Source organism: Jeotgalibacillus campisalis (assembly GCF_000829515.1).
Lineage (GTDB): Bacteria > Bacillota > Bacilli > Bacillales > Jeotgalibacillaceae > Jeotgalibacillus > Jeotgalibacillus campisalis.
Map to the genome: position 1 here is coordinate 57,672 of NZ_JXRR01000001.1, position 57,325 is coordinate 114,996.

The following is a 57,325-nucleotide window of genomic DNA, read 5'->3' on the forward strand; positions in this document are numbered from 1 at the left end:
GAAGTAGGAGATAAACTTAACCGCACCTCAGCGGCCTGTGGGTTCAGATGGAACGCTGTCGTTCGCCAGCAGTACGAGAAAGCACTTGATCTAGCAAAAAAACAGCGTAAACAGCGCTATCGCCTGCTTGGAAAAGAACAGAGCGGCAAAAAGAAAATTCTTTATCAGCCGCAAATGCCTTCGATTGAAGAGTTTGAATCCACTGATCTGCCATTCTCAGACTTTCCGCCAACTGAACCGGATGATCGCCCGGAATACAGGCCTTCATCAGACTATCAGCAGGAAATCGCTAGAGAGGAAACTTTCTCACCAATTAGAGAATTCCAGACAGCTCAGTCGATTAGACAAACACCCATCTCTTCTCTGTCATTAGAAGTTGTCATTGCTTATTTGCAGCAGCTTGGTCAAACGCGCGGTCAAGATGCACAGACTCGCCGCCAGGTAGATCGTCTGATGAATGAAAACCGCGTCCTGCGTGATCAGTGCCGCGAGCTTGAAATGCAGGTTCGTAAATTAGAAGATCAGGAAACCACTATGCAAGAAGACTACGAAACACTGATGAAGATTATGAACCGTGCTAGAAAGCTAATCTTATTTGACGAAGAAGAAATGCCATCTAATACATTTAAAATGGACCGAAATGGCAACCTTGAAAAAGTAGTAGAAAATTAATAAAAAGCTGTCCAGCTTGAACATTGAGCCGGACAGCTTTTACCGTTTAAGGGATTTTGAATTCCGATCCATCACTCTAGCCAGATAGCCATCATAAAGCAGCGCCTCTTTTTCATTCAACGTACCGCTCTCAATCGTGCCGCTGACCTTTTTAAGAGACTGCAAGAAGCGAAGCATTCCATCCTGAATCGAAAGCTCGGTTTGCAGCAGTTCAGAAAGTGATGCCATGACCTCTGGCTTAATAGTGGGATAGGTGTGCTTCGTCTTTTCTCCTTTTACTGCCTGTTCATAAAAGGCACCGATCAATTCAGCGCGTTCACTGCCGCTTCCTGACATGCATAAATAGATTTGCACCGCCACACCTCCACGAATCCGCCGCTGTGAAATCCCTGCAAACTTTCTTCCGTCAATGCTCAGGTCATAGCTTCCCGGACAATAAGATCCTGTCACTTCAAATGCCTCGATTTCAGCATTAAAATCTGAAAACATCATTCGAACAAGCTCCACCATGGCATCATAGCCTCTATTAATATCAATCCCTTTTTCATTTTCTGAAAAGATAAGGGAAATATTCAGCACATCTTTATCCAGTACAACTGCCAGACCGCCGGAATTACGGACAATACAGCGAAAACCAGCCTCTTCAAACACTGCTAACCCATCATCCAAATAGGGCGTCCTAGTATCCTGAATCCCTAACACAATGGTATCTTCATGAACCCAGGCTCTTGCTGTTGCAGGCGCATCACCCGCCCCGACTGATGTACAAAGCGTATCATCCATCGCAAACGACTGCAGCCCCTCAAACATCCACCCGAGACTTGATTGATCTATCACACGCCACATCGGCTGCTGCAGCAGCTCAAGCGATCTTATGTCCTTCATCCTTCATCGATCTCCTCTATTCAAAAACTCAAACTGAACAAATTATATCATATTTTAGCGCACAAAAGAGACTAGCCTCCTTTCGTACACTAAAGATAAAAGCCCCTTGCTCATTATAAGCAAGGGACTCCTTTTACTTAAAGTGCTTGTCCTGCGGTAATAAGGGCAAGCTTATAAACATCTTCTTCGTTGCAGCCGCGTGAAAGATCGTTCACAGGTGCATTTAATCCCTGAAGGATCGGACCTACTGCTTCAAAATTCCCAAGGCGCTGGGCAATTTTGTATCCAATATTCCCTGCTTCGAGGCTTGGGAAAACAAATACATTTGCGTCTCCCTGGATCTCAGAGTCAGGTGCTTTGCTTTTTGCTACAGAAGGAACAAACGCTGCGTCAAATTGGAACTCACCATCGATAATCAAGTCAGGCGCCTGCTCTTTGGCAATTTGGACTGCATCTGTCACTTTTTCTGTTTCTGGTGATTTAGCTGAGCCGGCAGTTGAAAAACTCAGCATCGCTACTCGCGGTTGAATATCGAACATTTGAGCTGTTTTCGAACTTTCCACAGCGATTTCAGCTAAATCCTGGCTGTCAGGAGAAATATTGATCGCACAATCTGCAAATACGTACTTTTCATCTCCACGAACCATAATAAATACGCCGGATGTTTTTTTGATGCCCGGTTTTGTCTTGATAATTTGCAGTGCAGGACGTACCGTATCTGCTGTGGAATGAGCTGCCCCGCTTACCAGGCCGTGCGCCTGACCATTATAAACCAGCATCGTTCCAAAATAATTTTCATCGAGTAAGATTTTTCGTGCATCTTCTTCCGTTGCTTTGCCTTTGCGGCGTTCAACGAAAGAGGCAACCAACTCGTCCATTTTTTCATAAGTCGATGGGTCTACTATTTCAGTGCCGTTCAGTTTAACGTTCATTTCCTGTGCTTTCTCTTCAACAGCTGCCTCGTTTCCTATTAAAACAGGTGTCAGAATGCCTTCTGCAGCCAGTCTGCTTGCTGCCCGTAAAATCCGCTCATCCTGTCCTTCCGGAAACACAATTCGCACATTATTCCCTTTTACTTTTTCCGTCAATGTAGTAAATAAATCGCTCATTTTGCGACCTCCTTAAAACGTTATACCGTTAGCATACCCCATCCGAAAAAGAATTCAAGAAGAAGCCATTATGTCAGCGCTTGCACCTTGAAATTCTGTATTTTCAAATTAGTCATCGTAATCTTTCAGCATGAAAGGATGAACATTCGTTTAATTCCGTGCTCAGTTTGGGTGCGTTTTGGTCAGATGTGATATGATAAAAACGGACAATAGAAGTAATTTTCAAGGAGTGACTTTGAATGAATGAAGCAGCAACAACATTAGACGGCTGGTACGGCCTTCATGACTTTCGCAAGATGGACTGGACATCCTGGAAACGTCTTTCGAGTGATGACCGGGCACTTGCCATTTCTGAATATCAGCAATTCCTGAAAAAACTCGATGCAGTTCAGACGGAGGAACAGGGCAGTCATTCTTTTTATTCGATCGTTGGTCAAAAAGCAGATTTTATGCTGTTTATTTTGCGGCCTACGATGGAGGAATTAAACGAACTTGAAAATGAATTTAATAAATTAACGATTGCAGAGTTTACGATTCCAACGTACTCATATGTTTCCGTAGTTGAATTGGGCAGCTATGGCTCAAAGGATTCTGATGAAGATCCATACGAAAATCCTTATGTGCGTTCCCGCCTGTATCCTCAGCTTCCTAAATCCAAGCATGTGTGCTTTTATCCAATGGATAAAAAGCGTGAAGGCGAAGATAACTGGTACATGCTTCCTATGGAAAAACGTAAACAGCTTATGTATGACCATGGAATGATTGGACGGGGCTATGCAGGCAAGATTAAACAAATTATTTCCGGTTCTGTCGGATTTGATGATTGGGAATGGGGCGTAACGCTCTATGCAGACGACGTACTTCAATTTAAAAAAATCGTTTATGAAATGCGCTTTGATGAAGTAAGTGCACGCTATGGCGAATTTGGTTCGTTTTATGTGGGCAACCTGCTTGAAGAAGAAGAGCTTCCTCGATTTTTACATGTTTAAATACTTTTTAACAAAACCGTTTCCAGTCAATGGAACGGTTTTTTTTTGAGATTGCTTCTTCACACAACACGGAAGTAGGATTTTTCAGCCTGGAGACCTTAAAGAACAGCACCATACTTTCTATTAGCTTTCACAAAACATGTTTTTAGCATACAAGCTCTCCCCGCCGCATATCTTTAAACCGATGGGGGAGGAGTGAAATCTTGATGGCAGTTATTGCCCATACTGAAAAGGAGGTTGACCTTCTCGCACGCTTAATGCGGGCAGAAGCTGAGGGAGACGGCGAACTCGGCATGTTAATGGTTGGAAACACAGGTGTGAATCGTGCAAGAGTGAACTGCATGGATTTTACTACTATCCGTACAATTGAACAAATGGTCTTTCAAAGCCCGGGAGGATTTGAGGCTACACAGAAGGGCTATTTTTATCAGCGCCCACGCGAAAGAGATAGACAGCTGGCCAGACGTGTACTTAGAGGAGAAAGATTTCACCCTGCTACAAACAGTCTATGGTTCTACCGGCCGGATGGGGACTGCCCAGCTCAATGGTATGATCAATGGAACACAGGCCGTTTCAAATCTCATTGCTTTTTTTCGCCAACTGCTGCTGATTGTCCAGATGTGTTTTAGCTCTTCTACATTTTTAAGGAGGCGGAATCTTCATGAATAATCCTTCACAAAATACTAATCAGCAAAATACCAGCCAGCAAAACCCAACTCAACAAAAACCGCAGCAGCAGATGCCCCAGTCATCTCAACATTACTCTCAGCCGTATTACCAGCCACAGTCCTACCCCAGTTATTCATACCCTTCTCAAAGTCATCAAACGTACCAAACCCCGACAGTTCCTATGGGGGGGCAGCAGTCCATGCTGCCAAACGAAGAGTCATATATTGAAAACATTCTGCGGTTGAATCGAGGAAAGCCGGCCACTGTATACATGACATTTGAAAACAATAGGGAATGGAATGCCAAGATTTTTAAAGGAATTGTGGAGGCAGCCGGCCGGGACCATATTATTTTAAGTGATTCTAAAACGGGCCTGCGCTATATTTTACCCATGATTTATCTTGATTATGTAACCTTTGAAGGCGAAATCCAGTACTCATATCCTCTTAATTCTATGAGCAATTATTCTCAACGGTGAGGCGCGCTTCCCCTTCCACTTTAAAAAAATCATATAATAAAACCGCTTCCCTAACTTGAGGAAGCGGTTTGTTTTTGTGATTAGCAGGTTTTTTACAAGACTTTTACAGCTGCAGCGATTAAGCAAATCCAGGCTGCTAAAAATGCTACTCCGCCAATTGGCGTGATCGCACCGAGAACGCTGATGCCGGTGAGACTTAGGACGTAAAGACTTCCCGAGAAAAAGATAATGCCGACAAGCATCAGCCAGCCTGCCCAGCTTAACAATCCAGTTGTCGGGAGTGTTCCCATCAGGATACCGATAATTAAAATCCCTGCCGCATGAAACATCTGATATTGAACGGCAGTCTCCCATGTAGCAAGATATTTTGCCTCAACTCTGCCTTCTAATGCATGTGCACCAAATGCTCCGAGTCCTACAGAAAGCAGCGCATTCAACGCTCCAATTATAATAAATAATTTCATTAGCTATTCTCCTCTTTTTAAAAATCAAATAAAGAATCCCCGTTCGATCCATCTTCCATTTTAACCGGTTTTTCCTGCGATATCGAAACAGGCTTGGCGGGAGCAGAATAAACAGGTGCCTGATTTGCCGGCATGGGATTTGTTCGCCTATTGATATTTCCTGAACCCTCCGTTAATGGAGCTTCTTGATCAAGGGCAAGATCACATAATGTCCGGATCGCATGCAAATGCTCTCTTCTTTTGGCAGAAGGTGCTTGCCTGGCTTGTCCAATTTGCTGCTCAATTTTTGCCAGGACCTGTTCGTCCGTAATACTCATGATGCTACACTCTCCTTCCGTCCGGTGCATGAAGCAGACGGTCCTTTTTTTCAAACGCCAGACAGGACTGTCCGGATGCACGAAATACTTGCAATGAAGGCAGATGATTCGTTTTAAATTGATGCGCTCTGCAGCCTTTTGGGAATTTCGGATCCCATGTAACATAATAGTGCTTGCAGGCGAGACAATTTATGCGTTTTGATTCCATTTCCATCTGCCTCCCTTCTCTTTAAAATATACTATATCACCGTTGTAATGACCAATCGACTTCCTTAATATCGTTTTCCCGCAAGAATGCATTTGCTTTTGAAAACGGGCTGCTGCCAAAAAAGCCTCTGCTCGCAGACAGCGGACTTGGATGCGGGGCAGTCAGCACACAATGAATCTGTTCATTTATTAAGCTTCTTTTAGATTCAGCGGGTTTTCCCCATAAAATAAAAACAGCAGGCTCCTCGCGATTGCCGATCAATGAAATGATTTCATTTGTTAATCGTTCCCAGCCTTTTTTTCGATGAGAGTGGGCCTCCCCCTGACGAACAGTCAGAACAGTATTCAATAATAGGACACCTTCTTTTGTCCACTTTTCCAGATCTCCATCGCGGGGAATCGGTATGCCCAGATCATGATGCAATTCTTTGTAAATATTTCTTAGGGATGGCGGGATTTTCACCCCAGGCTTCACCGAAAAGCTCAAGCCATTCGCCTGCCCCGCACCATGATAGGGATCCTGCCCTAAGATAACGACCTTTACATTAGAAAAAGGAGTGTTATGAAGAGCCTGATAAATCTCGTTCATTGGCGGGAAAACTGTTTCATTCTGGTATTCTTCTTTTAAAAACTCTCTCAGTTCTAAATAGTATGGCTTGGAAAACTCTTTTTCCAAAAGAGGATTCCAGTCATTTTCTAAAATGCTTTTAGACATCATCAAGCCTCCCTGTCTGCTGACAAACATTAGTCAAAAACGATGGTTGCTTCATACCCTGCATACTCAAAAAACTGTTTTAATACTTGCTCAGCATTTTTTTCAGCCTGGTTAAGAATTCCTTGTTCCTTTGCTTCTTCTTTAATCAGTATCTGCGCTTCTGAAACAATTTCAAAGCCTTCCTCCCAATTGACATTGCTTCTGAACATCCCTTCTACAGAAAACGCCTGAATATTTTGCATATCTACGGCCGGTTCCTGTAAAAAAGAAGCGCGAGGTATTGTGATCTGAATGGTCTTTGCTTCCTCATTCAGTTCAACATCTTTCTCATCAATCGATTCAAGATCCACTCCTGCAAGAACTGTTCCCGGAACAATCAGTAATATGCGGCGCTGTGTGCCCGGAAGGTTCACTCCAATATCCTGACCGAAAAGCTGATTATCGGTTTGTTCCACTACCGCTTTTATAAAGGCCTGGGACGTAGCCAGCGCACTCATATCTCTCACTTGTTCAACAAAAGCAGCAGATTCCTGTTCTTTCGTGTCATCTGAAAGCCAGACATTTGATGCAAGCAATCCTCCAGCTACAATTAAAAACAGCAGCAAGCCAAGTAAAATATATTTTAAACGCCAGAATAGATACAGCGTTTTACCCATCTTCATCATATATCTTCACCAAGAAATGAAACTGCCGCTAATGAAAGAAAATAGATCATCACTCTTTCTCCCTTCTTTTCTTCCTATTCTATTATTATACGAAAAAGAGCGTATATTGGAAACAGATTCCACCGGATCCTGTCGGAGTGAACAAATGATGTCCATATTTCCGACAAATCCCATGACGACTCTTTAAATCATGACGAAATATTTCCCAGGAAATCGAGAAATACATCGAAAGCGGAATGATTTAAATCCAATGCCTTCCATGCTATGATTGGACATACTAAATGAGAAGCGAATCAAGGAGGAGATCGAGATGAGTTTACCAAAAACATTGACTATCGCTGGTTCTGATACAAGCGGCGGCGCTGGAATACAAGCGGATTTAAAAACATTTCAAGAGCATGGCACATATGGCATGACGGCTCTAACGACCGTTGTTACGATGGACCCTGAAAATAATTGGCATCACAACGTTCACCCGTTGCCAATTGAGACCCTTAAGGCTCAACTGGATACTGCCCTGTCAACAGGCGTTGATGCCATTAAAACCGGTATGCTTGGTTCAGTGGAAATAATTGAGACAGCAGCTGCGGCGATCGACCGTTCTGGGGTCCGTAATGTTGTCATCGATCCGGTTATGGTCTGCAAAGGAGAAGATGAAGTTCTTCACCCTGAAACAGTTGGGGCAATGCAGGAATTTCTGCTTCCGCGAGCGGCCATCGTTACGCCAAATTTGTTTGAAGCAGGTCAGCTATCAGGTATGGGTGCTTTACGTACTGTTGAAGACATGAAAGCAGCAGCACAGAAGATGATTGATTCAGGCGCTCGTTCAGTCGTGATTAAAGGAGGCAAACAGCTGGTGCATGATCAGGCGCTGGATCTATTTTATGATGGCAGCACCTATTCTATTTTAGAAGCAGAAAAAGCGGATACCTCTTATAATCATGGAGCGGGCTGTACATTTGCTGCTGCCATTACAGCGAACCTGGCAAATGGCCTTGAACTCAAGGAAGCTGTGACGAATGCAAAGCAATTTGTTACTTCTGCGATCCATCATGGCTGGAAACTGAATGAATACGTGGGTCCTGTTATGCATGGAGCATTCAACCGTTTTGAAAAAAGTACGATTAGCGAGCAAACAATCAAGGCATAACAATATTTCCCCGATCCAGCCGCTTTATGTGTTTAACTTCCTCATGTTAAAGGAATATATGGAGTAAAATGTATTCTAATGAGGTGAAGGCATGATTAATTTTATTATCGCTATTGCTGTAGGGGTGGGTGTATTCCTTGGAATTTATTTAATCTCCGGTTCAGCAGGCATTTCAGCGCTGGTGGCTGTTATTGCAACGGTGATCGCTGTGATCGCTGTCGGATTTTACACCGGTCAGCGTAAAGAACAGATTAGTAAGAATGAGGAAGTTCCTTTGCAAAAAGACCGGACTCCTGAAAATGCGAATAAAAAAGACTATAACCCTGATGATCGAAATGAAAACCGTATAAAAGATCCTGGAAAATAGTTTTCCGCTGCTCCCGGCAAGGGGCAGCGGTTTTTGCTTTCCTTTCACTTTTTCAAGCTCATTTTTCGCATTCTTATCTCTTTTCAAGTACTATAAGTTAAGAACATTATCACTAGCCGACAAGGGGGTACTTTTATGCAGCCTGTCAAAATTGAAGAGGTGCAGCCATTAATTGACCATTATGCAGGTAAAGAGGTCTATATACATTTAGAAACCACAAATGGTTCCTATGCAACTCATGTAGATGAAGCTTTTTTTAATGCCGGAGCCTTTATCCGAAATGCAAAAGTAACGTACGAATTAGGCAAAATTATAGGAGATGCTCCTTCCCGTGTCGGGTTAAAAATCGAACTTGGATGGATCTATGCACAAGGGATCACTCACTATGAACTAGATTCAAACAAACGTTTGATTATGGCTGGTCACGACCATGAGGGCAAGCTTGCTGTCGCCCTTCAAATAAGCGAAACACCTTTTGAATAACTTCAGGAAGGAGACTCTATGATGATTGAAAAAGAAAAACACGTCCTTGTTGTATTCCCTCATCCCGATGACGAAGCATTCGGGGTATCCGGCACGATCGCCACCCATCTTCAAATGGGCACCGGAGTTACCTACGCATGCCTCACTCTAGGTGAAATGGGACGAAATCTGGGCAACCCTCCTTTTGCTACTCGTGAATCCCTCCCGCTTATCCGTAAACAGGAGCTGCAAGGTGCTGCGAATGCCATGGGACTGACAGACCTGCGCATGATGGGACTGCGGGATAAAACAGTTGAATTCGAGGATGACGAAAAAATGGTTCAGATGATGAATGATCTGATTGATGACACAGATCCTTCTCTTGTTATCACATTTTATCCGGATTATTGTGTTCACCCCGACCATGAAGCCACTGCACGGGCAGTTGTTCGGGCAGTGGGGCGTCTCCCTGAAAGCCGGCGACCGAAGCTTCATTGTCTGGCCTTTGCTAATAATACGCAGGCAGAGCTTGGCTCACCAGACATTATTCACGATGTGAGTGCTGTAAGGGATCTAAAGCTGAATACCATGCGCGCGCATATTTCTCAGACTGCATGGATGCTTAAGGATTTAGAAAAACGCCTAGCTCAAAATGAACCTGAAGCCGTTGAATGGGTGACAAAGGAGCGTTTTTACAACTATCGCTTCGATCAGGGATATAATTAAACAATGAGATAAAGGTAAAGCCTTAAAAAAACAGTAAAAAGGAGAATGCCTGCCACAAACAACTTTGTGGCGGCATTCTCCTTTTTCTGTGAAGTTAAACGAGGAAGGTTCAATGAAGTGCAGTTTGGCCGTCCATTATACCCTTCCTAAAACAGTTTCCTTACTTTTGATTGAAGTGCCTTACTTCCTCTATTGTAGGAAGAGCGGTCATCGCCCCTTTTGTAGAAGCGGCAAGTGCACCGGAATTAGATGCCAGCTCAACGATGGCAGTCGCTTCTTCAAGCGTCATAGATTCAATATTTCCCTGGTATTCATGCAAACCATACAATATTCCGGATACGAATGCATCTCCTGCACCAGTCGTATCCACAGCCGTTATTTTACGGGCCGGAACATGTACATGGCCATCCTTTGTAAACAAGTAGCTTCCTTCTGCTCCCATTGTGACTAGGATGAGTGGAATCGGATAGTTTTGAAGAACTTCCACACCTTTTTGAATATCAAATGTTCCCGTTAAAAACTCCAGCTCTTCCTCTGAAATTTTCAGTACATCTGTTTGATCGAGCATGGAAACGATCGTTCTGCGTGCCTGCTCAGGGTTTTCCCATAGACCTAAGCGAAGATTTGGATCGTAGGAGATCAGCTGCCCATGTTTTTGAGCCAATTCTACCGCTTTTTGGGTAGCGCTCTTCGAAGGTTCGCTGATCATCGAAATGGAACCGAAGTGAAAGATTTTCGCCTTTTCAAATACAGATTCGTTTAACTCTTCAGCTGTTAAGAAACGGTCTGCACTTGGATCAATGTAAAAATCAAAGCTTCTTTCCCCGCCTTCTCCAAGTGTGACAAAGACGACACCTGTACGTATGTCTTTGGTCAGCTTCATAGAATCCGTATTGACTCCGTAGTCATTTAAGGTGTCTTTCAAAAAGAGGCCTAATACATCTTCCCCCACCTTGCCGATAAAATGAGATTCAATACCAAGACGGGCAATCCCCACTGCCACATTTGCAGGTGCTCCCCCCGGACTTTTATGGTAGCTGCTATTGCTTTCATCTAATGGGATAAAATCAATCAGCGCTTCTCCTAAGCTAATAATTCCAGATTTCATAGTGTTCCTCCTACAGATAATAAGTATTTGAATGATCTCAGTTTATCATACTCTTATCTGACCGTCTTTTACTAAATTGAGACCGGTTCATTTCCGCTCCAGGCGGAGGCTTTCCGCGTGGCGGGAGGTGAGCCAGCTCGATGCTGACGCATCTTCCCTGTCTCACCCTTCCCGCTTCTTCACGCTGGAGTCCCCGCCTTGCGCTCCAATGAACCTATTCTTTCTTACAATGCCACCTTTTCAGAATATAAAAGCAGAGTTACCGATACTACAAAGTCAGTTTTAAGATATGTTGGAGACCGGTTCATTTCCGCTCCAGGCGGAGGCTTTCCGCGTGGCGGGAGGTGAGCCAGCTCGATGCTGACGCATCTTCCCTGTCTCACCCTTCCCGCTTCTTCACGCTGGAGTCCCCGCCTTACGCTCCAATGAACCTATTCTTTTTACGTTTTACTGTAGATGGATAATACTGTTCAAAATCACCCGATGCTTGTTTCTTTGATAACATAGAAATGGGGATGATTAAATCCTATCCAGGTCGAGACTGTAGTAAACCTATTCCTCTACCAAATCAACCCGTATCTTCTCCATCTCAACAGGCTGATTCCTGCTTAAACTGCCAAACGGTACCATTAATGAATAATCGCCAGCATCAAATTCATCTGCGTTTTCAATAGTAAAAACTGATTGATAATGATTGGTTTTCTCGTCGATCAAGGTTAATTTTTCATTGCGAATTTGATGACCAATGATGTTATTCATGTCAAGCTCACCGTCTTTAAGTCTGTATAGATGCTCTGACCGAATTGGCATGATAAACTCTGCGAAGTTATCGATCAGATCCTGGTGCAGACTTCCTTGTTCCAGGTTTTGAACATTAAAATCAAGCACCAGCTGATCTTCATTTTGTTCTACTTGATTTACTTTCAGTTCGAAGTCAAAACGACCGCTTTCGATGACGAATGGCCCTGAATGCTCTAAAGCGGAAACTGTTTCATGTTCCCACATCCGAATCTCTGGATGAACCACTAAGTACTTTGCATCTTCCGGGATTTTACTCGCAAACAATTCACGAACGTCTTTTTCAAATCCATTATCTTTCTCCAACACGGAAAGCACATTTGCGCTGGATTTTGATAATCGATTTCCCTCATTATCAAAAACAGTGATCTGGATGTTATCTCCTTCTCCATCAAGCGGAAATGTTGTTTGATAGTTTAACAATGTGGTTGCCTTTCCTTTTGTGACGGATTCCATTCTAAAAGAATAATTCCCGCCGTCAAACACACTCTCCGCATCAGAGTAGATCGTTTCACTTGGAATTTGTGAGACCGGCACATCAAATTTCCAGTCCCCTTTAACACCAGTAATTTGGGTAAAAGTAAGAGGCAGCGTGAGATTTTCAGCCAACACATCATCCGGATTAAAAAATTCCATTGCCGCCACGTATTCATCCTCTCCTGTTTTCTCCAAAGAGGTCATACTGGCTGCCCACTGATTCTGTTCAACACCATCAAACAGATGAAAATTGTATCCTATTTCCGGCCCTTCCTCATTATAATCATCACTAATCCTTCCACCTTCAGTCTTAAACGTGATCCCAATCACATTGCCATCGTAATACGCACTTGTTAAAGTTACGTCCACTCCGTTACTCGAAGCTGTCTGGTTCATTTCTGTGATCAAGTCACTTCCCAGTAGCTCATGCCCAATTTGAAGACTGAACTTTTGATAAATTGAACCAATTCCGGGTACAGACGCTAATACATTCGTGACAGGAGCAAAAATGAGACCGGAAGCTAGAAAACCCGTCGCTGCTGCGGCTGAGACAACTCCCCAAAATTTCTTTTTAGATTTTCGTTTTGGCATCTGTTCTTTTTTTCCTTTTTCAATTCCTTGACTAATTGAACGAAATACATCCTCTTTCGGCACTTCTATTTCACTTAACTCTTTATCTAGTTGCTCCTTTTTCATGCGTTTTCACTCCCTCTATGATTTGCTTAAGTTCTAATCTTGCCCGTCGAAGATACGTTTTCACCGTATTTTCAGGCTTATCAATCGTCTCTGCAATCGAACGGATCGAGTAATCATGGTAGTAAAATAAGATAATGACCGTCTGGTAATGATGCTTGAGCATCGAAATCGCAGTTGTCAGGTCCATTTCGCCTTCAATGTCTGATCTGCATGTTGCTTGAATTTTCTCCAACTCATGATCAAAAAGCACAATTTTATCTTTCTTCTTCAGCACCTCGTAAGTCGTCCGAATCAAGATTTTCGTCAGCCAGGTTGTAAAATACTCAGGCTGTTTTAATTTATCCACCGAAACAAATGCTTTATATACTGTCTCCTGAATAACATCCAATGCATCGTCTTTATTTCGGACATAGAGAAACGCCGTTTTGAACAACTTCTCATGTTCATTTCGGATTAGCGTTTCAAATGCTTTTTCATCGCCATTCATTGCGCGTTTCACAAGGTCTATCGTTTCCAATCGATAACCTCCTTTCAATGGTTAGAGTGATCATAAGCGAAATAAGTTTCAATTTATAAAATAAAAGCTATTGCCATTAAAAAAAGACCTCCTGGATTTGGAAGTCCCTTCAATCGTATCACGAAATTTGCTACCAAGAAGTTCAAATGCTGCTCAAAAAAAGAAAGCCCTCACGAATAAAAATGTTATTCGTGAGGGCTTTCTTATAAGCTTGCTGCGTTATGTGACGGTCTTATTCGGTTTATTTACCTTAAGATGACGGTACCATGATCAGCTGCTGAATTGATTTTGCTACGCCGTCTTCACGGTTGGTGGCTGTAAGATGGGCACATTGGTCTTTGATGTCCTGAGGAGCGTTGCCCATTGCAACAGAGTATCCTGCCATCTTCATCATGGAAAGATCGTTATAGTTGTCTCCAATTGCCATCACATTTTTCATCGAAATGCTTTTCATTTCACAATAGGTTTCTAGAGCAAGACCTTTTTGTGCATGTACACTGGTGATCTCTAGATTTTCTTTTCCGGACGAACTAATGGCAAGGCCTTCTGTTTTAAGGAGAATTTCTTTGGCTTGCTCGAGTGAATCAGGATTAGAAGAAAATGCTAGAAATTTGAAAACGGTATGGGTTGAATCTTGAAAGATATTTTCATACCCTTGTACCACTTCAATATGACCATCGTCATACCGGTTGTGTGCCTCTGCTTCAACATGCGGCATCGGTGTGTCGGGGTTGGTTGTCAAAAAAATATCAATGAGCAATTTAATGCCTTGTTCTTTATTATTTGTATACGTTCCTGTATCTGTGTACACCTCAAAATAGATATCAAGCTTCTCGAGCTGCTGAGCTGCATGACGGGCTTTATCTTTATCGATTCCTCTGACTAACAGCTGCTTCCCATTTTCATCCCGTAACTCAGCGCCGTTTACTGCGATGATCGGACATTTGATCCCTGCGTTTTTAAGAGGTTCCAACGCTTCCACGTACGAACGGCCGGTAGCAATAAGCACTTCCACACCGTGAGCCTGAGCTTCCTTAATCGCTTTTATATTGGCCGGACCAATCACATGATCGCCATTTAATAATGTTCCATCCATGTCTGATGCCAGTAATTTAATCATCTATGTCACCTTTCCTGTTTCAGGGTTTTATTAGTGTAACATGAAGGTATTTTTGAAAACCTTTACACTGTCTTATCTTTACACAAAAATTACGCACAATACAAAAAACACGGCAATTACTCGCCATGTCAGGGTCAGCTTACAAGCTGAAGGATTCCTCTAATTTTCATTTCACATTCTAACAGCCTGATAAAATCATTTGACAGCTCTTTTTGTTTTGCCATTTCAAAAGACTCAATCAGCTTCTCATCCGAAAGCTCTTGTAAAGATTTCAAAATGACCCACCTCATTATTAATATTTTCTTTTTATATTCCCCCATTTTCTAGAAATTACACCTTTTTAACTAAATATTTTTATTTATTTTGTTTGATTTTTCGGTCTTTTGATGGAAAGATCTTGGTTCAACGTTTATAGTGTTACTAACAAGGGTAAATGAATCGTTCATGGCTTTATCTAAATAACCATAGACAATTCTGGGCGGTGTGAATTAAAATAGAATCTGTCTTATTTTTATGCAAAGCCATTATTCTATTTATAAAAGGAGAGCACAATGAAAAATCCTACTTCACTTGATTATGCAAGATTTATCATTCCTTCTATTATAGGGATCCTATTGTTTATGACCCCATTTCCCACTACTGATCCTGATACAGGAGTCCAATCTGTCACCATTCCGATTGCTATTTTGTCTAACTGGCTTCAGGCTGAAATTGGGACGATTATTCCAGCCATTATGCTTATTATTATTCTGATTACTGCTTTTATGACTTTATTGGCTAAAATAGCTAAACCACATTATATCTTGAAAAATGATTTCTGGAATAATTTATTTTATGTTTCATGGTTTTGGACAGTTGTTCGTCTAATTGCCGGCATTTTTGCATTAATTACCTTTTTTGAAATCGGCGGAAGTTCAACAGAAGCGATCTGGTCCGATAATACAGGCGGATTGCTCTTAGGCGAGGATGGCTTATTATCCGTTTTATTTGCAGTCTTTTTATTTGCTGGTATGTTCCTGCCTCTTCTATTAAGTTTCGGTTTATTGGAATGGTTTGGTACCCTTATGGCGAAAATCATGCGTCCATTATTTAAGCTTCCTGGTCGTTCATCCATTGATGCGCTGGCTTCCTGGCTTGGAGATGGGACAATTGGTGTGCTGTTGACAAGCAAACAGTATGAAGAGGGCCACTACTCAAAAAGAGAAGCGGCCGTAATCGGTACAACTTTCTCGATTGTTTCGATTACATTCAGCATAGTCGTGATTGAAGAAATTGGGTTAGGTCAGTACTTTGTTCCGTTTTATTTAACAGTGGCGCTGGCCGGCTTTATTGCCGCCATTATTATGCCAAGAATCCCACCTCTTTCGAGAAAGAAAAAAACCTATATCTCTGAAGCAGATGAGGATGATGACTTAGAAGAAATTCCAACTGGAAAAACTCGTTTTCAGCATGGGACGCAAATGGCTCTTGCTGCAGCTAAGAAAAACAACAGTGTGAAGAAGTTTGTAGCAGATGGCGGAAAAAACATTTTAGACATGTGGATGGGTGTTGCTCCGGTTGTCATGGCTTTTGGAACGATCGCACTAATCCTGGCAGAGGAAACAAGCTTCTTTGTGATCCTGGGTGCACCGTTTGTTCCAATTCTTGAACTGCTCCAAATTCCTGACGCTGCGGATGCGGCTCAAACGATGGTCGTCGGCTTTGCCGATATGTTCCTGCCCGCCATTATTGGTCAGGATATTCCTTCAGAATTGACCCGTTTTGTGATCGCTGCAGTGTCTGTTACTCAATTGATTTATATGTCTGAAGTAGGCGGACTTTTACTAGGCTCAAAAATCCCGGTATCTTTCCTGGACCTTGCGATTATTTTCATATTGCGTACGCTTATTACCCTGCCAATTATTGCAGGAGTTGCACATTTACTCTTTTAACTCATAAGTACGTGAAAAGGCTGCCCATTTTGGCAGCCTTTTTTTCGTATTCAGTCAAAAATCCGGCTGCATAAACCGGTTTTTAGAAACAAAGAAAGCACTTACCTTCAAAGGGTTGGACATCAAAACCCCTGTTCGTTATGTGCTTTCTCTAGCTTGGCTTGATAATGGAGAAGAGGAGACAGCCTCAAAGCAACAGCCGCTCCGTAATCCAGCTCAGCAAAGACTCATTGTGTTTTCTGTATTCTTTTCTTCTTTATATACAGGCAAGTGAACGCTCACAGTCGTCCCTTCGTTTTCCGCACTTTCATATTCAATTCGGCCTTTATGCTCATGGATGATCTTTTGACAAATAGTCAGACCAAGTCCCATTCCTTTTGATTTTGTTGTGAAGAAAGGCTCTCCTATTTTTTCGAGTTTTTCTACAGGCATGCCTATTCCTTCATCTTTAATATAGATACTGATTTCATTTTCCTGTTGAAGCCGCTGAATGGTCAGCACACCGCCTTTTTCCATTGACTCAATGCCATTTTTCACGAGATTAATGAACACCTGGATCAGCTGATTTCGATCGCCAAGTACAAAATCGGGTTTATTGCTGGTTTTCTCGATTCGAAGAGCCACTTTCTTCTCTGCTGCTTGATGCTTCAGAACGTTTACTACATATTCAATTGCGGAATGAAGAGAAAATGCCTGTTCAAGCCTTGTCTGCGGTTTAGATAAAACGAGAAGCTCTTCAACTATCGAATGAATTCGATCCATCTCTGAAGACATGATGTCTACATTGTCAGAAGAGAGTTTATTTTCTTCTCTCATCAATTGAATAAATCCTTTTAAACTAGTGAGCGGATTTTTAATTTCGTGAGCAATTCCGGCTGCAAGTTCTCCTGCTACAGCAAGCTTTTCCTGCTTGACTAACCGCTCTTCAGCTTGTTTTTGCTGTGTGATGTCTCTACCAATCGTAATAAGCGCTTTCCTGGAACCATCTTCATAGAAAATCGGCACTTTGATGACGTCAAACGTCTTAAATTCACCAGATGGAATATTAAAGCTTTCATCTGCTCTTACCGTTACCGCTTTCTGCCACGTTTCTTCGTCTGAAACCATGCAAAATTCAAATGCCTCTTCAAAAAAAGGATTTACCTTTCCTAGTTCTCTATCGGTTTTACCCCTATATTTTTTTCCTTTTAATCCGTACAGGTCTAATCCAAAGTCATTGGTGCGGATCCATCTTCCTTGTCCATCCTTAAAGCATACAAAATCAGGCATAGATTGGATCAATGCTGTCATATTTAATTCTTCCTCTTCTAAATCAATGAAAAATCTTTTAATTTTCCGATATTTCTTAAATACAATGATAGCTCCAAGAAGCAGCAATAACGCAGCCATGATTTCAATGATTTGATGATTTGAATCATTTATAAAATCATTCAAGCCTGATAGTATGAGTGAGATTTGAAGGATAAATAAGAGAATAAACAAGATCATCAATGATTTGATTTGAGTTAATGAGTTAGATTGTAACAGTTTAAACCACCTGCCCGACATGCCATTTTGATTTTCGTACTTAGTAAAGAACAAACGATCCATACCATCATAACATGTCGAATTTTGGAGTAAAAGAACGAAATGAAATTAATTGGCTTAATTTAACTCTAATCCTAAAAAAAGTTTATTAATGAGCCATTTTATTCATTGTAATCCCTTTATTTTCTATCCTAAGATGGTTTTCTGGTTCAATAAAAAGTTTATGACATAAAAAAACCGCCTGATCACTCAAGCGGTTTGTCGTTAGCTCATTATCGTTGTTTTTAGCTTTTTCAACATATCTTCTGTCATAGAAGAAAGATCATGGGAAGTTTTGAAGCCCCATTCCGCACGTGCAGCGGAGGCATCAATTGAATTTGGCCAGCTGTCTGCAATCGCCTGGCGTACAGGATCAACGTTGTAGTCCATTTCAAAAAATGGGAGATGCTTCTTAATTTCAGCAGCAATTTGTTCAGGTTCGAAACTCATCGCTGTCACATTAAAAGCATTTCTGTGAATCAGCTTTGCAGGATCTGCTTCCATTAAATCAACAATTGCCTGAAGCGCATCGGGCATATACATCATATCCATGTAGGTTCCTTCTTTCAGGAAGGATGTGTATCGGCCGCCCTTTAATGCTTCATAGAAAATCTCGACTGCATAATCCGTGGTTCCGCCTCCTGGTGGTGTTACATAAGAAACCAATCCTGGGAAACGAACCCCGCGTGTATCTACTCCGAATCGGCTATAGTAATAATCACATAGCAGTTCTCCGGCTACTTTATTAATTCCATACATTGTGGTCGGACGCTGCAGTGTATCCTGAGGCGTGTCTGCTTTAGGTGTTTCCGGTCCGAATGCCCCGATCGAGCTTGGTGTAAAAAATTGAAGGTTATGTTCGCGTGCTACTTCAAGTCCGTTTACAAGTCCTCCCATGTTCAGGTTCCACGCTAGTTGAGGTGTTTGCTCTGCACGGGCTGACAACAAAGCTGCCATATGCATTAAGGTGTCAGCGTTGTATTTTTTCACTATGGCATTCATTTCTTCTGCATTGGTTACATCAAGCAGTTCAAATGGTCCTCCATTCACGACTTCATTATCGCTCGTGCGAATATCTGTAGCAATTACTGAATCTGCGCCATATTCTTTACGGAGTTTGGTAATCAGTTCAGAACCAATTTGTCCCAGTGCTCCTGTTACTACTATTTTTTTCATGGTATCGTCCTCCTCTTGCAAGTATCATGAGCATGTCTTCCTATAAAAAGGACAACTGTCCTTGCACGAAATACAAAAACTGTCCTTAAATGATATATCCACCTTTAATCTATCATATTCGCCGTAAAATGTTTATACCAGAAGGACAAATAAAATTATTTTTTTGTGGAAAATGTATTCTATTTTTAAATTCTTCTTATATGCATCTATTTATTTTTTGATGCCAAAAAAAATTCTCCTCATTTCAGGCATCGCATATCCCGATTACGTATAACTATTGAGCAGACAGTGAAAACAGAATCTAAAACAGAGAAATTTAAAAAAGCCTTGTGTGCAAATCAAAGCAGATGCTTTCATTTGCACACAAAGCGGGCAGTAGATTTTTTTATGCTTAAGTCAGTAGATAGACTTTTTGCAGTATCATCTTATTATTGAATGATCTTCAGTTCTTTTCCTACTTTTTCATAGACGGTCAATGCTTCATCAAGCATTTCTTTTGAATGCGCCGCAGTCGGCATATTGCGCACACGACCTGTACCTCTTGGAACGGTAGGGAATACGATGGATTTTGCATAGACACCCTCTTCGCTTAACCGCTTGCTGAATTGCTGTGTCAGTTTTTCATCACCAAGGATACAAGGTGTAATCGGTGTTGCGCTGTCTCCGATATTAAAGCCCAGTTTTTTCAGGCCGGCTTTTAAATAATCACCGTTTTCCCATAGCTTGTCATGGAGTTCTGTACTGTCGATGAGCATCTGAAGTGCTTCTGTGATGGCAGCTGTGTCACCAGGTGTCAGCGATGTAGAAAACAGGAACGGACGTGAGCGAACCTTCAGCCAGTCAATAAGATCCTGCGTGCCTGCCACATATCCGCCTACCACGCCAATTGCTTTAGATAGCGTGCCCATTTGGAAGTCAACTTCTTTAGCAAGACCAAAATGTTTTACTGTTCCGGCTCCTTTGCCCATTACACCTGAACCGTGGGCATCATCCACGTAGGTTATTAAATCAAATTCCTTCGCTATCTCAACGATTTCAGGAAGCTTCGCTACATCGCCATCCATTGAAAAGACACCGTCTGTAATGACCATTACTTTATTATATTGTCCGGATTCGGTTGCTTCTTTCGCTTTCGCACGAAGATCTTCCATGTCAGAATGGTTAAACCGAATCACTTTTGCACGTGATAAACGGCAGCCGTCAATGATGGAAGCATGGTTCAGCTCATCTGAAAGAATGGCATCATTCTTATCCATAACAGCTGAGATGGCAGCCATATTACAGTTAAAACCGGATTGAAATGCAATCGCTGCTTCTGTTCCTTTAAATTCAGCCAGCTTGTCCTCCAGTTTCACATGAAGATCAAGCGTGCCATTAATTGTGCGGACAGCTCCAGCCCCTACACCATAGTGATCGATTGCTTTTTTGGCAATTTCTTTCAGATGATCATTGGTCGCAAGTCCAAGATAATTATTAGAAGAAAGATTGATCATCTCTTTTCCGCCGATTTTTATTGTGGCTCCGTTTGGTCCTTCTACTGGATCAATTTCGTTGTATAACCCTTGTTCTTTTAATTCATTTAGATTGTCTTTAAGGAATTGATTTAATATTTTCGCCATTTTTATTCCTCCTTCATTATTCGGGAATCGGACATTTGTCCTTTTGACATATACAGTGTACCTGTTTTCACTCACTAAATTACTCTATTTACCCGTTAACAGTTTAACATGTTTGCTTGATACGGACAATTTTCTCCTCTGTAGATGGTTGCGATGAAAAGAAACGTCCCTTCCATTTTTACAAGTTCAGGCTTCCTTCGATTGATCATTTCCAACATTTAGTTTCCTATTTTAAAAACAAGTATGGTATGGTTAAGATATCAGAAGGAGGGATTTGGATGAACCATCTAACCACGATCACCCTGTTGGAAAAAGGCAACCATAAAACCAGCCTCACCCCCACAAGAGTGGCATTTCATTCTCCTTGTACGATCGTAGAAGCCCAGTCCGCGGACGGAGCAATTTATTACGCATATTTCTATAGGCAACAATTCCTTGCCGCCAAAAAGGTAACCCGCTCTAAGCGAGGCAGTTATCTTGAACAGGCGATGACAAAAGGAATTGTTTTTTTATGCCCGCATCCACTGGCATCAAAGCTTCTGCTTGAAAACCAAACGATTAAAAACCGCTCGTTAACCCAGCTGCTTTCCTGGAGCAAGCAGCGATTTACACTCATAGAAGTTTCAAACATCTTCAGCTGTCTTGATTCCCTCATACAGGAAGAGAAATTATTTAAAGTAATGCGTGATTCCTATTATACTTATCGCAGAGACGGTAAATGGGGCAAAGCCTACTCTGTTCTTCTATCTTTAGAGAATACGTTCCCGAACCATGAATGGGTCACCCATACCAAACATGATGCTGCTTTTTCCGCCTACCATAGTAAGTATGAAACCTTGTCACCCGCACTTGCTCAATCCGATCCGAGCACATTAGAGTGGTTGCTTTGGACTGAACGAAGCAGCTCCGATCACCGTGCTCAGTGGCTTACTGTATATGGTCAGGATCCCGCCTGCTCCCTGTCTGCCTTTGCGCTGCTATGCGAAGAACACGAACAATCTGATCGTGAAGAAGCCTTTCCATTCTTTTTAGACCAGGCAAAACGGCTATTTACTCAAAACGAACAAAAAGAACTACTCCTGCACATGACAAAAGCACCTCGTTCCTATATTCATAAAGAAGCATTCAGACAATGCATCCGCCTGCAGGAATGGGAAGAAGCTATGACGACTCTTATCGAGAAGCCTTTTCCACTTGAACCACAGGATGTGCGGAGTGTGAAAGAAGCGATGTCTCTTGTCAGATGGGATCACACTCTTCCAATTGAACAGCTTAGCATGGTGCTGATTCCCATTTTGAAGGATGAAAAGCACGATCTGGATCTTTTATTAACAGCCTGCATTCCAGTGTTAAGCAAAACACACGGCCTTCCTTATTTAATCAATTGGCTAAAGCCTTTAGAAGAAGTCCAATGCCATCTGCCTATTCATCAGAAAGTTAAAAATCTCGTGGCCTGTGCGGAGGATCCGGATAAACAGGCTCAGGCTGGAGAACTTTATTACAGCCTTGGCTTAAAGGGCGAAGCAATCGAATCCTTCAGCTATGAAATGGAGCTGAAACCGGACGATCCCGCTCCTGTAAAATGGCTGTTTACCTTGTATCGTGAAACAGGAAAATTGGATGAAGCTACGGCTTATCAGCAGCTGCTTCAAACCATGAGATGATAACGAACGATCGTTTGAACAAAACAAGAAATGGCTTCATGAATTTTCATTCATGAAGCCATTTCTTGTTTTATGTTATGTCCCAAGCGGACTAATCGATTTGAGCAATTTCACATATTTGATCCTGAATGGACTGCTGAATTTTTTCCACCTTTTCAAAGTTCATTGCCTGAATATAAATAGATTCCAATTCATCATGCAAGTACTTTGCTTTTTTTAGGCAGGCAGTCCCTTCGTTCATTTTTTCAGAGTAGCGCTTGCGGATATCCTGGATCTTGAGAACATTATCTTCGTCTGTACCCTTGCGGATCATCTTGTCATACGTATCGACAATTTCATCTCCTTCTCTTTCAGGATAATATTCATGTGGGGCTGTACTGTCAAAAATCGCAAATCCAAGCTCACGAACAATCACCATATCCAGACTTTCAGGGTCAAATCCGCAATGATAGATTTCCACATCGAGTCCTAGCTTTTCTGCTTTTTTCGCTACTTTTTTTAAGAGAGTTGATTTACCTGTACCCGGTCTTCCTTTAATAAAATATCGTTTGGGCAGTTCATAGGTCAGATTCGGAATGTAGTCAACGGCTCCTTTAGACGTGGCAGCGCCGAGATACCGATGCTTAACTTCCGCTTTTTTATTTAAGCTGACATTACCAAAAAGCCTGGTAATATAGGTTTGAGCTAATTGATCTGCTGCTTCTCTGTTCAGGTTTTCAATATAAATATCTTCCCACTCATCGTGAATGGACAATGCCATAGCAAAAATTGAATAGGCCTCTTTATAGCATTCATCTATTTTTTTGTTGTATTGTTCTACTTCTTCAAGATGGAGTTCAAGCTTTTTTCGTTCCCAGGCCTGACCGAGGTTCACATATTCCTCTTTTGCACCTGGTGCGGTTGGTTCGAGGATATGAGGGGCCGTTCCGTCTACCAGTCCTATTTCCAGCGCTGGAATGATCAATCCATCGAGTGAGTCAGGATCCGCTGAGCAATGAATCCATTCCACGTCATATCCTTTTTCTAGCCACGCATGGCCAATTTGCTTCATAAGTGTTGATTTTCCTGTGCCAGGCCCGCCCTTTAATATCCATAGTCTGGTAAGCGAGGCAAGATTAGAGTCAAAAAAGTGGTGGAATCCTTTTGCAGTATTGCCTCCAGCAAAATAATGACGTATTTTTCCAGTCAAATCGCATCCCTCCATATTCTTGGATCTACCTGTTATGTATATGAGCAAGCGGGATCTGTATGCTTCTTTTTAATTAGAGTTTGATTATGGGGACCGGGTCATTTCCGTTTCAGGCGGAGGCTTTCTTACGTGGCGGGAGGTGAACCGATTTGGTGCTGCCGCATCTTCCCGCTGATGTCAGGACTTGCTATAGGTCTGATGAAGGATGATTCCGCAGAAAAAAAGAATGTTCACACGTAAAAGTGGTACGTGTGAACATCCTTCCTTATTTATTGAGTTTTGTCCCAGTGTCGCTCTTTCTTTACTTGTCTACTTTGCTTTATCCTGGTGCGCTTTGATGGCCTGGCTTCCAAAAGAGACTTTGACCATGTCTTCCATCGGAGGATTATGGATGCCCATTCTGACATCGTTGTAAAACTGCTGCATAGGACTTGAAGCTGACATACCTGATGGGCCTACAATTCGCATGGCTTTATCCACAATGGAAATACTTGAGTTTGTAATTGTTACTTTTGCGGATTGAAGAAGATTTTTTACCGTTTCTTTATCAGCAGCTTCTTCATAAGCCAATGCTGCATGGTACAGGATCTGACGTGCGCTTTCAAGCTCAATGTCAATTTCCCCAATCTGCTGCTGGATCGTGGGAAGATTTCCGATTGGCTCCCCTAAAGAAGCAGGCACATACCCTGCTGCAAACGCAACCGCTTCTTCTCTTGCTGCAGCGGCAATGCCAATATAACAAGCAGGTATATGAAGCAGCCAGCCTGGTGGAGAAGATTTTTGATCCAATGCATGTTCCTTCAGCAGATGGTTTTTCTGCACCCTTACCTCTTCAAGCACAAGGTCATGACTAGCCGTCCCTCGCATTCCAACACTGTCCCAGGTTTCCTTAATTGCTACACCCTTTTCAGTGCTTGGCACAATAAAGGTAGCGACATTTTGCGTCCCGTCAATCGTTGCCGTTACCAAAAAATAATCAATCAGCGGGGCAAGAGACGTAAATGATTTTTCTCCGTTTATGACCCAGTGATCATCTTTTTCAGTCGCCGTGGTCATCGGCAAAGCACCGCGTGCAGGGCTGCCTGCGCCTTTTTCAGTCGCGGCAGTGTTAATCAACGCACCGTTAACAATTTTTGGCATGAGCCAGGAAACGGCTTCTGCATTCCAGTGCCGGTTTTCACTCCACTCAAGTAAAGCTCCTCCGTGCCAGCCGATGGACAGCGCAGTAGCTCCACTGCCTCTTGCAATGGTTTCCTGCGCTAAAATGAACGAATACAACCCTTTGCCTTGACCTCCAAATTCCTTGGGCACCGTCAATGTGTGATAGCTTTTATTAATGAGCTCTTTTATATTTTGAGCAGGCAATGAATGAAGTTTGCTTAATTCCGGTTCTCTTTGTTTAAAAGCAGGGAGAAGCTCCTTCAGCTCCTCTGCCATCACTCGCTGTTCATCCGTCCGAATAAAATCGTACACCGAACCACTCCTGTTCTAACATTTTCTTCAGTCTACAGTAAGTGTATTCATTATTCCAACTGGATTGCTTGGATAATTCGGTAAATACTTTCTGCAAGACCTGCTCAACCAGATTTACCTTTTCACCCTTTTTTTGCTGCCCATTGTGTGTTGTCGTTAGAATGATTTTTTTCTGCTAATCGAGTCAGCAGCATCTTGCTTTGGGGAAGGGAAAGATGAACGACAGAACCGACGCAAAGAGCGGCAACCACCGTACCAATCCCAACCGGACCGCCTAAACTATAGCCAGCTGCCAGCGCAGCCAGCTCGATTCCGCTGCGCACTCTGCTGATTTTCCATCCGGTTTTCTCAACGATCAGCATCATCACTGAATCCCGTGGCCCTGCTCCAAGATTGGCAGATACATAGATTCCTACTCCATAGCCCATAACGACAATGCCGAGCAAAAAGATGGCGATAATACCAGGCAATGAAGCAGGCTCCGGAATAATCCAATTGAAGATATCGATAAATAGTCCGATTAACAGCATATTTAAAATTGCTCCGATTCTCGGCGGTCTTTTTGTAATAAAAACGACCGCTGCAATGATCAGCAGCCCCATAATTATCGACCATGTCCCCACCGTTAAGCCAAACTGCCAGAATAAGCCAAGATGCAGAACATCCCAGGGACCAATGCCTAGCCTCTGTCCTTTAATGGTCAAAGTAATTCCAAGCGCTAAGATGACCAGTCCTGTCAGAAAAAAAGTCCACCGTAAAAAATAATGCTGCTTCATCTATTTTCCTTCTTTCAACTCTATAAATAAAAACTATTTTCTCACCTTACCATACCATTCTTCTTAAAAAATACTATGGTCATCATTTTTCTTTATGATCGATTCTTTTAGCTAGTATGGAAGTTTATTTTCACAGCTTATAGAAAGAAAGCCGATGCTTTTCGCTAAATCCAACTTTCTTATACAAATGAATGGCAGCTTCATTGCCGGCATTCACACAAATCGAGATTTCTTTTACATTCATTTCTTGAAAAAGAAATGCTGCTGCTCTTTTCAAAAGTGCCTCACCTACCCCTTGTCCTCGGAAGTTCGGGTTCACCGTAATAAATTCAATTGAACCTTCACCATGCGCAGGGCTTGCTTCTACATACACATACCCGGCCAGCCGCTGATTTTCCTGAACCACAAATAAACGGTTATGATTGTTTTGGCGACGCAGAATCTCATCACTGGAGAAATAACCGGCTGGAAAAGCACTCGTATGTAAACTCTTAAACTTTTCTGTATAAGGAGCGGTGAATTCCTCTACTTCCATTTGCTTGCCTGGCTTAATCTCCTCAGGAATGACTCGAAGGATAACTTCCTTGCTTTTGTGTACTGCCCCCTGAAGGCTAATCCAGTTAATCGCCTGCTGATTTTGTTCATTATAAAATCCGTGCCACGTTCCGTTGTGATTAATCTTGTGCTTCAGAAACCTCCACAGTCTGCCTGCATCTTCCTGCCATTCTTCACCATCTTTCAGACTGAAGGGTCCCCACAGTTCACCTGACGCTGCTTCCATATCCCAGTCTGCTCCAAGTGCTGCTATAATCTTTCCATCCTCTTTTAAAACAGCAAAGGAATTTTTAAATGAAAGATCTGAAAAATCATTCAAGAGCGTATCCGTTACTTCCATTTCTTCCGTTCCGCAGTACCCCGTATGTTGAGCAGGATTTTTATTCAGCCGGGCAATAAAGAGGCCTATCTCTTCCTCTGTGAAATCGGAGCGAAGCTGGTTGCTGCATGGAAAACAAAAAGCAGTCCCCTCATCTATCTCTCCTTCAAAAAAACCATCCCTGCAATATAGATCTTTACAGCATCCTGTGCACTTCCCTGCAAGTTCTTTCATCATATTCCCATCAGCCCTTTGGTTTTACTTATATTCTAGCAAATATTTCCTTAAAAAGTCTTCTTGGGTAAAGATTTACAGACAAAAAACCCCGGATGAAAAATTCATTTCACCCGGGGTTTTATCATTCAGAGAGCCTACTCGACCCTCTTTATTCAATTACAATGTGAATCCTGCCGGAGCATCCTTCACAACAACAATAATTTTACCTTGGTCAAGCTTGTCTTCTAACGTATCAGCTTCTGCTTGTGTAAAGCCAAGCTTTTCAAACTGTGCACGAAGCTCGTCGCCTTTTTTACGGAAAACATTTTTCGCTGCTGTGCCAAATCCAACCTCAGATGCTCCAACTGTGTTCGCATCTGCGTTGTCAGCCACACGCTTCGTACGGTCGTCATCATGAGTAACAACGTAAATCGTATCTTCATTGACGCCTCTAGTTTTAATGGAGTTAACTGCGTTTACAACTTCTTCATCATTTGAAAATTCTTTGTAAAATAAGCTCATTTGTTATCTCCTCCTATAAATAAGTCTACAGAAGAAATTATACCCTTTATACACTCCATTAAACCTTTTCTCTAAAGATGCTCTCAGATCAGGTCTGCTTCTGCGGCTTCAGTTATCGTCAACAAATCGCTGACTTTCAGTTCGATCTGGCTGCCAATCTGCCCTCCGCTGACAACCACTTGCGCCTGACCATTAAAGGGCTGTGCTGCAAAGGTTGAGAACTTCTTTTTCATCCCAATTGGCGAGCAGCCCCCTTTAACATAGCCGGTTGTTTGAAGAAGGTTTTTAGATGGGATCATCTCAAGCTTTTTCTGTCCTGCTGCAAGAGCCGCTTTCTTTAAATGAAGCTCCTTTTCAACCGGGATTAAAAACACATAAACCTGACGATCAGGAGACTGCGTAACCAAAGTCTTGTAAACTGCACCAGCCGGCCTGTTTATTTTTTGCGCCACGGATACTCCATCAAGCAGATTGTCTGCTGTATCGTATTCTAAAATGCTATATGGAATGTTATGAGCATCAAGTATTCTCATCGCGTTTGTTTTAGCTTTTTTTGTCATTCCTGCACCCCGTTTTTTGAATTATTTTACTTAGGCAATTTTGACGTTATACGTTTTACATTCTATATAAAACCCTATATGATTATTTTGGTTATCGAAATAAATAATAGCTCCACACGGATGTTAAAAAGGCGGTTACGTATGAAAAAACAATTTTCTCAATCGAACGAAGTGCCGGATTCTCAAAAGAAGAAACTGACATTTTTAGTTTGTTTAATTTTAGCATTTACTGTTATGAACGGCACCATGTTTAATGTGGCCATTCCGGATATTTCAGCTGAATTTGATTTATCCCCTTCACAGGTAAGCTGGGTAATGACCGGCTACATTTTAGTTTTCGCGATCGGGTCGTTAATGTACGGAAAGCTCGCAGACTTGTTTCCGATCCGCACGCTTTTCACTTTCGGCATTGCTTTATTTTCTTTAGGAGCATTCCTTGGCCTAGTGTCACCAAGCTTTGAGGTGCTGATTTTGGCTCGTATGCTTCAAGCCATGGGGGGTGCGAGTATACCCGCTCTTTCTTTTATTATTCCTTCCCGTTTCATGCCAAGCAGCAGAGGTAAGGTATTTGGTTATGTCGCGTCAACTGTCGCCTTCGCATCAGGAGTCGGTCCTATTTTAGGCGGATTAATCGGAGGAGCCTTTAGCTGGAGATTTTTATTTCTATTTTCCATGCTTGCAGCTTTGTCCATTCCTTTATTTCGCAAATGGCTGCCGCAGGAAGAAAGAAAATACGGGTCAGTGGATATTCCCGGTGCAGCTCTTGTTGCGCTGACGGCTGCTTCACTCCTGTTTTTTATTACGACGTTTGATGCACGATTATTACTCGCATTCGCTCTGTTCGCTGCTCTTTTTATCTGGCGGACCATTAAAGCAAAAGAACCCTTTATTCAGCCATCCATTTTAAAAAACAAACGCTACACCGTTACCGTATTCTCAAGCTTTTTTGGTACAGCGTGTTTGTTTGGACTGATCTTTGTCATTCCCATTATGCTGAGAGATTTAAATGCGCTGTCTACGATTGGAATCGGGTTGGTGCTGTTTCCTGGTGCGATTATAAGCGGAATCCTCGGTCAATACGGTGGAAGGGTTATCGACCAAAAAGGCGGGGTACCGGTCGTAAAGACCGCCCTTATTCTTATTGCAGCCGGCTGTTTGCTCATCTCAACGTTTGCGGGCAGCAGCGCCTGGATCATATCGCTATGTATGCTGGTAGCCTATATCGGTTTCCCGTTAATCCAGAGCTCTACAGCTGATCTATTAACAACTACCCTATCCCCTGAGCAAAACGGGGTCGGAATCGGACTGTTCAATTTATTAAACTTTATGGGCGGCGCTTTCTCAAGTGCGATCTTTGGATCCGTGCTTGAAATACAAGGCGTTACCACCCAGTTTAATTTTCTGTCTGAAAGCGGACTGAATGTCATTTACAGCAACTTATTTATTGTTTTAAGCCTGCTCGCCATTCTGACCGCAGCATTCTTTTCCGTACTGTACAAAAGGGCTGATAAGCAAGCTGAATCCTATTAATCATTCCCTCCGGAACAAGTCAGGCTTTGACTGATTCCGGAGGTTTTTTTTGTTTTATTAATTCATAAAATTTCCTCCTATGATAATATAAGGATATATCGTCATAGGAGGAAAGTTATGAAAAAATACTTGCTGATTTCGCTGATGGCTGCGATTCCCCTTTTAAACGCCTGCAATGAAGAGGAAGCGAATACAGTGCGCAAAGCTGAACTAAGCGACCGGGAAATGTAAATTCTGTCTGTATCATCCAATCACTACTCTATCTTCGATTTTTATAATGGTGAAAAGTTTAGTGAACTTAATGTATGGATTGAAGAATATGAAAATGGGGAGTACATTAAAGACGTCGCAAACATAATGGTTTCTGTTAGTAAGGAAGGGTCCATTGTATTTAGTTCTGATGACGTGTATATGGACGATCCGGATAAAAACCTTCTATCCATTAACCTTGCCGTTACAAACGAGGATGGCAGCGGAAGTACATCTTTCACAGTTGAGCCTCCTGAGGATTCAGCTAGAATTTCAGGAGATTATCTTGAAGAAACGATGCCATTTGAAGGCGAAATCGTATTGTCATATTTTGCTTTTTCCAGTGATGATATTGTGAGTACTTTAGAAAACAGTTATTTTGAAGACCCGGATGCAAATGCTGCTCTGTTAAAGCAGTATGATGCTATTTACGTGATGAAAGGGAAATTTAACTAACGATTTACGCCTACTGATTCCAACTCTGTATCCACGCCCTTTCACCGGACCTGAACCTGCATTTAGTAAACGGAACAGAATGAAACTGAGTACATAGCCTCCGCGTCTACTTGAAAAAGGAAAGTGGAGGAAAACCTAATGAAACAAGCCACAGTTTTAACGATTTCTCTTGTAATAATCTTGATCTTGAGCGGATGCAACAGCTTTTCAGATCCAAAAATTTCAGAAGATGAAGCAAAACGGATTGTCATTGAAAACAGTACAATTACTATTGGGAAAGTTGAAATTCAATCCATAAGCCGCGAGTGGAATAAGTATGTGATTCGATGGGAAAATAAAGATAACTGTGAGAGTGGAACTGACTACGTTCATATTCAGAGCGGGGAGCTAACAGAAGAGTCAAGGGCTATTTGCTAGTACGTTTATATGAAATAAAAAACCGGTGGAACGGTCCTCTGAGAGGCAGTTCCACCGGTTTTTGCTTTGTCTTTACAGGTGATCCTGTTACAATTTTAAATTTTTGAGCGCATCCGCAAGCGCACTATTCACAGGTTCTTCTTTGTTTTGTTTCTTCATGTAGTTTGCTACATCTTTTTTTCCTGCTTTGCTAGCTGAAGATTGTTTCTTTCGCTTTTGGAAAGCAGAAAGCTTTTCTCTGTGCCCGCATACGCAGCTGAAGGTCTGCGCTTCCCCTTCTCCGCGGAGCTGAAGTTTTTTATGGCAATTCGGACATCTTGCATTTGTTTCCTTGGCGATGTTTTTGCGGTGACCGCATTCCCTGTCCTGACAGACGAGCATTTTTCCTTTTTTGCCCTTCACTTCAAGCATAAGTTTCCCGCAGTCCGGACAATGTGTTCCGGTTACATTATCATGCTTAAACTTGGCATCGCTGTTTTTGATGGATTGTACAATTTCTTTTGTAAAGGCAGTCATTTCAGCTAGGAATTCCTGCTTTTTAAGTGTCCCTTTTGCAATGGCACCAAGCTTTTGCTCCCACTGAGCAGTCAGTACAGGTGATCTTAACTGTTCCGGAACCAGCTCCAAAAGCTGTTTTCCTTTAGACGTAATTAAAATCTCCTGACCTCTTTTTTCGATTAAAAAGCTATTAAACAGTTTTTCGATGATGTCTGCCCGGGTCGCAACGGTGCCCAAACCACCTGTTTCACCAAGCGTCTGAACAAGCTCTTTCTTTTCATTTTTCATGTATGCTTTCGGGTTTTCCATAGCAGACAGCAGGGTTGCTTCATTGAAACGGGCAGGGGGTTTGGTTTCCCCGGCAGTTTCTTCAATTTTCTTTATGCTGAGTACTTCTCCCTTTTTCACATCCGGGAGCTTTTGCGCTTTTACGTCCCCTTGCTCAAGGTCTTCTTCACCCGTATCGAAAACGGATTTCCATCCTGTCACAGTTGGGATATTTCCCTTCGCTGTCCACTTTTCCCCTGCGATGTCTGCTGTAATGATGGTTTGTTCAAATTCATAAGCAGGCAGCAGCACAGAAAGAAAGCGTGTGGCGATCAGATCATACAGCTTCCACTCCTTATCGCTCAACACATCCGGCAGCAGCCGTTCCTCGGTTGGAATGATGGCATGGTGGTCGGTTACTTTGGCATCATTTATAAACCTGCTGTTCCCCTTTATGGATGTGCGGAGAAGCTTGGATGCATGAGCTGCGTATGGCTTGACCTGCATCCCTTTTAAACGATCCGGCAATGTTTCTACTAAATCGGATGTTAAATAGCGTGAGTCTGTTCGCGGATAGGTGACAAGCTTGTGCTGCTCATACAGTCTCTGTAAAATGGACAACGTTTCTTTTGCAGAATAATGATAGCGTTTATGTGCATCCCGCTGCAATTCCGTTAAATCATAAAGGGCAGGGGCATACGTTTTTTTCGGTGTCTTCTTTACTTCCTGAATGACCGCCTGCTTGCCCTCAAGCTTGTTCATGATCGATTGGACTTTCGATTGATCAAAGGTTCTTGTCTGTCCGCCCTGACTCTGCCACTGAAGCGTAAATCCATCGGCTTTCGCTTGAATGCCATAATAGGCTTGAGAACGAAAACGTTGAATTTCTTCTTCCTTCGCTGCGATCATGGCAATCGTAGGTGTCTGCACTCTCCCTGTAGAAAGCTGGGCATTGTATTTCGTTGTGAGGGCTCGTGTTGCATTAATCCCCATGATCCAATCCGCTTCTGCCCGGGCAACAGCTGAGGCAAAAAGCGCCTCATATCCCTTGCCATCTTTTAACGTGCGAAATCCCTGTTCAATCGCTTTATCAGTGACCGAAGAAATCCATAAACGTTTAATCGGCTTTTTTACATTGGCTTTTTCAATAATCCATCTGGCAACCAGCTCACCTTCGCGACCTGCATCTGTTGCAATCACAATGTCTGCTGCATCCTGCCTTAAGAGCTGCTGCTTAACCGCTTGAAACTGTTTGCCGGTCTGTTTAATGACAACGAGCTTCATTGGGTTTGGAAGGATGGGAAGATCCTCTAAACGCCACGACTGATATTCTTTTCCATACCCATCCGGATCAGCATGTGTGACAAGGTGGCCCAGAGCCCACGTAACGATATAGCGGTCTCCCTCCAGATAACCATTTCCCTTTTTCGTACATTTCAGCACACGTGCAATATCTCTAGCAACTGATGGTTTTTCTGCTAATACGACTGTTTTTTTCATCTAAAAATCCTTTCTTATCCGTCTATTCCTGCCTTACAGTATAACATGAAAAACAGCTGTAACATAACGGTGGGAAGGACTTATCCTCCAGCATAGAGCGGTTCATTTCCGGTCCATGCATACCGTTTAGACAGGGCTTGGCGGTAAACATTTTGCACCTATCCCATCCACCCCGCTTCGTCCAGAGGTAAGCCGCCTGCCTGCATTTTTAAGATGTCATCAAGTGAGAGATACTTCAACAAAAAAAGAATGTCCTCACTTAAAAAGTCGTGAGAACATTCTTCTTCATTTATCTGTTATCTTTCCAGCCTCATAGTTTATGTTTCAAGTTCGCCTTTAATCAGCTGCTCCTCGTAAAGGACGACTGTTACGCATCACCGTTTTTTCTTAATGCCTTTTTTGATTTTTGATGAATCTTTTCTTTTTCTCTTGAAGCTGATGAAACCCTTACTACGGTATCCCCTGCCTGAACAGCTATTTCCGTATCCAGTGCAAAGGGTTCAAAATGACCCGCAGCTTTTAAGACGCCAACGATCGTATCCTCTGCGTCGATTTCCTTTTTAAATTGATCATAGCTGTATTGATCGGTTAACAATGTTTTCCGGAACACATACCCGTTTTCAAGCTGAGATATGAGGTTTTGCAAGGTGGCCGTTTGGTTAAACAAAATTCTGCCTCCAACCGTATGAGTCAGTTTCTCATCACTTGACGCCAATTCTCTTTCGGATGCCACTTGAAATAAGTTTTTGGCACCCATGGAAGGAGTAAAGGTGGAACAAATAAGTGCGTTATAGGCATCACTTTCTGTACCAGCCACAATCGTTTCATACGGTGTCATATCAAGAGTGTACTCTGTCTGCTCGGACAAAATTTCCCCATGAAAGGTGGATAAACCGCCTTGTCTTGCTTTCATCACTTTTTTCCATGAAGAATCAACTAATAGAGCAGGTATCTCCATTTCTTTCAATGCTCTTACCAGCTCTCTTGTGAATAAATTCCCTCCAACGACAATGATTCCCGGCTTACTGTCATTGGCTAATTTTAATTTGCGGGCAACCCAGCCGATTGAGAAGCCATGAACACAAACCGTTGCGAATACAAGAGCAAAGGTTAATGCAGTAAGCAAACGCGCATCTTCAAAACCTGTTTCAAATAAAACGGAAGCAAAATACCCCGAGACTGTCAGTGCTACGATTCCCCTTGGTGCGATCCACCCAACAAGTGTTTTTTCCTGCCAGGACAGATCCGTTCGAATCGTTGACAGCCAGATTGATAACGGGCGAACAATAAAGATCATGAGCAATACATATCCGATAATCGCTGGATTTATAATTTCCGTGAACGTTTCGATTTGAATGGAAGCGGTCAGCATAATAAAAATAGTCGAGATAAACAACACCGAGATATTTTCTTTAAAATGCCTCATGTTTTCCATTGACGCAATATGCATATTCGCAAGCGTCATTCCCATCGCCGTCACAGATAGAAGACCTGTCTCGTGCATCACTTCATCTGCCAATGTAAAGCAAAGCAAAACAACGGCAAATAAAACGGGTGATTTTAGAAATTCAGGGATATACCCCTTTTTAAACATCCATCCCATTCCTCTTCCGCATCCCCAGCCCAGCAGTGTAGCAAAAGCTGCTGCACCAAAAAAGAGGAGGAGAGTTTGAAGTGTTACAGACTCATCTGTAAAGAACAAGATTATTTCAAACGCGAAAAGCGCTAGAAGTACTCCGATCGGGTCCACAATAATTCCTTCCCATTTTAGTATCTTCGCAGGCCTTGGCTTTAATTTAGCCTGTCTGAGAAGAGGAAGAATAACCGTTGGTCCAGTCACTATAAATAGCCCGCCGATCACAAATGCCACTGGCAGGGATAAGCCTGCTACATAATGGGCGGTTAGTGACCCGAGAATCCAGGCAATAAATGCCCCAAAGGTAACAATTCGAAAAACCGGCTTGCCCAAATCCCTTATTTCCCTCAGGTCAAGCTGCAGACTGCCTTCAAATAAAATAATGGCCACTGCCATGGAAATGATTGGTCCGTACATATCCCCAAACTCCTGCTCGGGATTTATGATACCTAATACAGGGCCGACAATTATTCCTGCAACCGACATAACAACAATCGCAGGAAGTTTTATCCGCCACGAGAGCCATTGAGATAGGATCCCAAGAAATACAACGAGCATAACGGTAAACAATAATGAATTAAACATGAATGGATCCCCTCTTCCTGCCTTTCGCACACTTTTAAAAACCTACCGCTTACTTTACCAGTTAAGAAGGAATAGGTGAAGAATTTAGATTCTCCTACTTTTTTTATTTCCTCTCTTGCGCTTTGGTTCTTTCTGTTTTTTCTATTTCTGCTGAGTTATGCACCACAACAGTTGAACTCCGGCCTTCCAGTGCTTTTTCAACCATAGCCAGTGCTACCTGCTCACCGCGAACCGCCTTATACGTTTTTAACGGGCCTACCATTGCCCACCCGATTAATGTCATGACTTTAGCTCCAATCGACTCGCCAAAACGAAACTCTTCTCTGTCACCAAGCAGCAGGGATGGTCGGAAGATTTGCAATTTAGGAAGATCCATCTCTCTCAGCTGTTCCTCCATAAGCCCTTTTATCTTATTGTAAAAAAACGGGGAAGAAGAATCAGCCCCCATGGCAGAGATGACGAGAAATTGACTGACATTATTTTGCTTCGCTAATGAAGCAAACTGCAGCGGATAATCTAAATCTACTTTTCTAAAAGCAGCTTTGGATTGCGCTTTTTTCATAGTCGTTCCCAGACAGCAATACACATCATCTACTACACCCACGTGCATGCCCTCTAAATAATCAAAATCAATGATCTTATTTATCAACTTTGGATGATTCATGTTAAATGAGGATCGGGTAATCGCCGTTACTTCGCTATATTCTTCCCTGCTGCAAAGCTCTTTGACTACTTCCTTCCCTACAAGTCCTGTCGCGCCAATCACGAGTGCCGTTCTTTTTTTCATCGTTTTGCCCCTGCTTTCTTCGTTTAAAATGTTGAACACATTAGTTATCCACACCAACGGTATAAATTAACTATTTAATTCGTTGTCTTACGTCCACAGCTCCATTTATTTTCATTTAAAAATGGCACCGGGCAGCCCGGCGCCATTTCTTCTTATTGATCGACCAGTTTCACACTTACTTTAACATCCAATGTATGTTTGCCGCCTCTGTAAACACCTTGCAAAGGACTGACATCCGCATAATCACGGCCTGCACCAACCCGGATATGGTTTTCGAGTGCCTCTACATTGTTTGTAGGATCCAGTCCCACCCAACCAATTCCGGGAACCATGACTTCAACCCAGGCATGCGTGGCGGAATCTCCAACGAGTGCAGAATTTTCTCCTACATACAGATACCCGCTTATATATCTGGCTGGTATCCCTCTTGCACGAAGGACGCCAATCATAACGTGGGCGTAGTCTTGACAAACGCCTTTTTTTCCTTCAATAGATTCGCTTGCTTTGGTTTCCACATTCGTTGCAACCGCATCATATTCAAACATGTCATGAACGTATTTCATAAGGTTTAAGGAAAATTGCACAGGATTTTCTGTATCCCCGATTTCCTGAACGATCTTGTCTACCTGCCGCTGCTCTACAAATGTATAGGCCGTTTGATTTAAGGAAGCAAGATAATGACGTTTAAATAAATCGGAATGAAAAATGGATTGCATTTCAGGTGAATAGTCAATTCTGCCGATAAAGGGGCTTTTTTGAATACTGACCGTAGCATACGTCTTTACTTCGAGTGACTGATGGAAATCTGCGATAAAGAATGATTCAACGCTATTTCCCCATAAATCAATATATTCTTTCGTTAAAGAAGCCGGTGTAATTTCAGAACGATAATAAAGGAGGCGCTGACACTCATCTGTTCTCGGTTTAAGACGGATGTCATTCATGCTTTGGTCCACTATCGTTTCATAATGAAACGTATTCGTATGTTCGATTTCGTACTTCATTCCGTTTTCACTTCCTCGCTGCTGATGGTCATTCCAATTATTTATGGTACGTAAAGGATTCTTTCAAGGGACATGAGCAGGCTCGATTAAATAGTAGGTTTGAGAAAAAACCTGACTGATATCGTTACATCGGTCCTGAAAATCATCTAAAAATGAACTGAATTCATGGACGGCAAGAGAACGTATTTTATCTTCATCAAACTCTGCCATCAATCGGTCCAGCGCTGCATACATCCGCCATGAATAATGCGATACTTTCCCTCCCTCAAGCGCAATGATCGCCTCTCTCACATGGTCCATGCAATATTGAATCGATCGGGGAAAAGCATAGTCAGAGATTAAAAAGGTTAGCACATCTTTCTCGTTCATTCTTGGAGGATGCTTTTTCAAGTACTCGTCGTAGCCATTTAACAGCTGCAGGGCAGACCGCCAGTAATAATAATTAGTGCCATCTGCTCTCTCACGGTCATCATTCGATTTTTCGCTGAGAACATTCAAGATCCTGGCTGTCTTTTCCCCTCTTTCCAGCCATTTTGCGATTTTAATAAACCGGTACGGAACCCCTCTGGACATGGAAGATTCAATAACCCCTTGTGAGGTTAATGATGCAACTTTCACCTTTTTTAAAAAGCCATGAACTTCCTTCAGCGACCCTTCCGGAATAAACATATTCGTGCTTTCGAGAAAAAGATCATTCCAGACTTCAAACAAGTCTGCCGGTATATTGTCACGGGTTACTCTTGCATTTTCTCTCGCAAATTTGACACAACTTAGGATAGAGCTTTGGTTGATCTCTGAAAAAGCTAAATAATCGATAACATTATTGATTGTCAGCTGTTCATACAACGAATGGAACTCTTCTAGTGATCCGCATACTTCAATGACAGTTTCCCAATCATGATTAGCGAGAGAATCTTCAGAAGATGCTTCAAGCATCTGGATAAGCTGAACGCCTAGTACTCTAGCATTATTTTCAGCTCGTTCAATGTTCCGTGACATCCAATACAGTGAATCTGCTACTCTGCTAAGCATATTAGCTCTCGCCCCCCTTCAATACCCATGTGTCTTTTCCTCCTCCGCCCTGGGATGAGTTAACAACAAGTGAGCCTTTTTTCAGTGCAACACGTGAAAGACCTCCCGGGAGTACATGCGTTTTCTCGCCCCGCATCACAAATACTCTCAGATCCACATGACAGGGGTAAAAATCGCCTTCTTGAAAAACCGGAGCACGGGAAAGCTGAATGGTTGGCTGGGCAATGTACTGAGAAGGATTTTCTTCAATTTTCTCTTTAAAAATGGCTCTTTCTTCTACTGATGCATGAGGACCAATGAGCATATCATAGCCACCTGATGCTCCTACATTTTTTATAACCAGTTCATCCAACCGCTCAAGCGCCCACTTTCTCTCTTCCTCGTTCCGCATAAAATATGTGTCCACATTCGGAATAATCGGCTCTTCCTTTAAATAGTACCGAATCATTTCCGGAACATAGGCATACATCGCTTTATCATCTGCAACACCGTTTCCAATGCCATTTAATATCGCAACATTTCCTTTTTTATACGCTCCGAGCAGTCCCTTCACCCCAAGTGCTGAATCGGGATTAAACGAATCCGGATCGAGGTATTCATCATCAATTCTGCGGTAGATAATATCCACACGCTGCATTCCCCGGATTGTTTTCATATAGACGATGCCGTTTCTCACTTGCAGATCCCGTCCCTCGACCAGTTCAATCCCCATTTGCTGGGCCAGAAAAACATGATCGTAATAAGCGGAATTATACATACCCGGCGTCAGCAAAACCGCGCGTTTTTTGCTGCTGCAGTTTTTAGGAACATGAGAAAGCAATGCTTCCTGCATATTGGATAGCTGATGCTCCAGTGAATGAATGCTGTGGCGGTTAAAAAATTCCGGATATACTTGTCTCATAACATATCTATTTTGATAAACATAAGACATACCGGATGGATTACGAAGATTATCTTCGAGTACTCTATAAGTTCCCTCTTGGTCTCGTATTAAATCTATTCCTGCAAGAAAAATATGATTATTCAGAGGAATGTCAACTCCACCGACCTGTTTGCGGAAATAATTCGGGTTTTGTTCCACTAATTCACGAGGGATCACTCCATCATTCAGAATGACTTGATCTTTATAAATATCTTCTAAAAACATATTCAGGGCTTCTGCTCTTTGAATCATTCCTTTTTCAATTATTGTCCATGCATCAGGCGGAACAATAATGGGGATAAAATCAAATGGCATGGTCCGTTCTGTTCCGACATTATCGTTGTAGACTGTGAAGGTAATTCCTTGCCGTAAAAAGCTTAACTGGGCAGTTTCATGCTTTTCTCTCAGTTCCTCTGCAGAAAACTGATTCATCATATTGTGAAATGCCTCGTAATGACTTTTCGTGCTTCCGCTTTGCTGCAGCATCTCATCAAAAAAAAGATCGGTTTGATAAGGCTTAAACATTCAGGAAATCCCCCCTCTAAGATAATTTAGCGTACTCTCTTTTATCTTTCGACAATTCCGCGACAAAATCCTCTAAATTTTCTGAAATTAACTCTATTACTCTATACCCCGCAGAATTGAAAAATATGTATATCTCTTCGTGTTTTTTGCATAGCGAAGAAAAAAAGCGTAGACTTATAGGCATAAAAAATAGAGGAGGAGCTTATTTAATGAGTCATTCACAAGTATCTGAACAGCGTATTGAAGAACTTAAGCAGGAGTATATCCGCGCTCAGGATCAGCTTGAAAAACTTGAATCATTAGAAATGGATACGGGTTCAGCTGAGAAAAGGCTTGCGGGTATAGAAGCAGAACTGGATCATCTTAGAAAGGAGCTTTCGTAATATTCCTTTCTTCATCATCTTGTATGGTAAATTAGGTCGCCCGTTCACAAAAGCTTAGTAAAACCTGTCTTTTGCGAACGGGCGATTTTTACGTTTAGGGTAAGATCAAAAGGCTCTTCCTCCTAGCTGATTCTGGAGATCCTTATGCTATAATCAGTAAATATTTTATTTCAAGTGGAAGCAGGTGCTGATCAATCTATGACTATTCCCTTCGAAGAGCCCGTGCTGGTTTTTGGACTTGCCGTTATTATTTTCTTAGTTTCTCCTTTTATCATGAGCAGGCTTCGGATTCCAGGTATTATTGGCCCCATCATTGCAGGTGTCATCGTGGGACCAAATGGCTTTGGTCTTCTTGAACGGGGGGAAACGATTCAGCTGCTTGGTACTGTCGGCTTATTATTTATTATTTTCATTGCCGGGCTGGAGCTTGATATCGATGGGTTTAAAAAGTACCGCAAAAGAAGTATTTCCTTCGGGCTGCTTTCTTTTTGCATTCCGCTCGTATTCGGAACCGCGGTCGGATATTATTTAGGCTTTGGCTGGGCGGCTGCAATTCTGCTTGGCTCCATTGTAGGCTCTCACACTCTTCTCGCTTATCCGATTGCTTCAAGACTTGGCATTGCTAAAAACAAAGCGGTTACGACAGCCATTGGCGGAACGTTAATGACTGATACACTGGCCATGCTGATTTTGGCAGTTGTTGCAGGATATGCTTCAGGCGATGCGAGTGTGGGCTTTTGGTTTCGGCTGATTACCTCCACCCTCTTATTTGCGCTGGTGGTTTTGGCAGGGGCTCCACGCCTTGCTAAATGGTTTTTCAGAAACTCAAATAATGAAGGTCAAATGGAATTTAACTTTGTTTTGACCATTCTCTTTGTGTCGGGAAGTCTGGCGCTCTTTGCTGGTCTAGAACCGATTATCGGCGCATTCCTGTCAGGTCTCGCACTTAACCGGTATATTTACGATCATGGACCGCTGATGAACCGTATACGTTTTACAGGAAATGCACTGTTCATTCCTTTCTTTTTACTATCCGTCGGAATGCTGATGGACTTGTCTGTCTTGTTCTCAAGTACCGATGCATGGATTTTGACCATCAGCATCCTGGGTGCTGTGCTGATCGGAAAAAGCATCGCGAGCGCTATTACTTGCCGGATTTACCGCTATTCGCAAGATGAAAACCGGGTCATGATTGGATTGACGGTGCCTCAAGCAGCAGCTACTTTGGCTGCCACTCTCGTTGGGTTTGAACTGGCTCTGCTCGACCAGGCCACGGTGAATGGGGTGATCGTGATGATTCTCTTAACCTGTATTTTAGGTCCGTATATGACCGAAAAATATGGAAGAAGACTCGCAGTGGCGGAGACAATGGAACAATCTGATCAAGATGACCGTCCTGAACGCATTTTAATCCCGATTGCCAACCCCCATACTACGCAAACCTTGCTGGATCTGGGGTTTATTGTGCGGCAAGCGAAGCTTTCAACTGAACCCATTTATCCTTTATCAGTCGTACAAAAGGATGTTAAGTCTGTAGAAGGCAAGGTGGCTTCAGCTGAGAAGATGCTGACAGATGCAATCGCCTATGCAGCAGGAGCAAATATCCCGGCCCGTTCTCTTATAAAAATTGACCGGAATATCGGACGCGGAATCGAACGGGCTGTCGCAGAGGAGCGCATTACCACGATTATTGCCGGCTGGAATGGAGAGCGTCCGGCAAATAAGCTGTTTGGAGGAATCATTGATAATTTTCTTGATCATACGAATGAAAGGGCGATGATCGTAAAGCTTGGACATCCACTCAATACCACAGACAGGATCGTGCTCATCCTGCCTAAAGGCTCTTATTATAAGCCAGGTATTCAAGATGGTATAAGAATCGTCAAGGGAATGGCTTCACAATTAAATTGCATGGTTGAATGCCTGGTAATCCGTGACACGGTTGATCGTTATGAGACGCTGTTCTCTTCTATAAAACCATCTGTCACGACATTTATGCATCGCCTTGAGTCGTGGGAGGAACTGTACGATCAGCCTGTCCAATCCCTGCGTAAAAATGACCTGGTCATGGTCATGAGCGCCCGAAAAGGAACCATCGCCTGGCATCCGCAGCTTGAACGAGTGCCAAGAAAACTTGCAAAAGCCAATCCTGAGAGCTTCATTATTTTTTACCCTACAGAAACCGGCGAAACCGATCTGCGGGGTGCACGGGGAACGGAAGTGCCTAAAGAAGTCCTGTTCCGACGTGATTATGATTAATTTTCCTTTAACGAAAATGAGCCTTCATTAATCAATCGGTCCAATTTCCAATGTGAGTGTGATCAAAATAGAAGTATTTGCACAAAAAAACGAATGTTTTGATGAACTAAAACTTGCTGTTCATCAAGACATTCGTTTTGTCGTGTTTAAATTGTATTTACCTCACTCACCTTGCTGCAATGTTCCGACGGGAGCGACAATTTCCACTTTAATCCGGTCCGGGTCTTCTCCATACAGAGCATAATGAGCAGGACCGCCTGCATATGGGTATTGTTCTTCATATAAAAGACGCTCCCTGCGTTTTTTCATTTCATCCGCTAGTTCATCTACCTGTTCTTTCGATTCGGCATAAAACGCCAGGTGGTTTAATCCAATGCGTTTCCTGTGATAGCCCTCTTTTTTATAGGCTGCTTCTGCTTCCACAAAAACAAGATAGGCTTCCCTGCTTCTGTAGCTGAAACCTTTCTCCCATTCCTGATAAGGGCTCCAGCCCAGAGCAGTAAGAAGCCAGCTCCAATACTCACGGCTCTGTTTTAAATCCGACACATAGATCTCGAGATGATGGATCATGTTTTTGCCCCTTTTCTCAACCGTTTGCTTCCGCCTGACGGAGCTTAGCTTGTGCAGGTGTTTTTTGAAATAGCTGCTTCCGGTCTCTCCATACAAAGAAAAGGGAAAGCAGGAACGCCAGACCATCTGCTATCGGGAAAGCAAGCCATACACCAACAAGTCCGAAGAAAGATGGTAAAGTAAGGACGAGCGGGATAAGAAAAATAAGCTGTCTGGACATCGATAAAATAAATGAGATCTTTGCTTTCCCCAGCGCCTGGTATAAACCGCCTGTCACCATTTGAAAGCCGATAATCGGGGCAACCAGGAAAATCCAGCGCATCGCTGTTTCTCCGCCATCCACTACTGAAGGATCCGTGGAGAACACAGCCATCATGCCTGCCGGGAAAATCATCGTCATAATCCACACAAATGTTGCAATTCCACTCGCAGCCAAAATTCCTATTTTTAATGTATCACTTACTCGGTGATAAAGCTGTGCACCATAGTTATAGCCAATAATCGGCTGCATACCCTGCACGATTCCAAACATCGGCATAATCGCAAACATCATAATCCGGTTTATGATCCCGAATATCGCGACTGCAGTTTCTCCACCATGAATGACCAGCATCCAGTTTACTGCGATAAACATAAGACTTCCCGCTACCTGACGGACAAACGTCGCAGAACCAATACTGACAATTTCCTTCACTACCTTTAAATCCGGCAGAAGGCCTACCCATCTGAATGATAAGGAGCTTCTTCCCGTTTTAAAGTAAAAGAATATCCATACCGCTCCAACTGCCTGGGAGATGACGGTTGCAATAGCAGCTCCGCTGATTCCCATATCAAGTGTGAAGATAAAGATAGGATCAAGGATAATGTTTAAGCCTGCTGACACAATCATGGTGAGCATGGCAACCTTCGCATTTCCTTCGGAACGGACAATATTATTTGCGGACATGGCAAAGGCCTGGAATAGTGAACCATATAATATTATCGATAAATATTGTTTTGCATAAGGAAGTATATCTTCAGTTGCTCCAAAAGCAAGTAAGATAGGCTCCAGAAATATCAATGCAATAGCAACCATGAGAACACTTAACAGGCCGACCAGCCAGACCACATGCCCAAATACTTCATTGGCTTCATCTAATTTCCCCGCTCCAAGCCGCCTTGAAATGATCGACGCTCCCCCAATTCCAATCGCTGCTGCAAAAGCTGTAATAATCAGCTGCAGCGGAAACGCAATAGAAAGAGCAGCGACGGCAAGTGTCCCAACTCCGCGAGCAATATAAAATGTATCAGCAATATTATAAAATGCCATGACGAACATGCCAATAAACGCTGGAACTGAAAAACGGACCATTAGCTTCGGAATTCTTTCTGTGCCAAGCTGTGTACTTTGCTGTTTCATCCTCTGGTCACCTCTCTTTTTCCTGAATTTTTTTCACTGCATTGTCTGCCATTCGCTTTAACAGCATCAGTGCCAGCTCTTTTTCTTCTTCTGTAAAATCCGCTGTCAGCGTAGTAGTCCAATCATCAAGAATAGACCGAATGACCGGTTCAAGCTCTTTTGCTTTTGGTGTCAGCTTGACAATATGAGAGCGCCGGTCTGTTTCATGAGGCCCTCGAATGACATATCCCTCGTCTTCGAGCTTTTTTACTGCGCGTGCAGTAGTGGTTTTGTCTATTTTTAATGTTCTAGCCATATTTTCCTGTGTCTGTTCATTTTCTTCATATAGCACCATTAGAAATTTAACCTGTCCCCGGCCCAGACCATAAGGCTCAAATAGTTTACTTAAATGCATGTACCCATAACGGTGAACAGTTGATACCATTCGCGCTACAGATTTATATTTTTTTCTGCTGTTCATAGCGCCCCTCAATTCTTTCGTTCGGAATCCTTTCCTGATTATAAATCGATTTAGTTGCAGATGCAACCTTCCATGTTCCGAAACACTATTTTTTCTTTACAAGTATGAGGGAAGGATATATGATGGACGGGACATAAACTAACTGCATACGAAAGTCGATACACTAGGGGTGCTCGAAAGGGCTGTGATGAGAACATTTTGTTCCGATCCCTCATTACCCGATCCAGGTAATACTGGCGTGGGGAAGTGTGGTGACGCATCACTCATACATAAAATCACTCACTTGATGATGACGAAGCTGCATTTCCTTACCGGGGATGCAGCTTTTTGTTTTGTCAAAAACCAAATCAGGAGGAATAACAATGACAAACACACAATCAACATCTTTTTCAGCTGGAGCTTCGTGCGGAACGAGCCAAATAGCCGGCTGCCGCTTCTCCCTTCATCCTATGGACGATCAATTTGTGTCACTGCTGAAAGGTGCCATGGAAAAAGCAGATACTTCTAAAATCTGGCGCTCAACTGACGATGTCAGCACATGTGTCCGCGGCCGGGAAATCCATATTTTCGACGTTGTAAAAGCAATGGTTCTCCATACAGCAAAAACAGGTGCACATGTGGCGCTTAACGCTACTTTTTCGATTGGCTGTCCTGGCGATACAGAAGGCGATGCCTATATGGCAGAGGACGATATCCGTTTAAACGAACCCGTAGTGAAGGATCTTTCGCAATATGTATCCTCCCAATTTGCCCTTTATCCTATGGGAGATCCGGATTATATGAAAACGATTATGGATCAGGTGGCAGTTGCAGAAAAACACGGTACGCTGAAAAAAGGCGTTCACTATGCCAGCGGGCTCCACGGTGATATACACGATGTATTTGCTACATTGGAGGAAGTGTTTGCAAATGCGCAGCAAAGTAAAAGCTCACATATCGTTATGACAGTGAACATGAGCATCAACAGCCCTTCTCATCAGGAGGATAAATAAATTGACCGCTAAATGGAGACTTTCTGAAATCATTGTGTTATCTGTCCTGGCTGTAGTCTTTGCCGTTGTTTATCTGGCATTTTTCCAGGTAGGAAATATCATGGTGGGCATCATGGGGCCGATTGGGTATGAATTTATTTTTGGTATTTGGTTTATTGTTTCCATTATTGCTGCCTATATATTGCGTAAGCCGGGCGCTGCTTTTTTATCTGAAACTATTGCAGGCATAATCGAGGTTTTGATCGGAAATGCCGTAGGACCTATGTTAATTATCTCTGCGATGATTCAAGGGGCTGGCGCAGAAGCGGTATTTGCAGCTTCACGATATAAACGCTGGGGTTTATGGGTGTTAATGTTCGCAGGAATGGGATCAGCAGTTACAAGCTTTATTTGGGGGTATTTCATCTCAGGCTACGGTGCACTTGATCCCGCCTATGTCACACTGATGTTTGTAATTCGTCTTGCGAGCGGGGCAATTCTTGCCGGCCTTTTAGGAAAATGGCTTTCTGACGGCTTGTATCAAACCGGTGTATTAAATAGTTATGCCATCGCACGGGATAAAAAGAAGGCTTCCTATGGCAGAGCCTCGTAACGCACCAGTTATCCAGTTTAAAGAAGTCACCTACAGACACGCGGAAGAACTCGCCCCCGTTCTTTCCGATTTATCCTTTTCGATTTACGACGGTGACACGGTGCTGCTCGCCGGTCCAAGCGGTGCCGGGAAAAGTACGGTTACAATGCTGATGAACGGCATCCTCCCCTCCAATGGAAGCGGCGTGCTCGAAGGAAAAATCGAATGGTTTGGTACGTCTTCGGCAAAATGGAAAGATGGAGAAATTTCCAAAAAAATAGGGGTCATGTTTCAAGATCCTGAAAGTCAATTTTGCATGACAACGGTTGAAGAAGAGATTGCTTTTGGATTGGAAAACCTCCATCTGCCGAAAAAGGAAATGAAAGAACGAATTCTTTTATCTTTGCTGCAGACCGGTCTTGAAGGATTTGAAAAACGAACCATTCAGCGATTGTCAGGCGGTCAGAAGCAGCGAGTAGCCTTAGCCTGCCTGCTGGCAATGCAGACAGAGATCCTCCTGCTGGATGAACCGTTCGCTAATATTGATCCACTGTCGAGGATTGAATTAATTACAACCCTGGCTCACCTTAAAGAAAATCTCGGCTTAACCCTGATCATCATCGACCATGATTTAAACGGATGGACAGACTGGATAAACCGAGTTATTTTGTTAGATTCTAAGGGAAAAATCACGCTGGATTTCCCGCTTGAAAAAGCACTGAACCATAGACTTTCCCAATTTGAAGCGCTAACCGTTTCACTCCCTCTTCACATTGAGCTGCAAAAGGGAAATAGCAGGATTTACCTTCAAGAAGATAAATGGATAAAGCAGCTTACCGATTCTGAGCGAATCCGTCTAGTAAACATGTTGAATTCAGGACATCGAAAAAATAAGATAACTGCAGCTTTAATGGAGCTCAGAAACATTTCTTTCTCAACAGAAAATCAGCAGATTTTAAAGAAAATCACCTTTACGCTGTTCAAAGGAGAAACGGTCGCATTTTGCGGACACAACGGCGCAGGAAAAAGTACACTCGCCCTTTTACTGGCCGGTCTCTATTCGCCTTCGGGCGGAGAAATTCTTCTTAAGGGAAGCCCGATCCGTACTTACACACCCAAGGAAATACGCAGAAAAATCGGCTACGTGTTTCAGAATCCCGAGCATCAATTTGTCGAGCACACCGTTGAAGATGATCTGAGCTTCGGATTAAGAATTCAGAAACTTCCTGCAAATCAGATCCAGCAACGGACGCTTGCTATGCTGAAAGCCATTCGGTTAGATGGTTTTCAAAACCGCCATCCCCTTTCCCTCAGCCAGGGACAAAAAAGAAGACTGAGCGTAGCCAGTATGACCATTGACGACCTGGATATTCTCTTGTTGGATGAGCCCACATATGGACAGGATGCAGGATCTATGAAAAACCTTACGGAAATGTTGCTTGAAAGAAAAAAGCAGGGGAAAACGACGCTGCTGGTCACACATGATATGGAACTCATTCATTCCATTTGTGATCGGACGCTGCTGCTGTCCAATGGAACGGTTCAGTTCGAGGGAGCTGTTGAGGCCCTTTGGGAGCTCGGCGAAGATACTCTTAATCGCCACGGCCTTACCCTTCCACCTTCTGAAAAATTACGCCAGTCGATGGGAGTGAATAATCATGTGGCTTCACTCAATTAATCCTTCTGTTAAACTTCTTACAATCTTAATGACCATCATCGTGTTGGCCTTGTTTTTAGATCCTGTACTTTATTTTGTTTTTTGGATTGGGCTGATGATTATCACTTTTTTTCTGTCCGCCATCTCCTGGAAAACCTGGGCTCTGCTCACTGCTCCATTCCTTTTTATGGCCATTGGATATGTCTGGACCGCTATGCTATTTCCAAATGAAGAGCTCCTAAAAGGAGAACATATGCTTTTTGAATGGGGCTGGCTGATTTTAACTGAAGAGTCCTTGATGAGGAGTGCGGGTCTTGGGATGAGGGTCATTGTTTTTTCTGCTCTGTCTCTCTTATTTGTTCTGACGACCAAACCCGTATTATTTATGCTGAGTTTAATGCAGCAATTAAAACTCCCTACTCGTCTGGCATACGGGATCATGGCTGGATATCAGTTTCTTCCATTAATAAAGGATGAGTTTCAAATTATGCAGCGTGCCCAGCAAATCAGAGGTGTAGGCAGGCCTCAGACATTAAAAGAACGTGTCTCCCACTGGAAGAGTTTTGTGATCCCTCTTTTAGCCAGCGCCATTCGAAAAGCCGAACGAACAGCCGTTGCGATGGAATCGAGAGGGTTTACAGGCGAACCCCGTTCGCACTGGTACCGGGAGATTCCTCTTCAAAAACGGGATGCAGTCTTTGTTGCGATGATTGGGGTACTATTTATTGTCTCGTTTACCGTTTCTTCCATCTTACAATAATCTGGCTGCTTATTTATTTTTCTAGGGGGCAATAATCAAAGAAGATACGCAGGAGAAAATGTCCTTACGAAGCTCTTTTCATGAGACTTTCTCTGGTGTATTTTACTGTTTTATTGCCCGAGCTTTTTAAGAAAAATGATAGTCATGTCTCAGGGTTTGGGAGGACTTTAAATGTTTGAGTGCAAGACGTATTCTGCTTTTAACAGTTCCAAGGGGTACTCCAGTGTCTGAGGATATTTTTTCATGCGACATTCCATTTAAATAATGTAATCGAATTACAGTCTGCTGTTCCTTATTTAAGTGTGCGACAGCTTTTTGTATAATTCTGCTTTGTTCTTTATTTTCTGCCACCTCTTCAGGAGCAGATGCAGTATCTGCCGGTGAATCATGTTCTCCGTATTCAACATGCTGGTGCTTTGTCTGTTTCGAAAGAAGGTCCATGGAGGAATTTCTTGTGATGGTTAACAACCAGGATGAGAATTTTCCTTTTCCTTCGATATATTGAGCATGTTGTTTCCAAAGCTTAAGAAAAACTTCCTGCACCACTTCTTCTGCTGCTGAATGATTTTGGGTCATGCGATACGCGAAGGAGTAAATTAATTTTTCGTACTTGGTGTAAAGACTTTCAAATGCTTTCTGGTCTCCTGTCACCATACGATCGTACAAATCCATATCCTGAACTGTCAAATGCTCCATACCTCCTTATTAAGTTTCTGAACTATAAGTCCTATTCCCCATGAACTCAAAATGAAAACCCTTACCGAAGCATTGTGTAAAAGTTCCTTATCTTCCGAATGAATATACTAGGATGAAGACGCAAAATGCCGTATGATGTAAAGAGATTATGATAGTTCGGAGGAATGGTTTAAAAATGAGTTTGTTAAATGTAGTAAAAGTAGGGCATACCTTTGGCGATAGGACCCTATTCAAAGATGTTTCTTTCCGCCTCTTAGAAGGAGAGCATATGGGACTTGTCGGTGCTAACGGTGTTGGAAAATCAACTCTGATGAGTATTCTTACAGGTGAACTAATACACGATGAAGGGAAGGTTGAGTGGCTCCCAGGTACTCACTTTGGGTACCTAGATCAGCATACCCGATTAACCCCTGGCAGAAGCATGAGAGATACTCTTCGTGACGCTTATCTTCCATTATATAAAAAAGAAGAAGAGCTGAATGAGATTACATCGAAAATGGCTGATGCCTCTCCGGAAGAACTTGAACAGCTATTGAATGATATGTCTGCTATTCAAGATGCGCTGGATGCGGGTGATTTTTATACGCTTGATATTAAAATTGAAGAAGTGGCAAAAGGACTTGGGCTAGATGCTATCGGTCTGGATAGGGATGTGGCTGCACTCAGCGGCGGACAGCGGACAAAGGTCCTTTTAGCGAAACTATTGCTTGAAAAACCTAAAGTGCTTCTCTTAGATGAGCCGACAAATTACCTTGATGTCGAGCATATTCATTGGCTTTCGATGTATTTAAGGGAATACCCGCATGCGTTTTTACTAATTTCACATGATACTTCTTTTATGAATGGTGTTGTGGACATTATTCTTCATCTTGAATTTGCGAAAATGAACCGGTATACCGCCACCTATGAGAAGTTCCTGGAGCTTGCTGAATTGAATAAAAATCAGCATATAAATGCTTACGAGAAGCAGCAGGAATTTATTAAAAAGCAGGAGAGCTTTATTGCAAAAAATAAAGCACGCTACTCGACTACAGGCCGTGCAAAGAGCCGTCAAAAACAGCTGGATCGAATTGAGCGCATTGATCGTCCTGAAACAGCAGCAAAGCCTACCTTTGATTTTAAAGAAGCACGCGGAAGCAGCCGGTACGTGATCGAGGCAGAAAACCTTGAAATCGGCTATGATCGTCCGCTTATGCCAAAAATTGATCTAACCATTGAACGGGGAGAAAAAATAGCCGTTGTCGGTGCAAACGGCGTCGGAAAATCCACGCTTTTAAAAACCATTATGGGGAAAATCAGTCCTATTGGCGGTAAAGTCATTCATGGCGACTTCCTTTTCCCTTCCTATTTTGAGCAGGAACTTAAAGCCAAGTCAATTACCCCAATAGAAGATGTATGGACCGAATTCCCTTCTATGGAGCAAAATCAGGTCCGGGCTGCACTTGCCCGCTGCGGTCTGAAAAATGAGCATATTACACGGCAAATGAGCCAGCTAAGCGGCGGTGAACAAGCAAAGGTACGCCTATGCAAACTGATGATGCATGAAAGCAACTGGCTGCTTTTTGACGAGCCGACCAACCACTTGGACGTTACAGCTAAGGAAGAACTTAAACGCGCATTAAAAGAATATAAAGGAACGATCGTGCTTGTCTGCCATGAACCTGATTTTTATGAGGATTGGGCGACGACTACGTGGAACGTTGAGGAATGGGCAATGAATGCAAACGAATAGAAAAAAAAGAATGAACAGCGATAATTTGCTGTTCATTCTTTTTTGCTTTCATAGGGCAGGCTCAAGATTTTTTAAATCCTATGAGAGATGTTTTTTTTAGAAACACACAGCTTTCTTCCTTTAGTAAGAACTCAATGTGCTTTTTTCTTCTTTACTCTGTCAGTAAAACGAGTAATTAGGGAATACTGGGGTATGGAATGATAGAACTTCAAAAATTAACCATACTAGTACATGACTAAACGAAGAAAGGTTGTCTATCTATGAAAACAAATCATGAACGTGAAGCGTATTGGCGTGACTCGGCGGAAGTCCCTGATTTCCCTGTACTCGATGAAAGCAGACAAACTGACGTAGTGGTAGTGGGCGGAGGAATTACAGGGCTGACAACAGCTTATCTTCTCTGTCAAAAAGGATTGAGAGTTACACTTGTAGAAGCAAGTGAGCTTTTGTCCGGAACAACCCGTTACACGACCGCAAAGATCACATCTCAGCATGGGGCAATCTATGACGAGCTCCTGCAGCATTTTGGCAGAGATGGGGCAAGACAGTTTTTTGACCAAAATCAGCAGGCACTGAACTGGATGAGACAAATTGTAAAACAGAACAATTGGGATTGTGACTTTGAAGATCATGACTCCTGGATTTATGCGACTTCCAATGAATCGTTAAAACAGCTGCTTAAGGAACAAAAAGCATATGAAGAATTGGACATCCCTTTCCGGACTGCTTCCACTCTTCCATTTGATATCCCCTGTAAAGGCGCACTTATCATGCCTGATCAGGCTCAGTTTCACCCGATCCGTTATTTAGCTCATATGGCAAAGGAGATCGTTTCAATGGGCGGCCGGATCCATGAGCAGACTAAAGCGGTGGATATTAAAGAAGGCGAGGATCTTCAGGTAACGATGGAAAGCGGCCATGCCCTCTCCTGTCAGCATGTCGTCATCGCTACAAGCTATCCATTTTGGGATGGAGCGGGTCTGTATTTTGCACGCCTGGAAGTAGAGCGCTCATACATTGTTTCAGGAAAATGGGAAGGCGAAGATCCAGGAGGCATGTATCTCTCCCTTGACTCCCCATCCCGCTCCATCCGCTTTTATCAGCATGATGGGTCACGCGGCATCATGATCGGAGGAGATGGACATAAATCCGGCCAGGGCGGTCAGCATGAGCAGCACGCACAAAACTTAAAAGAGTTTACCCATGCTCAAATCGGTCCGGTTGATTTTACGTATGAATGGTCTGCTCAGGACAATATCACATTAGATAAGCTGCCTTATATCGGTCCTCTCACCAATCGCCACCCGCGTGTTCTCGTTGCCACGGGTTACCGTAAATGGGGAATGACCCAGGGAACGATGGCTGCTCATTTACTTAGCGAACGAATTCTTGGTGTTCCTAATTCATCCGCTGATTTATATGATCCAAACCGCTTTAAAGCAGATCCTTCTATCAAACAAGCTGCCACTTTAAATACAGACACAGCTGTTCAATTTGTAAAAGGAAAGCTCGAATCTCCATCTATTGAGCTTGCTCAGCTTGCAGAAGGAAAAGGCGGCGCTGTCAAGTGGGAAGGAAAAACAATTGGCGCTTACCGCGATGAACACGGGAAAGTGTTCGCAGTAGATCCTACTTGTACGCATCTGGGCTGTGAATGTAAATGGAATGATAGTGAAAATTCATGGGACTGCCCGTGCCACGGTTCGAGATTTGCTGTTGATGGAGAAGTGCTGAACGGACCAGCTCTGAAACCGTTAAAAGTGATAAAAACAGATGAATCCAACTAATTGTATTAATTAGCTTTTCATTAAATATGTTCCCTAACAAAAAAGACTGTTCTAAAAACCACTTCAATAGCTGGTTTAAAGAGCAGTCTTTTTCGTTTTTCAATCTTTTCCGAGATCCTTTACTTTATCAGTGCAGCTTTCCATAGCATGTAAAATGGCACTTCGAAAGCCTTCTTTTTCAAGTGCAGAGACTGCTTCTATCGTTGCGCCTCCCGGTGAACATACCTGATCCTTTAAAATTCCAGGATGAAGATTCGTATCAAGGACCATTTTTGCCGCTCCGTAAACTGCCTGAGCTGCAAGACGGTAGGCCTGGTCACGTTTTAGGCCCTGCTTCACCCCGCCGTCAGCCATTGCTTCAATCATCATATAAACATAGGCTGGAGAGGATCCGCTTATTGCAGGGATCGCATCCATAAGTGCTTCTGAGATCACTTCAACTTTTCCAAAAGACTGAAAAAGTTCCATTACAGCGTCAAGCTCCCCGCTCGTGACCCATTCATTTGCACATAGCGCACTCATCCCAGCACCTGCTAATGAGGGTGTATTGGGCATGCTTCTGACAACTTTTACATTCTTGCTGAACAGTTCAACGATTTTACTTGTCGAGAGCCCCGCTGCGATTGTCACAATCACCGTATGCTCTTGAATGCTTTCTTTTATTTCCTCTATAATCGTCCGATGAAGATCAGGTGTGATGCCAAGAAACAGAATATCTGCTTCCCGTGCAGCCTGCTGATTCGTTTGTGCAGGGCGCACTCCGTACTTCATAGCAGCATGTTCAAGCGTCTCATTGGTTCGTGAACTGACGATAATCTTGTCCGGTGCAATTAACTCAGATCGGACTATTCCGGCGATCATCGCTTGTGCCATCTTTCCGCATCCAATAAAGCCAATTTTCTTATTCAATGGACAGCCTCCTCCGATACAGCAAAATAATCTTCTAAATCATATAAGAAACGCTAAGAAAAAGCGAATGAGATTCTTATCCTTTGTAAAGACTTTGTAAAATAGAATAAAACGAGTTGCGCATATAAGCATATGCCTATATACTAATAACTGGTTAGAATAAAGGATATTCGGAGGTGAAGGAAGTTGATTGCAAAAGAAGCTCTTACAATTGATAAAGCAGCCATGGCTTTAAAGCTCATGGGAGATAAAACGCGATTGACCATGCTTCGTATTTTAACAGATCATGATTGCTGTGTATGCGAATTTGTCGAGATCTTTAACATGAGTCAGCCATCCATCAGCCAGCACGTCCGTAAAATGAAGGACATTGGCATGATTAAAGAAAAGCGGCACGGACAGTGGATCATGTATTCTCTAAACGAAGACTTTGAAGGATATGACATGGTAAAAAGCGTTCTGCACCTTCTCCCCGTTCAAGATCACCATCTAGAAGAATTAATTCAAAAAGGGAAAAGAATTTCCTGCGATTAACCCAAAGGAGTTGTAGCACGTGTTAGAAGTCAGTTTAGCTGTCATTATATTTTTACTTACCTTAACGCTTGTTATCTGGCAGCCAAAGGGTCTCGGCATCGGCTGGTCTGCCTGCGGCGGCGCTCTAATTGCCCTGATGCTGGGTGTTGTTTCTACTCAGGATGTTGTAGAAGTAACTTCCATTGTATGGAATGCAACCTTAACATTTGTTGCACTGATTATTATTTCTCTCATTCTAGATGAAATTGGATTTTTTGAATGGGCTGCTCTTCATATGGCCCGATTTGCAAAAGGCAGCGGGATCAAAATGTTTGTGTATGTAACGCTTCTCGGCGCATTAGTAGCAGCTTTTTTCGCAAACGATGGAGCAGCACTGATTTTAACGCCGATCGTACTTGCAATGGTGCGAAATCTTAATTTTAAAGAAGCGATGATTCTTCCGTTTATTATGGCGAGCGGTTTTATTGCCGATACTGCTTCCCTTCCCTTAGTCGTCAGTAATCTGGTGAATATCGTTTCTGCCGATGTATTTGGGATCGGATTTGCGGAATATGCAAGCCGCATGATTATTCCTAACTTCTTTTCAATTGGCGCCAGTCTGCTTGTACTCTGGCTGTTTTTCCGTAAAAGCATTCCTGAAAATTATGATATGAGCCAGCTTAGAAAGCCGGTTGATGCAGTGAAGGATGCAAAAATGTTCCGTTTATCATGGGGAGTTCTTGCCGTACTGCTGGTTGGCTATTTTGCGAGCGAGTTCATTGGCATTCCTGTTTCTTTCGTAGCAGGAACGATTGCCATTGTGTTTCTACTCATCGCCCGCCGCAGCCCTGCCGTCAATACAAAAACGGTTGTGAAAGATGCACCGTGGGCGATTGTCTTTTTCTCCATCGGTATGTACGTCGTCGTTTTTGGACTGAGCAATGTCGGTCTTACGAGTGTTTTGGCAGATGTAATTCAAACAGCAGCCGATCAGGGATTATTTGCCGCTACGATTTCAATGGGCTTTATCGCGGCCATCCTTTCATCCGTCATGAATAACATGCCTACTGTTATGATCGATGCACTTGCGATTCAGGAGACGAATACAACAGGTGCTGTCCGTGAGGCGCTTATCTATGCCAATGTGATCGGTTCTGACCTGGGTCCGAAAATCACACCAATCGGCTCACTGGCTACTCTTTTATGGCTTCATGTATTAAGCAAAAAAGGCTTTACGATAAGCTGGGGATACTATTTTAAAGTCGGAATTATTTTAACGATTCCTACGCTGTTTATTACCTTAGTAGGTCTCTATTTATGGCTGATCATTATTTTATAAAAACAGGCAAACACAATCATAAAAAAACTTAAAAATCAAAGGAGCGTTTATTATGACGAAAAAAACACTTTACTTTCTATGCACAGGAAATTCCTGCAGAAGCCAAATGGCTGAAGGGTTTGGAAAAGAGTATTTAAGCGATGAGTGGAATGTGCTAAGTGCAGGACTTGAAGCACATGGACTAAATCCAAATGCAGTTAAAGCAATGAATGAAGTCGGTATCAATATTTCAAACCAAACATCCGATACAATTGATCCTGACATTTTGAATAATGCTGACTTCGTTGTCACACTTTGCGGTCATGCGGCAGATCACTGCCCGGTGACGCCTCCTCATATCAAGCGTGAGCATTGGGGATTTGATGACCCTGCAAAAGCAGAAGGAACGGAAGAAGAAAAATGGAAAGTGTTCCAGGATGTTCGTGATCAAATCGGCGCTCGAATCAAGCAATTTGCTGAAACTGGAAAATAATAGTTAAGGCAAGCGTTCATTCACTTAACAAATTCATTCTACATAGCCAGATCACTGAGACGAACCATCGTTCCAGGTGACCTGGCTATTACGCTAAAAGGAGGCTATTTTATGTCATCAATTACTATTTTTGATCCTGCCATGTGCTGCAGTACAGGTGTATGCGGGCCCTCTGTAGATCCCGAACTTACTCGAATCGCATCAGCCTTGCACAAGCTCGAAGCAGAAGGTGTAGAAGTAAAAAGATATAATTTGGCAAACGATCCTGCTGAATTTGTTCAAAATGAACAAGTGAAAGAGCTTTTAAAGACAGAAGGTGCAGACGCGCTGCCATTTGTTTTCTTCAACGGTCATTTGCAAACGACCGGAGACTACCCGTCAAATCAAGAGCTGGCTACCTATTTTTCCATTGATCCTCAGCAGCTTGAAACAAAAAAACCAAAGCTTAAAATCGATTTAAAATCAATCTAAGATGAGTGTTATGCATTTTAAAGAACTTATGGGAGGTGCCATTTAGTATGTTTGAACGATTTAACCCTTCCCCTGAAGCATTAACTCCCTTTTTATTTTTCACAGGAAAAGGCGGGGTTGGAAAAACATCTACAGCTTGTGCCACCGCGATTTCACTTGCTGATCAGGGAAAGAATGTCCTATTAGTCAGTACAGACCCCGCTTCTAACCTGCAGGATGTACTGGAATTCAATGTACAGCGCGATCCAAAGGCGGTTCCAGCTGTTGAAGGGTTATATGCTTGCAATATTGACCCTGAGGAAGCAGCCAGAATGTACCGCGAAAAGATGGTCGGCCCTTACAGGGGAGTATTGCCTGATGATGCAGTTGCTTCTATGGAAGAGCAATTATCCGGTGCCTGCACAGTTGAAATTGCCGCCTTTGATGAATTTACAACGCTGCTTGTGGATACTTCCGTTACCTCTCAATACGATCATATTTTATTCGATACTGCACCAACAGGCCATACACTTCGTTTGCTGCAGCTTCCGACCGCTTGGAGCTCCTATTTAACTTCAAGTACACACGGAGCTTCCTGCTTAGGTCCCTTATCAGGCTTGCAGGAAAAGAAGACAGCCTACAGCGAGAGCATGAAGGCACTTTCTGACCCTGAAAAAACACAGCTTATGCTAGTTACCCGGCCGGAATCATCCGCTATAGCAGAAGCACAACGGGCAGCAAATGAGCTGCTTGAAATTGGAATGGTTAATCAGCATCTTATTATCAACGGCTGGCTTGAAGCGCTTAAAAC

58 protein-coding genes and 1 riboswitch (2 of these 59 only partly in view) are annotated in these 57,325 nt (G+C 42.8%); of the genes, 26 read left to right on the plus strand and 32 right to left on the minus strand.

Translation table 11 applies throughout. The features are described 5' to 3' along the window. Positions 1–672, plus strand: partial view of an RsfA family transcriptional regulator gene (locus tag KR50_RS00270; RefSeq protein WP_041053439.1) — the 3' portion only. The gene continues 105 nt to the left of window position 1, outside the view; only the last 672 of its 777 coding nucleotides appear in the window; the start codon falls outside the window, past its left edge; the stop codon is at positions 670–672. Positions 673–711: 39 nt separating this feature from the next. Here the strand turns inward: KR50_RS00270 and KR50_RS00275 are convergent, their stop codons facing one another. Both KR50_RS00275 and pta read right to left on the minus strand, forming a co-directional pair. Continuing rightward, positions 712–1,557, minus strand: coding sequence for a lipoate--protein ligase family protein (locus KR50_RS00275; protein ID WP_041053442.1), 846 nt, complete (start codon positions 1,555–1,557; stop codon positions 712–714). A gap of 137 nt (positions 1,558–1,694) precedes the next feature. Then, complete coding sequence (gene pta, locus KR50_RS00280) at positions 1,695–2,666, minus strand: phosphate acetyltransferase (protein ID WP_041053444.1); 972 nt, start codon at positions 2,664–2,666, stop codon at positions 1,695–1,697. Positions 2,667–2,905: 239 nt separating this feature from the next. On the opposite strand from pta, the gene hemQ reads away from it, so the two are divergent. From hemQ to gerQ, 3 genes are all read left to right on the plus strand, one after another. Next, positions 2,906–3,655, plus strand: a complete 750-nt coding sequence (hemQ, locus tag KR50_RS00285; RefSeq protein ID WP_041053446.1) for a hydrogen peroxide-dependent heme synthase — start codon at positions 2,906–2,908, stop codon at positions 3,653–3,655. A 206-nt stretch (positions 3,656–3,861) separates the two neighbouring features. Further along, a complete protein-coding gene (locus tag KR50_RS00290) occupies positions 3,862–4,284 on the plus strand; it encodes a cell wall hydrolase (protein ID WP_041053454.1) in 423 nt (140 codons plus the stop codon). 32 nt (positions 4,285–4,316) lie between these two features. Further along, positions 4,317–4,802, plus strand: a complete 486-nt coding sequence (gene gerQ / locus KR50_RS00295; RefSeq protein WP_084215440.1) for a spore coat protein GerQ — start codon at positions 4,317–4,319, stop codon at positions 4,800–4,802. 92 nt (positions 4,803–4,894) lie between these two features. Here gerQ and KR50_RS00300 read toward each other — a convergent pair whose 3' ends face one another. Genes KR50_RS00300 through KR50_RS00320 form a run of 5 tightly spaced genes read right to left on the minus strand, consistent with a single transcriptional unit; the run spans position 4,895 to position 7,170 of the window. Then, on the minus strand, positions 4,895–5,266 hold the full coding sequence (locus tag KR50_RS00300; RefSeq protein ID WP_041053456.1) for a DUF423 domain-containing protein: 372 nt from the start codon (positions 5,264–5,266) through the stop codon (positions 4,895–4,897). Positions 5,267–5,283: 17 nt separating this feature from the next. Next, complete coding sequence (locus KR50_RS00305) at positions 5,284–5,583, minus strand: YwdI family protein (RefSeq protein ID WP_041053458.1); 300 nt, start codon at positions 5,581–5,583, stop codon at positions 5,284–5,286. A 4-nt stretch (positions 5,584–5,587) separates the two neighbouring features. After that, the gene (locus KR50_RS00310; protein WP_332307469.1) at positions 5,588–5,791 is read right to left on the minus strand and encodes a uracil-DNA glycosylase; all 204 of its coding nucleotides are present in this window, start codon (positions 5,789–5,791) and stop codon (positions 5,588–5,590) included. 36 nt (positions 5,792–5,827) lie between these two features. Further along, on the minus strand, positions 5,828–6,505 hold the full coding sequence (locus KR50_RS00315; protein ID WP_041053463.1) for a uracil-DNA glycosylase: 678 nt from the start codon (positions 6,503–6,505) through the stop codon (positions 5,828–5,830). A 29-nt stretch (positions 6,506–6,534) separates the two neighbouring features. Continuing rightward, positions 6,535–7,170 carry a DUF4230 domain-containing protein gene (locus KR50_RS00320; protein ID WP_052476600.1) on the minus strand — a complete coding sequence of 212 codons (636 nt, stop codon included), beginning with the start codon at positions 7,168–7,170 and terminating at the stop codon, positions 6,535–6,537. A 310-nt stretch (positions 7,171–7,480) separates the two neighbouring features. Here KR50_RS00320 and pdxK point away from each other — a divergent pair, with 310 nt between their 5' ends. The 4 genes from pdxK to bshB2 all read left to right on the plus strand — a co-directional run bounded on the left by pdxK (position 7,481) and on the right by bshB2 (position 9,875). After that, on the plus strand, positions 7,481–8,320 hold the full coding sequence (pdxK, locus tag KR50_RS00325) for a pyridoxine/pyridoxal/pyridoxamine kinase (RefSeq protein WP_041053464.1): 840 nt from the start codon (positions 7,481–7,483) through the stop codon (positions 8,318–8,320). A gap of 91 nt (positions 8,321–8,411) precedes the next feature. Beyond that, positions 8,412–8,687 carry a PrgI family protein gene (locus tag KR50_RS00330; protein ID WP_041053472.1) on the plus strand — a complete coding sequence of 92 codons (276 nt, stop codon included), beginning with the start codon at positions 8,412–8,414 and terminating at the stop codon, positions 8,685–8,687. 135 nt (positions 8,688–8,822) lie between these two features. Next, complete coding sequence (locus KR50_RS00335) at positions 8,823–9,170, plus strand: YojF family protein (protein ID WP_041053475.1); 348 nt, start codon at positions 8,823–8,825, stop codon at positions 9,168–9,170. Positions 9,171–9,188: 18 nt separating this feature from the next. Further along, the gene (gene bshB2 / locus KR50_RS00340) at positions 9,189–9,875 is read left to right on the plus strand and encodes a bacillithiol biosynthesis deacetylase BshB2 (protein ID WP_041053478.1); all 687 of its coding nucleotides are present in this window, start codon (positions 9,189–9,191) and stop codon (positions 9,873–9,875) included. A gap of 160 nt (positions 9,876–10,035) precedes the next feature. On the opposite strand, the gene KR50_RS00345 is transcribed toward bshB2, so the two are convergent. From KR50_RS00345 to sda, 5 genes are all read right to left on the minus strand, one after another. Continuing rightward, complete coding sequence (locus tag KR50_RS00345; RefSeq protein ID WP_041053479.1) at positions 10,036–10,983, minus strand: aminoimidazole riboside kinase; 948 nt, start codon at positions 10,981–10,983, stop codon at positions 10,036–10,038. A 552-nt stretch (positions 10,984–11,535) separates the two neighbouring features. Then, positions 11,536–12,954 (minus strand): DUF4179 domain-containing protein, encoded by a 1,419-nt coding sequence (locus KR50_RS00350; protein WP_041053481.1) that lies wholly within the window; start codon positions 12,952–12,954, stop codon positions 11,536–11,538. Further along, complete coding sequence (locus tag KR50_RS00355) at positions 12,932–13,471, minus strand: sigma-70 family RNA polymerase sigma factor (RefSeq protein ID WP_041053484.1); 540 nt, start codon at positions 13,469–13,471, stop codon at positions 12,932–12,934. The genes KR50_RS00350 and KR50_RS00355 overlap by 23 nt, the downstream gene beginning before the upstream one ends. A gap of 250 nt (positions 13,472–13,721) precedes the next feature. Beyond that, the gene (locus KR50_RS00360) at positions 13,722–14,591 is read right to left on the minus strand and encodes a Cof-type HAD-IIB family hydrolase (RefSeq protein ID WP_041053486.1); all 870 of its coding nucleotides are present in this window, start codon (positions 14,589–14,591) and stop codon (positions 13,722–13,724) included. 134 nt (positions 14,592–14,725) lie between these two features. Beyond that, complete coding sequence (gene sda / locus KR50_RS18115; protein WP_198134215.1) at positions 14,726–14,866, minus strand: sporulation histidine kinase inhibitor Sda; 141 nt, start codon at positions 14,864–14,866, stop codon at positions 14,726–14,728. Positions 14,867–15,142: 276 nt separating this feature from the next. Here sda and KR50_RS00365 point away from each other — a divergent pair, with 276 nt between their 5' ends. After that, a complete protein-coding gene (locus tag KR50_RS00365) occupies positions 15,143–16,522 on the plus strand; it encodes a YjiH family protein (protein ID WP_041053491.1) in 1,380 nt (459 codons plus the stop codon). Positions 16,523–16,738: 216 nt separating this feature from the next. Here KR50_RS00365 and KR50_RS00370 read toward each other — a convergent pair whose 3' ends face one another. The 3 genes from KR50_RS00370 to KR50_RS00380 form a co-directional block, all read right to left on the minus strand. Further along, a complete protein-coding gene (locus KR50_RS00370) occupies positions 16,739–18,112 on the minus strand; it encodes an ATP-binding protein (RefSeq protein WP_232304220.1) in 1,374 nt (457 codons plus the stop codon). A 201-nt stretch (positions 18,113–18,313) separates the two neighbouring features. Continuing rightward, positions 18,314–19,264, minus strand: coding sequence for an L-threonine 3-dehydrogenase (locus KR50_RS00375; protein ID WP_041053493.1), 951 nt, complete (start codon positions 19,262–19,264; stop codon positions 18,314–18,316). A gap of 428 nt (positions 19,265–19,692) precedes the next feature. Next, positions 19,693–20,883: a glycine C-acetyltransferase gene (locus KR50_RS00380; RefSeq protein WP_041053494.1), complete on the minus strand. Its 1,191-nt coding sequence runs from the start codon at positions 20,881–20,883 to the stop codon at positions 19,693–19,695. Positions 20,884–21,161: 278 nt separating this feature from the next. Here KR50_RS00380 and KR50_RS00385 point away from each other — a divergent pair, with 278 nt between their 5' ends. Further along, a complete protein-coding gene (locus KR50_RS00385; protein WP_041053497.1) occupies positions 21,162–22,547 on the plus strand; it encodes a hypothetical protein in 1,386 nt (461 codons plus the stop codon). A gap of 91 nt (positions 22,548–22,638) precedes the next feature. On the opposite strand, the gene KR50_RS00390 is transcribed toward KR50_RS00385, so the two are convergent. From KR50_RS00390 to ybaK, 6 genes are all read right to left on the minus strand, one after another. After that, the gene (locus KR50_RS00390; RefSeq protein ID WP_041053500.1) at positions 22,639–23,736 is read right to left on the minus strand and encodes a PRK06851 family protein; all 1,098 of its coding nucleotides are present in this window, start codon (positions 23,734–23,736) and stop codon (positions 22,639–22,641) included. 309 nt (positions 23,737–24,045) lie between these two features. Continuing rightward, positions 24,046–25,209: an acyl-CoA dehydrogenase family protein gene (locus KR50_RS00395; RefSeq protein ID WP_041053503.1), complete on the minus strand. Its 1,164-nt coding sequence runs from the start codon at positions 25,207–25,209 to the stop codon at positions 24,046–24,048. A gap of 122 nt (positions 25,210–25,331) precedes the next feature. Next, a complete protein-coding gene (locus KR50_RS00400) occupies positions 25,332–25,985 on the minus strand; it encodes a YczE/YyaS/YitT family protein (protein WP_052476604.1) in 654 nt (217 codons plus the stop codon). A 130-nt stretch (positions 25,986–26,115) separates the two neighbouring features. Then, on the minus strand, positions 26,116–27,096 hold the full coding sequence (locus tag KR50_RS00405) for a GNAT family N-acetyltransferase (protein ID WP_052476606.1): 981 nt from the start codon (positions 27,094–27,096) through the stop codon (positions 26,116–26,118). Positions 27,097–27,252: 156 nt separating this feature from the next. Then, positions 27,253–27,597 carry a general stress protein gene (locus tag KR50_RS00410; protein ID WP_041053504.1) on the minus strand — a complete coding sequence of 115 codons (345 nt, stop codon included), beginning with the start codon at positions 27,595–27,597 and terminating at the stop codon, positions 27,253–27,255. An 83-nt stretch (positions 27,598–27,680) separates the two neighbouring features. Beyond that, positions 27,681–28,157, minus strand: coding sequence for a Cys-tRNA(Pro) deacylase (ybaK, locus tag KR50_RS00415; protein ID WP_041053505.1), 477 nt, complete (start codon positions 28,155–28,157; stop codon positions 27,681–27,683). Between the two features lie 141 nt (positions 28,158–28,298). On the opposite strand from ybaK, the gene KR50_RS00420 reads away from it, so the two are divergent. The 3 genes from KR50_RS00420 to KR50_RS00430 all read left to right on the plus strand — a co-directional run bounded on the left by KR50_RS00420 (position 28,299) and on the right by KR50_RS00430 (position 30,809). Then, a complete protein-coding gene (locus KR50_RS00420; RefSeq protein WP_041053506.1) occupies positions 28,299–29,687 on the plus strand; it encodes an MFS transporter in 1,389 nt (462 codons plus the stop codon). Positions 29,688–30,044: 357 nt separating this feature from the next. After that, entirely contained in the window at positions 30,045–30,392 is a 348-nt protein-coding gene (locus KR50_RS00425) for a hypothetical protein (RefSeq protein ID WP_041053507.1), read from the plus strand. Between the two features lie 138 nt (positions 30,393–30,530). Further along, positions 30,531–30,809, plus strand: a complete 279-nt coding sequence (locus tag KR50_RS00430) for a putative periplasmic lipoprotein (RefSeq protein ID WP_041053508.1) — start codon at positions 30,531–30,533, stop codon at positions 30,807–30,809. Between the two features lie 87 nt (positions 30,810–30,896). Here the strand turns inward: KR50_RS00430 and KR50_RS00435 are convergent, their stop codons facing one another. The 6 genes from KR50_RS00435 to KR50_RS00460 form a co-directional block, all read right to left on the minus strand. Beyond that, positions 30,897–33,074 carry a DNA topoisomerase III gene (locus KR50_RS00435; protein WP_041053511.1) on the minus strand — a complete coding sequence of 726 codons (2,178 nt, stop codon included), beginning with the start codon at positions 33,072–33,074 and terminating at the stop codon, positions 30,897–30,899. A gap of 367 nt (positions 33,075–33,441) precedes the next feature. After that, positions 33,442–35,295 (minus strand): cation:proton antiporter, encoded by a 1,854-nt coding sequence (locus KR50_RS00440; protein ID WP_041053514.1) that lies wholly within the window; start codon positions 35,293–35,295, stop codon positions 33,442–33,444. A gap of 103 nt (positions 35,296–35,398) precedes the next feature. Next, positions 35,399–36,082 (minus strand): oxidoreductase, encoded by a 684-nt coding sequence (locus tag KR50_RS00445; RefSeq protein ID WP_041053519.1) that lies wholly within the window; start codon positions 36,080–36,082, stop codon positions 35,399–35,401. Positions 36,083–36,234: 152 nt separating this feature from the next. After that, positions 36,235–37,086, minus strand: coding sequence for a transglutaminase family protein (locus KR50_RS18670; RefSeq protein ID WP_041053521.1), 852 nt, complete (start codon positions 37,084–37,086; stop codon positions 36,235–36,237). Between the two features lie 63 nt (positions 37,087–37,149). Beyond that, positions 37,150–38,118, minus strand: a complete 969-nt coding sequence (locus tag KR50_RS18675) for an alpha-E domain-containing protein (protein WP_041053523.1) — start codon at positions 38,116–38,118, stop codon at positions 37,150–37,152. A 1-nt stretch (position 38,119) separates the two neighbouring features. After that, on the minus strand, positions 38,120–39,565 hold the full coding sequence (locus KR50_RS00460; RefSeq protein WP_041053525.1) for a circularly permuted type 2 ATP-grasp protein: 1,446 nt from the start codon (positions 39,563–39,565) through the stop codon (positions 38,120–38,122). Between the two features lie 209 nt (positions 39,566–39,774). On the opposite strand from KR50_RS00460, the gene KR50_RS18620 reads away from it, so the two are divergent. Further along, positions 39,775–39,948 (plus strand): SE1832 family protein, encoded by a 174-nt coding sequence (locus KR50_RS18620; protein ID WP_198134216.1) that lies wholly within the window; start codon positions 39,775–39,777, stop codon positions 39,946–39,948. A 198-nt stretch (positions 39,949–40,146) separates the two neighbouring features. Further along, positions 40,147–42,207 (plus strand): cation:proton antiporter, encoded by a 2,061-nt coding sequence (locus tag KR50_RS00465; protein ID WP_041053528.1) that lies wholly within the window; start codon positions 40,147–40,149, stop codon positions 42,205–42,207. A gap of 162 nt (positions 42,208–42,369) precedes the next feature. On the opposite strand, the gene KR50_RS00470 is transcribed toward KR50_RS00465, so the two are convergent. The 3 genes from KR50_RS00470 to KR50_RS00480 are packed head-to-tail and all read right to left on the minus strand — an operon-like array spanning position 42,370 to position 44,636. Beyond that, positions 42,370–42,777: a VOC family protein gene (locus tag KR50_RS00470; RefSeq protein WP_041053531.1), complete on the minus strand. Its 408-nt coding sequence runs from the start codon at positions 42,775–42,777 to the stop codon at positions 42,370–42,372. 16 nt (positions 42,778–42,793) lie between these two features. Further along, positions 42,794–44,176 (minus strand): MATE family efflux transporter, encoded by a 1,383-nt coding sequence (locus tag KR50_RS00475; protein WP_052476612.1) that lies wholly within the window; start codon positions 44,174–44,176, stop codon positions 42,794–42,796. Positions 44,177–44,183: 7 nt separating this feature from the next. Continuing rightward, the gene (locus KR50_RS00480; RefSeq protein WP_041053532.1) at positions 44,184–44,636 is read right to left on the minus strand and encodes a MarR family winged helix-turn-helix transcriptional regulator; all 453 of its coding nucleotides are present in this window, start codon (positions 44,634–44,636) and stop codon (positions 44,184–44,186) included. A gap of 155 nt (positions 44,637–44,791) precedes the next feature. Beyond that, positions 44,792–44,898, plus strand: a riboswitch (TPP riboswitch). A gap of 100 nt (positions 44,899–44,998) precedes the next feature. On the opposite strand from KR50_RS00480, the gene KR50_RS00485 reads away from it, so the two are divergent. From KR50_RS00485 to KR50_RS00500, 4 genes are read left to right on the plus strand one after another with little or no spacing between them, the layout of a single operon-like run. Next, entirely contained in the window at positions 44,999–45,628 is a 630-nt protein-coding gene (locus KR50_RS00485; RefSeq protein ID WP_052476614.1) for a YkoF family thiamine/hydroxymethylpyrimidine-binding protein, read from the plus strand. Position 45,629: 1 nt separating this feature from the next. Then, positions 45,630–46,220 (plus strand): ECF transporter S component, encoded by a 591-nt coding sequence (locus KR50_RS00490; RefSeq protein ID WP_041053533.1) that lies wholly within the window; start codon positions 45,630–45,632, stop codon positions 46,218–46,220. After that, positions 46,204–47,877 (plus strand): ABC transporter ATP-binding protein, encoded by a 1,674-nt coding sequence (locus KR50_RS00495; protein ID WP_041053536.1) that lies wholly within the window; start codon positions 46,204–46,206, stop codon positions 47,875–47,877. The genes KR50_RS00490 and KR50_RS00495 overlap by 17 nt, the downstream gene beginning before the upstream one ends. Beyond that, the gene (locus tag KR50_RS00500) at positions 47,858–48,616 is read left to right on the plus strand and encodes an energy-coupling factor transporter transmembrane component T family protein (RefSeq protein WP_041053539.1); all 759 of its coding nucleotides are present in this window, start codon (positions 47,858–47,860) and stop codon (positions 48,614–48,616) included. The genes KR50_RS00495 and KR50_RS00500 overlap by 20 nt, the downstream gene beginning before the upstream one ends. A 126-nt stretch (positions 48,617–48,742) precedes the next feature. Here the strand turns inward: KR50_RS00500 and KR50_RS00505 are convergent, their stop codons facing one another. Continuing rightward, a complete protein-coding gene (locus KR50_RS00505; RefSeq protein ID WP_408606134.1) occupies positions 48,743–49,303 on the minus strand; it encodes an RNA polymerase sigma factor in 561 nt (186 codons plus the stop codon). 184 nt (positions 49,304–49,487) lie between these two features. On the opposite strand from KR50_RS00505, the gene KR50_RS00510 reads away from it, so the two are divergent. Both KR50_RS00510 and KR50_RS00515 read left to right on the plus strand, forming a co-directional pair. Continuing rightward, the gene (locus KR50_RS00510; RefSeq protein WP_041053544.1) at positions 49,488–51,044 is read left to right on the plus strand and encodes an ABC-F family ATP-binding cassette domain-containing protein; all 1,557 of its coding nucleotides are present in this window, start codon (positions 49,488–49,490) and stop codon (positions 51,042–51,044) included. Positions 51,045–51,304: 260 nt separating this feature from the next. After that, complete coding sequence (locus KR50_RS00515) at positions 51,305–52,831, plus strand: FAD-dependent oxidoreductase (protein ID WP_041053546.1); 1,527 nt, start codon at positions 51,305–51,307, stop codon at positions 52,829–52,831. Between the two features lie 99 nt (positions 52,832–52,930). On the opposite strand, the gene proC is transcribed toward KR50_RS00515, so the two are convergent. Further along, the gene (proC, locus tag KR50_RS00520; RefSeq protein WP_041053549.1) at positions 52,931–53,740 is read right to left on the minus strand and encodes a pyrroline-5-carboxylate reductase; all 810 of its coding nucleotides are present in this window, start codon (positions 53,738–53,740) and stop codon (positions 52,931–52,933) included. Positions 53,741–53,929: 189 nt separating this feature from the next. Here proC and KR50_RS00525 point away from each other — a divergent pair, with 189 nt between their 5' ends. The 5 genes from KR50_RS00525 to arsA form a co-directional block, all read left to right on the plus strand. Further along, positions 53,930–54,274, plus strand: a complete 345-nt coding sequence (locus KR50_RS00525; RefSeq protein WP_041054408.1) for an ArsR/SmtB family transcription factor — start codon at positions 53,930–53,932, stop codon at positions 54,272–54,274. A 19-nt stretch (positions 54,275–54,293) separates the two neighbouring features. After that, the gene (locus KR50_RS00530; protein ID WP_041053552.1) at positions 54,294–55,592 is read left to right on the plus strand and encodes an arsenic transporter; all 1,299 of its coding nucleotides are present in this window, start codon (positions 54,294–54,296) and stop codon (positions 55,590–55,592) included. Between the two features lie 52 nt (positions 55,593–55,644). Beyond that, on the plus strand, positions 55,645–56,064 hold the full coding sequence (gene arsC, locus KR50_RS00535; protein ID WP_041053555.1) for an arsenate reductase (thioredoxin): 420 nt from the start codon (positions 55,645–55,647) through the stop codon (positions 56,062–56,064). Between the two features lie 111 nt (positions 56,065–56,175). Next, positions 56,176–56,535 (plus strand): arsenite efflux transporter metallochaperone ArsD, encoded by a 360-nt coding sequence (arsD, locus tag KR50_RS00540; RefSeq protein ID WP_041053558.1) that lies wholly within the window; start codon positions 56,176–56,178, stop codon positions 56,533–56,535. A gap of 47 nt (positions 56,536–56,582) precedes the next feature. Then, on the plus strand, positions 56,583–57,325 hold the beginning of the coding sequence (gene arsA, locus KR50_RS00545) for an arsenical pump-driving ATPase (protein WP_052476616.1). The gene runs 976 nt beyond the window's last position; 743 of the gene's 1,719 nt are visible here — the first part of the coding sequence; the start codon lies at positions 56,583–56,585; its stop codon lies beyond the right edge, outside the window.

What these genes read in the sequence shown, in the direction of transcription:
- KR50_RS00495 (WP_041053536.1), top strand. Translation starts at nt 46,204, where the DNA reads ATGGCAGAGCCTCGTAACGCACCAGTTATCCAGTTTAAAGAAGTCACC.
- KR50_RS00410 (WP_041053504.1), bottom strand. Translation starts at nt 27,597, where the DNA reads ATGAGCTTATTTTACAAAGAATTTTCAAATGATGAAGAAGTTGTAAAC.
- KR50_RS00345 (WP_041053479.1), bottom strand. Translation starts at nt 10,983, where the DNA reads ATGAAATCTGGAATTATTAGCTTAGGAGAAGCGCTGATTGATTTTATC.
- KR50_RS00510 (WP_041053544.1), top strand. Translation starts at nt 49,488, where the DNA reads ATGAGTTTGTTAAATGTAGTAAAAGTAGGGCATACCTTTGGCGATAGG.
- KR50_RS18675 (WP_041053523.1), bottom strand. Translation starts at nt 38,118, where the DNA reads ATGCTTAGCAGAGTAGCAGATTCACTGTATTGGATGTCACGGAACATT.
- KR50_RS00445 (WP_041053519.1), bottom strand. Translation starts at nt 36,082, where the DNA reads ATGAAAAAAAGAACGGCACTCGTGATTGGCGCGACAGGACTTGTAGGG.
- KR50_RS00485 (WP_052476614.1), top strand. Translation starts at nt 44,999, where the DNA reads ATGACAAACACACAATCAACATCTTTTTCAGCTGGAGCTTCGTGCGGA.
- KR50_RS00425 (WP_041053507.1), top strand. Translation starts at nt 30,045, where the DNA reads ATGGTTTCTGTTAGTAAGGAAGGGTCCATTGTATTTAGTTCTGATGAC.
- KR50_RS00375 (WP_041053493.1), bottom strand. Translation starts at nt 19,264, where the DNA reads ATGAAAAAAATAGTAGTAACAGGAGCACTGGGACAAATTGGTTCTGAA.
- KR50_RS00310 (WP_332307469.1), bottom strand. Translation starts at nt 5,791, where the DNA reads ATGGAATCAAAACGCATAAATTGTCTCGCCTGCAAGCACTATTATGTT.
- KR50_RS00315 (WP_041053463.1), bottom strand. Translation starts at nt 6,505, where the DNA reads ATGTCTAAAAGCATTTTAGAAAATGACTGGAATCCTCTTTTGGAAAAA.
- KR50_RS00500 (WP_041053539.1), top strand. Translation starts at nt 47,858, where the DNA reads ATGTGGCTTCACTCAATTAATCCTTCTGTTAAACTTCTTACAATCTTA.
- arsC (WP_041053555.1), top strand. Translation starts at nt 55,645, where the DNA reads ATGACGAAAAAAACACTTTACTTTCTATGCACAGGAAATTCCTGCAGA.
- KR50_RS00380 (WP_041053494.1), bottom strand. Translation starts at nt 20,883, where the DNA reads ATGGCGAAAATATTAAATCAATTCCTTAAAGACAATCTAAATGAATTA.
- ybaK (WP_041053505.1), bottom strand. Translation starts at nt 28,157, where the DNA reads ATGACAAAAAAAGCTAAAACAAACGCGATGAGAATACTTGATGCTCAT.
- KR50_RS18670 (WP_041053521.1), bottom strand. Translation starts at nt 37,086, where the DNA reads ATGAAGTACGAAATCGAACATACGAATACGTTTCATTATGAAACGATA.
- KR50_RS00350 (WP_041053481.1), bottom strand. Translation starts at nt 12,954, where the DNA reads ATGAAAAAGGAGCAACTAGATAAAGAGTTAAGTGAAATAGAAGTGCCG.
- arsD (WP_041053558.1), top strand. Translation starts at nt 56,176, where the DNA reads ATGTCATCAATTACTATTTTTGATCCTGCCATGTGCTGCAGTACAGGT.
- KR50_RS00300 (WP_041053456.1), bottom strand. Translation starts at nt 5,266, where the DNA reads ATGAAATTATTTATTATAATTGGAGCGTTGAATGCGCTGCTTTCTGTA.
- KR50_RS00465 (WP_041053528.1), top strand. Translation starts at nt 40,147, where the DNA reads ATGACTATTCCCTTCGAAGAGCCCGTGCTGGTTTTTGGACTTGCCGTT.
- KR50_RS18620 (WP_198134216.1), top strand. Translation starts at nt 39,775, where the DNA reads ATGAGTCATTCACAAGTATCTGAACAGCGTATTGAAGAACTTAAGCAG.
- KR50_RS00430 (WP_041053508.1), top strand. Translation starts at nt 30,531, where the DNA reads ATGAAACAAGCCACAGTTTTAACGATTTCTCTTGTAATAATCTTGATC.
- gerQ (WP_084215440.1), top strand. Translation starts at nt 4,317, where the DNA reads ATGAATAATCCTTCACAAAATACTAATCAGCAAAATACCAGCCAGCAA.
- KR50_RS00460 (WP_041053525.1), bottom strand. Translation starts at nt 39,565, where the DNA reads ATGTTTAAGCCTTATCAAACCGATCTTTTTTTTGATGAGATGCTGCAG.
- KR50_RS00360 (WP_041053486.1), bottom strand. Translation starts at nt 14,591, where the DNA reads ATGATTAAATTACTGGCATCAGACATGGATGGAACATTATTAAATGGC.
- KR50_RS00470 (WP_041053531.1), bottom strand. Translation starts at nt 42,777, where the DNA reads ATGATCCATCATCTCGAGATCTATGTGTCGGATTTAAAACAGAGCCGT.
- KR50_RS00335 (WP_041053475.1), top strand. Translation starts at nt 8,823, where the DNA reads ATGCAGCCTGTCAAAATTGAAGAGGTGCAGCCATTAATTGACCATTAT.
- KR50_RS00385 (WP_041053497.1), top strand. Translation starts at nt 21,162, where the DNA reads ATGAACCATCTAACCACGATCACCCTGTTGGAAAAAGGCAACCATAAA.
- hemQ (WP_041053446.1), top strand. Translation starts at nt 2,906, where the DNA reads ATGAATGAAGCAGCAACAACATTAGACGGCTGGTACGGCCTTCATGAC.
- bshB2 (WP_041053478.1), top strand. Translation starts at nt 9,189, where the DNA reads ATGATGATTGAAAAAGAAAAACACGTCCTTGTTGTATTCCCTCATCCC.
- KR50_RS00275 (WP_041053442.1), bottom strand. Translation starts at nt 1,557, where the DNA reads ATGAAGGACATAAGATCGCTTGAGCTGCTGCAGCAGCCGATGTGGCGT.
- pta (WP_041053444.1), bottom strand. Translation starts at nt 2,666, where the DNA reads ATGAGCGATTTATTTACTACATTGACGGAAAAAGTAAAAGGGAATAAT.
- KR50_RS00330 (WP_041053472.1), top strand. Translation starts at nt 8,412, where the DNA reads ATGATTAATTTTATTATCGCTATTGCTGTAGGGGTGGGTGTATTCCTT.
- KR50_RS00400 (WP_052476604.1), bottom strand. Translation starts at nt 25,985, where the DNA reads ATGAAGCAGCATTATTTTTTACGGTGGACTTTTTTTCTGACAGGACTG.
- KR50_RS00370 (WP_232304220.1), bottom strand. Translation starts at nt 18,112, where the DNA reads ATGGATCGTTTGTTCTTTACTAAGTACGAAAATCAAAATGGCATGTCG.
- pdxK (WP_041053464.1), top strand. Translation starts at nt 7,481, where the DNA reads ATGAGTTTACCAAAAACATTGACTATCGCTGGTTCTGATACAAGCGGC.
- KR50_RS00515 (WP_041053546.1), top strand. Translation starts at nt 51,305, where the DNA reads ATGAAAACAAATCATGAACGTGAAGCGTATTGGCGTGACTCGGCGGAA.
- KR50_RS00290 (WP_041053454.1), top strand. Translation starts at nt 3,862, where the DNA reads ATGGCAGTTATTGCCCATACTGAAAAGGAGGTTGACCTTCTCGCACGC.
- KR50_RS00405 (WP_052476606.1), bottom strand. Translation starts at nt 27,096, where the DNA reads ATGATGAAAGAACTTGCAGGGAAGTGCACAGGATGCTGTAAAGATCTA.
- KR50_RS00480 (WP_041053532.1), bottom strand. Translation starts at nt 44,636, where the DNA reads ATGAACAGCAGAAAAAAATATAAATCTGTAGCGCGAATGGTATCAACT.
- KR50_RS00475 (WP_052476612.1), bottom strand. Translation starts at nt 44,176, where the DNA reads ATGAAACAGCAAAGTACACAGCTTGGCACAGAAAGAATTCCGAAGCTA.
- KR50_RS00305 (WP_041053458.1), bottom strand. Translation starts at nt 5,583, where the DNA reads ATGAGTATTACGGACGAACAGGTCCTGGCAAAAATTGAGCAGCAAATT.
- KR50_RS00320 (WP_052476600.1), bottom strand. Translation starts at nt 7,170, where the DNA reads ATGATGAAGATGGGTAAAACGCTGTATCTATTCTGGCGTTTAAAATAT.
- KR50_RS00435 (WP_041053511.1), bottom strand. Translation starts at nt 33,074, where the DNA reads ATGAAAAAAACAGTCGTATTAGCAGAAAAACCATCAGTTGCTAGAGAT.
- KR50_RS00365 (WP_041053491.1), top strand. Translation starts at nt 15,143, where the DNA reads ATGAAAAATCCTACTTCACTTGATTATGCAAGATTTATCATTCCTTCT.
- KR50_RS00420 (WP_041053506.1), top strand. Translation starts at nt 28,299, where the DNA reads ATGAAAAAACAATTTTCTCAATCGAACGAAGTGCCGGATTCTCAAAAG.
- KR50_RS00440 (WP_041053514.1), bottom strand. Translation starts at nt 35,295, where the DNA reads ATGTTTAATTCATTATTGTTTACCGTTATGCTCGTTGTATTTCTTGGG.